The sequence below is a fragment of the Streptomyces sp. PTL18 genome, from assembly GCF_059510295.1.
Map to the genome: position 1 here is coordinate 112,086 of NZ_JCAJZO010000013.1, position 57,039 is coordinate 169,124.

Annotated in this window: 50 protein-coding genes and 2 pseudogenes (2 of these 52 running past the window's edge); 16 read left to right on the top strand and 36 right to left on the bottom strand. The window is 70.6% G+C overall.

Annotated elements, in window-relative coordinates:
• Positions 1-909, bottom strand: the 5' portion of a protein-coding gene (locus tag AC5WS8_RS23915; protein ID WP_496105497.1) for a hypothetical protein. The gene continues 519 nt to the left of window position 1, outside the view; 909 of the gene's 1,428 nt are visible here — the first part of the coding sequence; the start codon lies at positions 907-909; the stop codon falls past the left edge of the window.
• Between the two features lie 312 nt (positions 910-1,221).
• Between AC5WS8_RS23915 and AC5WS8_RS23920 the strand changes: the two genes are divergently transcribed.
• Positions 1,222-3,048 (top strand): DUF8508 domain-containing protein, encoded by a 1,827-nt coding sequence (locus AC5WS8_RS23920; protein WP_496105498.1) that lies wholly within the window; start codon positions 1,222-1,224, stop codon positions 3,046-3,048.
• A 12-nt stretch (positions 3,049-3,060) separates the two neighbouring features.
• Here the strand turns inward: AC5WS8_RS23920 and AC5WS8_RS23925 are convergent, their stop codons facing one another.
• The 4 genes and pseudogenes from AC5WS8_RS23925 to AC5WS8_RS23940 form a co-directional block, all read right to left on the bottom strand.
• Positions 3,061-3,792 carry an SRPBCC family protein gene (locus AC5WS8_RS23925; protein ID WP_496105499.1) on the bottom strand — a complete coding sequence of 244 codons (732 nt, stop codon included), beginning with the start codon at positions 3,790-3,792 and terminating at the stop codon, positions 3,061-3,063.
• 70 nt (positions 3,793-3,862) lie between these two features.
• Positions 3,863-4,105, bottom strand: a pseudogene (locus AC5WS8_RS23930) (ArsR family transcriptional regulator); the annotation flags it as partial.
• 41 nt (positions 4,106-4,146) lie between these two features.
• Positions 4,147-4,809, bottom strand: a complete 663-nt coding sequence (locus AC5WS8_RS23935; protein ID WP_496105500.1) for a hypothetical protein — start codon at positions 4,807-4,809, stop codon at positions 4,147-4,149.
• Entirely contained in the window at positions 4,806-4,958 is a 153-nt protein-coding gene (locus tag AC5WS8_RS23940; protein ID WP_496105501.1) for a hypothetical protein, read from the bottom strand. The genes AC5WS8_RS23935 and AC5WS8_RS23940 overlap by 4 nt, the downstream gene beginning before the upstream one ends.
• Before the next feature lie 253 nt (positions 4,959-5,211).
• On the opposite strand from AC5WS8_RS23940, the pseudogene dapA reads away from it, so the two are divergent.
• Positions 5,212-6,097 (top strand): annotated as a pseudogene (gene dapA, locus AC5WS8_RS23945) (4-hydroxy-tetrahydrodipicolinate synthase).
• Between the two features lie 646 nt (positions 6,098-6,743).
• Here the strand turns inward: dapA and dapD are convergent.
• The 3 genes from dapD to AC5WS8_RS23960 form a co-directional block, all read right to left on the bottom strand.
• Complete coding sequence (gene dapD, locus AC5WS8_RS23950) at positions 6,744-7,745, bottom strand: 2,3,4,5-tetrahydropyridine-2,6-dicarboxylate N-succinyltransferase (RefSeq protein WP_496105502.1); 1,002 nt, start codon at positions 7,743-7,745, stop codon at positions 6,744-6,746.
• 109 nt (positions 7,746-7,854) lie between these two features.
• On the bottom strand, positions 7,855-8,391 hold the full coding sequence (locus AC5WS8_RS23955) for a TetR/AcrR family transcriptional regulator (protein ID WP_496105503.1): 537 nt from the start codon (positions 8,389-8,391) through the stop codon (positions 7,855-7,857).
• On the bottom strand, positions 8,391-8,711 hold the full coding sequence (locus AC5WS8_RS23960; protein ID WP_496105504.1) for a DMT family transporter: 321 nt from the start codon (positions 8,709-8,711) through the stop codon (positions 8,391-8,393). Before AC5WS8_RS23960 ends, AC5WS8_RS23955 begins: the two co-directional genes overlap by 1 nt.
• Before the next feature lie 285 nt (positions 8,712-8,996).
• On the opposite strand from AC5WS8_RS23960, the gene AC5WS8_RS23965 reads away from it, so the two are divergent.
• A complete protein-coding gene (locus AC5WS8_RS23965; RefSeq protein ID WP_496105505.1) occupies positions 8,997-9,848 on the top strand; it encodes an AbfB domain-containing protein in 852 nt (283 codons plus the stop codon).
• 96 nt (positions 9,849-9,944) lie between these two features.
• On the opposite strand, the gene AC5WS8_RS23970 is transcribed toward AC5WS8_RS23965, so the two are convergent.
• Genes AC5WS8_RS23970 through AC5WS8_RS24005 form a run of 8 tightly spaced genes read right to left on the bottom strand, consistent with a single transcriptional unit; the run spans position 9,945 to position 16,576 of the window.
• The gene (locus AC5WS8_RS23970) at positions 9,945-10,277 is read right to left on the bottom strand and encodes a metal-sulfur cluster assembly factor (protein ID WP_103812962.1); all 333 of its coding nucleotides are present in this window, start codon (positions 10,275-10,277) and stop codon (positions 9,945-9,947) included.
• A complete protein-coding gene (sufU, locus tag AC5WS8_RS23975) occupies positions 10,274-10,741 on the bottom strand; it encodes a Fe-S cluster assembly sulfur transfer protein SufU (RefSeq protein ID WP_496105506.1) in 468 nt (155 codons plus the stop codon). The genes AC5WS8_RS23970 and sufU overlap by 4 nt, the downstream gene beginning before the upstream one ends.
• Before the next feature lie 17 nt (positions 10,742-10,758).
• Positions 10,759-12,015 (bottom strand): cysteine desulfurase, encoded by a 1,257-nt coding sequence (locus AC5WS8_RS23980; RefSeq protein WP_496105507.1) that lies wholly within the window; start codon positions 12,013-12,015, stop codon positions 10,759-10,761.
• Positions 12,012-12,776, bottom strand: a complete 765-nt coding sequence (gene sufC, locus AC5WS8_RS23985) for a Fe-S cluster assembly ATPase SufC (RefSeq protein ID WP_496105508.1) — start codon at positions 12,774-12,776, stop codon at positions 12,012-12,014. Before sufC ends, AC5WS8_RS23980 begins: the two co-directional genes overlap by 4 nt.
• Before the next feature lie 7 nt (positions 12,777-12,783).
• Complete coding sequence (locus AC5WS8_RS23990; protein ID WP_103844430.1) at positions 12,784-13,104, bottom strand: non-heme iron oxygenase ferredoxin subunit; 321 nt, start codon at positions 13,102-13,104, stop codon at positions 12,784-12,786.
• Entirely contained in the window at positions 13,101-14,321 is a 1,221-nt protein-coding gene (gene sufD / locus AC5WS8_RS23995) for a Fe-S cluster assembly protein SufD (protein WP_496105509.1), read from the bottom strand. Before sufD ends, AC5WS8_RS23990 begins: the two co-directional genes overlap by 4 nt.
• Before the next feature lie 60 nt (positions 14,322-14,381).
• Entirely contained in the window at positions 14,382-15,803 is a 1,422-nt protein-coding gene (gene sufB, locus AC5WS8_RS24000; RefSeq protein ID WP_496105510.1) for a Fe-S cluster assembly protein SufB, read from the bottom strand.
• Complete coding sequence (locus AC5WS8_RS24005; protein WP_496105511.1) at positions 15,800-16,576, bottom strand: helix-turn-helix transcriptional regulator; 777 nt, start codon at positions 16,574-16,576, stop codon at positions 15,800-15,802. Before AC5WS8_RS24005 ends, sufB begins: the two co-directional genes overlap by 4 nt.
• A gap of 161 nt (positions 16,577-16,737) precedes the next feature.
• Here AC5WS8_RS24005 and AC5WS8_RS24010 point away from each other — a divergent pair, with 161 nt between their 5' ends.
• From AC5WS8_RS24010 to AC5WS8_RS24025, 4 genes are all read left to right on the top strand, one after another.
• Positions 16,738-17,529 (top strand): AAC(3) family N-acetyltransferase, encoded by a 792-nt coding sequence (locus AC5WS8_RS24010; RefSeq protein WP_496105512.1) that lies wholly within the window; start codon positions 16,738-16,740, stop codon positions 17,527-17,529.
• Between the two features lie 88 nt (positions 17,530-17,617).
• Complete coding sequence (locus AC5WS8_RS24015) at positions 17,618-18,541, top strand: ABC transporter ATP-binding protein (protein ID WP_496105513.1); 924 nt, start codon at positions 17,618-17,620, stop codon at positions 18,539-18,541.
• A gap of 272 nt (positions 18,542-18,813) precedes the next feature.
• Positions 18,814-19,584, top strand: a complete 771-nt coding sequence (locus AC5WS8_RS24020) for an ABC transporter permease (protein ID WP_496105514.1) — start codon at positions 18,814-18,816, stop codon at positions 19,582-19,584.
• Positions 19,585-19,628: 44 nt separating this feature from the next.
• On the top strand, positions 19,629-20,636 hold the full coding sequence (locus tag AC5WS8_RS24025; RefSeq protein WP_496105515.1) for a COX15/CtaA family protein: 1,008 nt from the start codon (positions 19,629-19,631) through the stop codon (positions 20,634-20,636).
• Positions 20,637-20,655: 19 nt separating this feature from the next.
• Here the strand turns inward: AC5WS8_RS24025 and AC5WS8_RS24030 are convergent, their stop codons facing one another.
• The 3 genes from AC5WS8_RS24030 to AC5WS8_RS24040 form a co-directional block, all read right to left on the bottom strand.
• Entirely contained in the window at positions 20,656-21,762 is a 1,107-nt protein-coding gene (locus tag AC5WS8_RS24030) for an amidohydrolase family protein (RefSeq protein WP_496105516.1), read from the bottom strand.
• Between the two features lie 66 nt (positions 21,763-21,828).
• Entirely contained in the window at positions 21,829-22,164 is a 336-nt protein-coding gene (locus tag AC5WS8_RS24035) for a hypothetical protein (protein ID WP_496105517.1), read from the bottom strand.
• An 89-nt stretch (positions 22,165-22,253) separates the two neighbouring features.
• Positions 22,254-23,240, bottom strand: coding sequence for a heme o synthase (locus AC5WS8_RS24040; RefSeq protein ID WP_496105575.1), 987 nt, complete (start codon positions 23,238-23,240; stop codon positions 22,254-22,256).
• A 384-nt stretch (positions 23,241-23,624) separates the two neighbouring features.
• Here AC5WS8_RS24040 and tkt point away from each other — a divergent pair, with 384 nt between their 5' ends.
• The 5 genes from tkt to pgl are packed head-to-tail and all read left to right on the top strand — an operon-like array spanning position 23,625 to position 30,266.
• The gene (tkt, locus tag AC5WS8_RS24045) at positions 23,625-25,745 is read left to right on the top strand and encodes a transketolase (protein ID WP_496105518.1); all 2,121 of its coding nucleotides are present in this window, start codon (positions 23,625-23,627) and stop codon (positions 25,743-25,745) included.
• A gap of 34 nt (positions 25,746-25,779) precedes the next feature.
• Positions 25,780-26,898: a transaldolase gene (gene tal, locus AC5WS8_RS24050; protein WP_496105519.1), complete on the top strand. Its 1,119-nt coding sequence runs from the start codon at positions 25,780-25,782 to the stop codon at positions 26,896-26,898.
• 4 nt (positions 26,899-26,902) lie between these two features.
• On the top strand, positions 26,903-28,435 hold the full coding sequence (gene zwf / locus AC5WS8_RS24055) for a glucose-6-phosphate dehydrogenase (protein ID WP_496105520.1): 1,533 nt from the start codon (positions 26,903-26,905) through the stop codon (positions 28,433-28,435).
• Positions 28,432-29,487 (top strand): glucose-6-phosphate dehydrogenase assembly protein OpcA, encoded by a 1,056-nt coding sequence (gene opcA / locus AC5WS8_RS24060; RefSeq protein WP_496105521.1) that lies wholly within the window; start codon positions 28,432-28,434, stop codon positions 29,485-29,487. The genes zwf and opcA overlap by 4 nt, the downstream gene beginning before the upstream one ends.
• Positions 29,484-30,266, top strand: coding sequence for a 6-phosphogluconolactonase (gene pgl / locus AC5WS8_RS24065; protein ID WP_496105522.1), 783 nt, complete (start codon positions 29,484-29,486; stop codon positions 30,264-30,266). Before opcA ends, pgl begins: the two co-directional genes overlap by 4 nt.
• Positions 30,267-30,511: 245 nt before the next feature.
• Here the strand turns inward: pgl and AC5WS8_RS24070 are convergent, their stop codons facing one another.
• From AC5WS8_RS24070 to AC5WS8_RS24090, 5 genes are all read right to left on the bottom strand, one after another.
• Positions 30,512-31,351 carry a carbohydrate ABC transporter permease gene (locus tag AC5WS8_RS24070; RefSeq protein ID WP_496105523.1) on the bottom strand — a complete coding sequence of 280 codons (840 nt, stop codon included), beginning with the start codon at positions 31,349-31,351 and terminating at the stop codon, positions 30,512-30,514.
• Complete coding sequence (locus tag AC5WS8_RS24075) at positions 31,348-32,706, bottom strand: ABC transporter permease (protein ID WP_496105524.1); 1,359 nt, start codon at positions 32,704-32,706, stop codon at positions 31,348-31,350. The genes AC5WS8_RS24070 and AC5WS8_RS24075 overlap by 4 nt, the downstream gene beginning before the upstream one ends.
• A gap of 6 nt (positions 32,707-32,712) precedes the next feature.
• Positions 32,713-34,038: an ABC transporter substrate-binding protein gene (locus AC5WS8_RS24080; protein WP_496105525.1), complete on the bottom strand. Its 1,326-nt coding sequence runs from the start codon at positions 34,036-34,038 to the stop codon at positions 32,713-32,715.
• A 38-nt stretch (positions 34,039-34,076) separates the two neighbouring features.
• The gene (locus tag AC5WS8_RS24085) at positions 34,077-35,723 is read right to left on the bottom strand and encodes a glycoside hydrolase family 13 protein (RefSeq protein ID WP_496105526.1); all 1,647 of its coding nucleotides are present in this window, start codon (positions 35,721-35,723) and stop codon (positions 34,077-34,079) included.
• A 168-nt stretch (positions 35,724-35,891) separates the two neighbouring features.
• Entirely contained in the window at positions 35,892-37,163 is a 1,272-nt protein-coding gene (locus tag AC5WS8_RS24090; protein ID WP_496105527.1) for an ABC transporter substrate-binding protein, read from the bottom strand.
• A gap of 121 nt (positions 37,164-37,284) precedes the next feature.
• Here AC5WS8_RS24090 and AC5WS8_RS24095 point away from each other — a divergent pair, with 121 nt between their 5' ends.
• The 3 genes from AC5WS8_RS24095 to AC5WS8_RS24105 all read left to right on the top strand — a co-directional run bounded on the left by AC5WS8_RS24095 (position 37,285) and on the right by AC5WS8_RS24105 (position 40,902).
• Positions 37,285-37,800 (top strand): PadR family transcriptional regulator, encoded by a 516-nt coding sequence (locus AC5WS8_RS24095; protein ID WP_496105528.1) that lies wholly within the window; start codon positions 37,285-37,287, stop codon positions 37,798-37,800.
• Positions 37,797-38,558: an ABC transporter ATP-binding protein gene (locus AC5WS8_RS24100; protein ID WP_496105529.1), complete on the top strand. Its 762-nt coding sequence runs from the start codon at positions 37,797-37,799 to the stop codon at positions 38,556-38,558. The genes AC5WS8_RS24095 and AC5WS8_RS24100 overlap by 4 nt, the downstream gene beginning before the upstream one ends.
• Positions 38,559-38,622: 64 nt before the next feature.
• Positions 38,623-40,902: an ABC transporter permease gene (locus tag AC5WS8_RS24105; RefSeq protein WP_496105530.1), complete on the top strand. Its 2,280-nt coding sequence runs from the start codon at positions 38,623-38,625 to the stop codon at positions 40,900-40,902.
• Between the two features lie 91 nt (positions 40,903-40,993).
• Here AC5WS8_RS24105 and pgi read toward each other — a convergent pair whose 3' ends face one another.
• The 12 genes from pgi to uvrC all read right to left on the bottom strand — a co-directional run bounded on the left by pgi (position 40,994) and on the right by uvrC (position 56,015).
• The gene (gene pgi / locus AC5WS8_RS24110) at positions 40,994-42,646 is read right to left on the bottom strand and encodes a glucose-6-phosphate isomerase (RefSeq protein ID WP_496105531.1); all 1,653 of its coding nucleotides are present in this window, start codon (positions 42,644-42,646) and stop codon (positions 40,994-40,996) included.
• Positions 42,647-42,785: 139 nt separating this feature from the next.
• Positions 42,786-43,292, bottom strand: coding sequence for an MFS transporter (locus AC5WS8_RS24115; protein ID WP_496105532.1), 507 nt, complete (start codon positions 43,290-43,292; stop codon positions 42,786-42,788).
• 231 nt (positions 43,293-43,523) lie between these two features.
• Entirely contained in the window at positions 43,524-43,859 is a 336-nt protein-coding gene (locus tag AC5WS8_RS24120) for an RNA polymerase-binding protein RbpA (RefSeq protein ID WP_003957010.1), read from the bottom strand.
• Between the two features lie 222 nt (positions 43,860-44,081).
• Positions 44,082-44,318: a preprotein translocase subunit SecG gene (gene secG / locus AC5WS8_RS24125; protein ID WP_103844742.1), complete on the bottom strand. Its 237-nt coding sequence runs from the start codon at positions 44,316-44,318 to the stop codon at positions 44,082-44,084.
• Positions 44,319-44,416: 98 nt separating this feature from the next.
• On the bottom strand, positions 44,417-45,172 hold the full coding sequence (gene tpiA / locus AC5WS8_RS24130) for a triose-phosphate isomerase (RefSeq protein ID WP_496105576.1): 756 nt from the start codon (positions 45,170-45,172) through the stop codon (positions 44,417-44,419).
• A gap of 39 nt (positions 45,173-45,211) precedes the next feature.
• Positions 45,212-46,423: a phosphoglycerate kinase gene (locus AC5WS8_RS24135; protein WP_496105533.1), complete on the bottom strand. Its 1,212-nt coding sequence runs from the start codon at positions 46,421-46,423 to the stop codon at positions 45,212-45,214.
• A 176-nt stretch (positions 46,424-46,599) separates the two neighbouring features.
• A complete protein-coding gene (gap, locus tag AC5WS8_RS24140) occupies positions 46,600-47,607 on the bottom strand; it encodes a type I glyceraldehyde-3-phosphate dehydrogenase (RefSeq protein WP_496105534.1) in 1,008 nt (335 codons plus the stop codon).
• Positions 47,608-47,832: 225 nt separating this feature from the next.
• Positions 47,833-50,787, bottom strand: a complete 2,955-nt coding sequence (locus AC5WS8_RS24145; RefSeq protein WP_496105535.1) for a M14 family metallopeptidase — start codon at positions 50,785-50,787, stop codon at positions 47,833-47,835.
• A 150-nt stretch (positions 50,788-50,937) separates the two neighbouring features.
• Positions 50,938-51,927, bottom strand: coding sequence for a DNA-binding protein WhiA (whiA, locus tag AC5WS8_RS24150; RefSeq protein ID WP_234515156.1), 990 nt, complete (start codon positions 51,925-51,927; stop codon positions 50,938-50,940).
• Entirely contained in the window at positions 51,918-52,961 is a 1,044-nt protein-coding gene (locus tag AC5WS8_RS24155; RefSeq protein WP_496105536.1) for a gluconeogenesis factor YvcK family protein, read from the bottom strand. The genes whiA and AC5WS8_RS24155 overlap by 10 nt, the downstream gene beginning before the upstream one ends.
• Complete coding sequence (gene rapZ, locus AC5WS8_RS24160) at positions 52,958-53,941, bottom strand: RNase adapter RapZ (protein WP_496105577.1); 984 nt, start codon at positions 53,939-53,941, stop codon at positions 52,958-52,960. The genes AC5WS8_RS24155 and rapZ overlap by 4 nt, the downstream gene beginning before the upstream one ends.
• Entirely contained in the window at positions 53,841-56,015 is a 2,175-nt protein-coding gene (gene uvrC / locus AC5WS8_RS24165; protein ID WP_496105537.1) for an excinuclease ABC subunit UvrC, read from the bottom strand. Before uvrC ends, rapZ begins: the two co-directional genes overlap by 101 nt.
• 460 nt (positions 56,016-56,475) lie before the next feature.
• On the opposite strand from uvrC, the gene AC5WS8_RS24170 reads away from it, so the two are divergent.
• Positions 56,476-57,039, top strand: partial view of a hypothetical protein gene (locus tag AC5WS8_RS24170; protein ID WP_496105538.1) — the 5' portion only. 399 nt of this gene lie beyond the right edge of the window; only the first 564 of its 963 coding nucleotides appear in the window; its start codon is at positions 56,476-56,478; its stop codon lies beyond the right edge, outside the window.

Consider the following 57,039-nt stretch of genomic DNA (forward strand, 5'->3'; position numbering starts at 1 on the left):
CCCGGACGTGCCGTCGAGCAGGGCGTCCGCGCCCTTGTCCGCCAGCTCACCCACCGCGGGCGCCGTCATCCCGGCCTCCTGCAGCCGGATCCGCATCCCGTACAGCCCGAGCGGCGTCAGCCGTACCATCCCGTACCGGCTGACGTCCGTCTCGTCGACGGCCGCCGTGGACCCGTCCTCGTCGTCGGTCATCAGCGCCTCGTCGACCGGCTGGAAGTCGACGAGTCCGATGGGCTCGAGGATCCGGAACTGGTCGTCCAGCCGCATCATGGCGTCCGAGACCTGTTCCAGGACGTCGTTGGTGGGTTCGCCCATGTCGTCGGGGACGATCATCGACGCGGCGAGCGCGGGCAGCGGCACCGCGCTGTCGCCGGGCCCCTGTTCACCGACCGTCAGCACGTAGAGGTTGCCGAGCACTCCGTCGAGGAACTCGGCTTCCGCCTCCGGGTCCCAGGCGAGGGAGGACAGGTCGATCCCGCCGTCCCCCTCCACGGCGTCGACGATCCCGTCCAGTTCGGGAACGCTCGCGTCGGCGAGCACGGCCTGGAGCGCGCCGAGCCAGACACCGAGCACGTCGGCCGGGCTGCCGGAGGTGAGCAGGGCGAGATCGGCGCCGGTGGTGACGGTCCCCGCCTCCTGGTCGACGATGCGGACGAGGCCGGCGTCGACGGCGACCCGCCAGGCCTCGCTCGCGCAGGCGGCGGCGTCCTCGCCGGTCAGCCCGAGGGCCTCGGCCGCGGCGGGCAGCTGCTCCTCGACGAGTTCGCCCCCGGGGCCGACGCGTGTGTCCGGTCCGGCCCAGCGGGCGAGCCGGGCGGCGCGGGAGAGCAGGGGTGTGGCGAGCGCGTCCCGTGCGAGCTCCGCCTCGGAACGCAGCCGGACCGGCGGCAGGAGGGAGCTGTGTGACATTCGCTGGGTCTCCTTGGGGACGTACGTGGTGGCCGAGGGGGCGCCCCGAATCACACTGCTCAGCCTAGACGGATTTCCACCCATGCGGCCCGGTTCATCTCCTCGACCGCTGCCGTACATGGCCGAAACCTTGACAACTGGCCTGAGTACACAGGAGATTGACGCGCGTAGAAGTCGGGGGACAGCTGTTCACTGAGGTTCGGTGCCGTCCGTCGGCCGCTACGACGCGTCGCCACCGCCCCGCCGGTCGCGGCCCCCGGTTCCACGCTCCACCTCGTCCCGGCGCCCACGTATCTCCCCGGAGGGATTCCGTTGCCGAGCAAGTCTTCTTCGCGGCTCGCCGCGCTCACCGTCGCCGCAGTGTGCTCCGCCGTGTCCGGTGTGGTCCTCACCTCTCCCGCGCACGCGGACACCGTGCGCATCCACGACATCCAGGGCACCACCCGGGTCTCACCGCTCGCGGGCCAGAAGGTCACGGACGTGGCCGGAATCGTCACAGGTGTGCGGGCCTACGGCTCGTCGAGAGGGTTCTGGATGCAGGACCCGTCCCCGGACGACGACCCGGCCACCAGTGAGGGCGTCTTCGTCTTCACCAGTTCCACGCCGAAGGTCGCGGTCGGCGACGCGGTGACCGTGACGGGCACGGTCTCGGAGTACGTCCCGGGCGGCACGTCGTCCGGCAACCAGTCGGTCACGGAGATCACCAAGCCGACGGTGACGGTGCGTTCCAGCGGCAACGCCGTCCCGGCACCGGTCGTGATCGACGAGGACTCCATACCGGACCGGTACACCCCGGCGGGCGACCCGGCCGCGAACGGGTCGATCAACGGCCTGACGCTCCGGCCGTCGACGTACGCCCTCGACTACTACGAGTCCCTGGAGGGCATGAACGTCCAGGTCGCCGACGCCCGCGTGGTGACCGCGACCGACCGGTACAGCGAGCTGTGGGTCACGGCGAAGCCGTATGAGCACCGCAACCGCCGCGGCGGCACCGTCTACGGCTCCTACGACTCCCAGAACACCGGCCGGCTGCAGATCCAGTCGCTGGGCTCCGCCGCCGACTTCCCGCAGGCGAACGTCGGCGACACGCTCGCCGGCACCACGACCGGTCCGCTGGACTACAACCAGTTCGGCGGTTACACCCTGGTGGCCAGCCGGCTGGGCACGCTCGAGAGCGGCGGGCTGCAGCGGGAGACCACACGCAAGCAGGAGCGCGGCGAGCTGGCCGTGGCGACCTACAACGTGGAGAACCTGGACCCGTCGGACAGCACGTTCCCGGCCCACGCCGCCGCGATCGTGAACAACCTGCAGTCGCCGGACATCGTGTCCCTGGAGGAGATCCAGGACGACAACGGCGCCAAGGACGACGGCACGGTCGACGCGAGCCAGACCGTGAACAAGCTGATCGACGCGATCGTCGCGGCGGGGGGCCCGAAGTACGACTGGCGCTCGATCGACCCGGTCAACGACCAGGACGGCGGCGAGCCCGGCGGCAACATCCGCCAGGTCTTCCTCTTCAACCCCGAGCGGGTCTCCTTCACCGACCGCCCGGGCGGCGACTCCACGACCGCCGTGGGCGTCACCCGGGTGCACGGCAAGGCGCAGCTGACGGTCTCCCCCGGCCGCATCGACCCGGCGAGCGACGCCTGGGAGTCCAGCCGCAAGCCGCTGGCCGGGGAGTTCGTCTTCCGCGGCAGGACGGTCTTCGTGATCGCCAACCACCTCACCTCCAAGGGCGGCGACCAGTCGCTGCACGCGCAGTACCAGCCGCCGACCCGCAGCTCGGAGGTGCAGCGCCACCTCCAGGCGACCGAGGTGAACGCCTTCGTGAAGGACATCCTCGACACGCAGAAGAACGCCGATGTCGTCGCGCTCGGCGACATGAACGACTTCGAGTTCTCCGGCACCACGAAGATCCTCGAGGGTGACGGCGCGCTGTGGTCGGCGATCAAGTCGCTGCCGAGGAGCGAGCGGTACACGTACGACTACCAGGGCAACGAGCAGGTCCTGGACCAGATCCTGGTCAGCCCGGCGATCCGCCGCGGCTGCGACGTGCACTACGACAGCGTGCACATCAACTCGGAGTTCCACGACCAGATCAGTGACCACGACCCGCAGGTGCTGCGGTTCCGGCCGTAGCCGTCCCCCTGTTCAGGGCCGGCTGAACACCCCGTCCAGCCAGCCCTGCCAGGCGGCCTCGTTCGCCTTGGCGTCGGCGCCGGGCGCGAAGTCGTGGACGCTGACGCCGACGGGGGCGCCCCAGTGGTTGCGGCCGAAGAAACGGAGCAGGGCGTCGTCGGTGCGCAGCCCGACGAAGTACGGGTTGCGGTAGTCGAGTACGGCCCCGAACGCGTCCGGCCCGCGGACGGCCACGCGTGCGCCCTCGTCCGTGTCGTCGGCGAGCCCCAGCGCCCGCTGGACGCGGGCGAAGGCGTCGGGCGCGGTGGAGGCCGCGGGCCCGTTCAGGGTCGCGAAGGCGACCGGGCGGGGCGCGAAGTGCTTCAGGTACTCCCGCAGGGTGTGCAGGTAGAAGTCGGTGTGCTTGCTCGCGCCGTCGTACTGGATGTCCCAGTCGTCGGTGAAGATCCCGCTGTGCACGTACCGCACCCGGGCGCGCCGACCGCCTTCGCGCGGTTCGATCGTGTGGTCGAGCTGGTTGAGCGACTGGGCGGGGAGGCCGACGTCCTCGCTGCGGGCGCCGTAGCGGTGCGGCGGATCCCAGGCGGTGACCGTGGATCCGAAGGGAGCCCTGCCGCCCACCCGGGGCTCGGGCGGCTCCATCGGCCACAGGTAGCCGCCTGTGCCGGTGGTGACCGCCTCCCACACCTCCTCCGGTGTGGCGTCGACCTCGAACTCACGGACGATCTCGAATTCCTTGGACATGGCGGCGCTCCTGCTCGCTGGGATTCTTGCGGAGAGTCGAGTTCCGGGGCGGTCCCCGACCACGGGTGGGGGCCACGACGATCCGGTGGTCGCGGCCCCGATCGACGTGCGGGGCATCGTACTTGCGGATCAGGGCGCTGCGCCCGCCCGTCAGCTTCGGCAGGAGCGCGACGCGATCGGCGGCCGAGGCGAAGCGGACCTCGCCGTCGAGCGCGTGGGTGGCGGGCCGTTTGCGGGTCCTGGCCGCGCCGGTGACGAGCGAGCCCGCGTCGCGGACCAGCCGGGCGCCGAGAGCGGGCGGCCACGACCCGGACCGGACCCGAGGTCAAGCCCGGTCGTTCGGGCCCGGGGCGGTCACCGCGCGGGGCCGCCGTCCTCCAGGCGCGCCAGCCGGCTCTGAAACCAGTCGAGCCGGGCCTGGAGCAGGGCCGCCTCCGCGACGAGCTCGGACACGCCGAGATCCGCCGGCGGACTCCCGGCGCCCGATGCCACCCGTACCCGCAACCCCTCCCCCGCGAGCCCGGCGAACGCCGTGAGCGACAGGGACGTACGGCCGCGTACGCACCCGGCGCACGACGCCTGGAGGGCGTGCCAGCCCGGCCGTCCCCAGCCGGCGTCGGCCAGCGCCGCGGCCGGCGCTCCGCACGCACAGGCACCGACCGTCATGGTCCGAACCCGCTGGCGCGCGTACCGGAAGCCGCGCTCGAAGCGGATGTACGCGCCGAGGACCGAGACCTCGAGCAGCGCGGCCGCCCGGTGCTCCCCGGTGCACAGCAGCGCCTCCGCCTCCGCACGGTCGTGGACGCAGTGGAAGCCGCAGTCGCAGCGGCGGTGCGGCGCGCGGTGCCGCAGCCCGTAGACGCACCGGGCCTCGTCGAGGACCCCGTAGGGCAGCGCGCCGCCCAGCGACACACCGGTGAACCCGGCCCGGGTGCCGTCCCGGGACAGCACCGGGTGGGCGATCTTGTATCCGGTCGGCGGCTCCGTCGGTCGTTCCTCGGGGAGCCGCAGTCTCATCGCGCGACCGGGACCTCTTCGGGAGCGGGCGCCTCCTCGACGGGCTCCGCGATGTCGGCGACGTCGGCGACCCGTAGGCCGGCCTGTTTCCCGTGCACCTGCGGGCGCTCCTCGGCGACCCCGGTGGCGAGTGCCTTGCCCAGCTTCATGACGCCTCCCGGCTGTTGGTTACCGTCTCGGCCATGGTGACCCACGCGGCCCGATTTGGCACCAGTGCCTGGTCGCCGCCGGTCCGGCACCGCGCAACTCCGCGCGCCCCTCACCGCACGCCCGCGCAAGGCTCCACCCGACCCGAGCGCCTCCGCCACCACTCGGCCCTCACGACACACCAAAGTAACTCTAATCAATACTATGTAGGAGAATTAAGTGGAGCTTCACAGTCGCGCCGCCGAGACTACTCCCATGACGACCACATCCCTCTCCGCCCACCCCTTCGGCCGCGCACTGTGCGCCATGATCACCCCGTTCACCGAGGCGGGGGCGCTCGACCTCGACGGCGCGCAGCGGCTCGCCGACCTGCTGGTGACCGAGGGCTGCGACGGACTGGTGCTCTCGGGCACGACGGGCGAGTCCCCGACCACCACCGACGCCGAGAAGGCGGCGCTGGTGCGAGCGGTGCGGGAGGCCGTCGGCGGACGGGCGTCCGTCGTGGCGGGCGTGGGCACACCGGACACCCGGCACACCGTGGAGCTGGCACTGGCGGCCGAAAAGGCGGGCGCCGACGGGCTGCTGGTGGTCACCCCGTACTACAGCCGTCCCCCGCAGGACGCGGTCGAGGCCCACTTCCGTGACGTCGCAGACGCCTCGGGACTGCCGCTCATGCTCTACGACATCCCGGGCCGCACCGGCACCCGCATCGAGCCGGAGACCGTGATCCGGCTCGCGGAGCACCCGCGGATCGTGGCGGTCAAGGACTGCGCGTACGACTTCCTCGGCACCCAGAAGGTGCTGGCGCGGACCGAGTTGGCGTACTACGCGGGGTGCGACGAGCACAACCTCGCCCTGTACGCCGTCGGTGGCGCCGGATACGTCAGCACGGTCGCGAACGCCGTCCCGCGCCGACTCCGTTCGGTTCTGGACGCGTTCGACGCGGGGGACACGACGCGGGCGGCCCGGCTGCAGCAACGGGCCACACCGCTCATCGACTTGATGATGTCCGCCGGCCTGCCCGGCACGGTCACCGCCAAGGGTCTGCTGGGGGCGCTCGGTCCGCGCGCCCCTGCGGCCTGCCGGCCGGGAGACGGTCGACGGGCTGCTGACGGCGTACGAGCGGCTGGTGACGGCGTGATCACCGCTCGACGGTCCGGCAGTTGCGCAGCGCGTTGACCGATCGGGCGGCCGTGGATCACGGCCGCCGTTGATCGGCTGGGGCTGTTCCGAGTGCGACGCAGGTCAGCGAGGTCTGCCTGGCCCGGGTGCCGTTTCGGAGCCGTCATCGGCGTTGTCCGGGTCCCGGAAGACGTGGTCGGCGGCGGCGCCCGGGGGCGCGTCGCTGTTCGTGCCGCGCGCGGTCCAGGATGCTGCCTCCTGCCTTCCTCCCGGGCGGCCGCGCCCAGCGGCGTGCTGCGGGCGACGGACCCGCTGTGGCCGGGGCGGTCGGCTCCGCGACCTCAGGCCTGATCTCAGCCGGCCACTCGTGCGCGAGCCTCGAAGACCATGGCCCCGACGCCGTGCTTCACCGGGCCGGTCGCCACCAGGTACACCGTCCCGCCCCGTATTCGCCCGGGACCGCTCGCAGCGATCCAAGAGAAGTCCGGGCCGTCCCCCGGGCTGTACGAGGTAGGCCGACGCCGACCGGCGCATCAACGCCTCCCGGGCCGTCCCCGGGCCGCGGAAGAGCGCTCAACGATGACCGACGTCGACAACTGCCGACAGCTCAGCAGCAGGTCAGAGCGTTGATCGAGCCAGCGGCCACAGGTCACGGACGCCGTTGATCAGTTGTGGCTGTGCAGGATCTCGTTCAGGCCGCCCCAGACCGCGTTGTTCGGGCGGGCCTCGACCTTGCCGGTGACGGAGTTGCGGCGGAAGAGGATGTTGGAGGCACCGTTGAGCTCGCGGGCCTTGACGATCTGGCCGTCGGGGAGGGTGACCCGTGTACCGGCGGTGACGTACAGGCCTGCCTCGACGACGCACTCGTCGCCGAGGGCGATGCCGACGCCCGCCTCCGCGCCGACCAGGCAGCGCTCACCGATGGAGATGATCACGTTGCCGCCGCCGGACAGGGTGCCCATGGTCGAGGCGCCGCCGCCGATGTCCGAGCCGTCGCCGACCACGACGCCCGCGGAGATGCGGCCCTCGACCATGGAGGTGCCGAGCGTGCCGGCGTTGAAGTTCACGAAGCCCTCGTGCATGACCGTGGTGCCCTCGGCCAGGTGCGCGCCCAGCCGGACGCGGTCCGCGTCGGCGATACGGACGCCCTTGGGGGCCACGTAGTCCGTCATGCGCGGGAACTTGTCGATGGAGGTCACCTGGAGGTGCAGGCCCTCGGCCCGGGCGTTCAGGCGGACCTTCTCGACGTCGTCGACGGCGACCGGGCCGAGCGAGGTCCAGGCGACGTTGGCGAGCAGCCCGAAGATCCCCTCCAGGTTCTGGCCGTGCGGCTTGACCAGGCGGTGGGAGAGCAGGTGGAGGCGCAGATAGACGTCGTGCGTGTCGATCGGCTTCTCGTCGAGCGAGGCGATGACCGTGCGCACCGCGACCACCTCGACGCCCCGGCGCGCGTCCGGGCCGATCGCCTTGGCGGCGCCCTCGCCGAGCAACTCCACGGCCTTCTCGGCGGACAGCCGCTCGGTGCCGGACGGGCCAGGGCCCTCGGCGGTCCCGGTGGCCAGCTCCGGCGCGGGGAACCAGGTGTCGAGAACGGTGCCGTCGGAGGCTACGGTGGCGAGGCCGGCGGCCACGGCACCGGTGGTGCGGGGAGCAGTCGTGTCGGTCATAGGGGAAACCTAACGTGGCCGGGCGTGCAGGGGCGAACCGGCGCCGGGGCGTCTCACCTGCCGGTCCGCCCGAGCCGTCGGCGTCGCACACGGATCAGTCGCACACGGATCAGGGGATCACCCGGGCCAGGACATCGCGCGCGTACTCCTCGTCGTACGGCGCCCCGGTCAGCAGGACCTGCAGACAGATCCCGTCCAGCAGCGCGAGCAGTGCCCGCGCCGTGGCCGGATCCGTGCGCCGCGCCAGCGACTCGGCGGTCTGCTCCGTCCACTCGGCCGCGACGGGTCGCAGCGCGGGGCGGCGCAGGGCCGCGAGATACAGCTCGTACTCCAGCTCGACGCCCGGGCGGTCGCCGCCGAGCCACTGGCCCAGCAGCCGGGCGAGGTCAGCGGCGAGGTCGCCCTCGGTGTTCTCCAGCAGGCCGCTCTCGGCGAGCGCCGTGGCGAAGCCCTCGTTGGCCTGCCGCAGCGCGGCGACCATCAGTTCGTCGAGGGTCTTGAAGTGGTACGTCGTGGAGCCGAGCGGCACGTCGGCCTCGGCGGCGACCGAGCGGTGGCTCAGCCCGGCGATGCCCTTCTCCCCCACGACCCGGATCGCCGCGTCGATGATCCGCCGGCGCCGCTCGGGGTCGTAACGGCGGGGCATCAGTGCCCACCTCCCAGGTTCAGAACCACCACCCCGCCGACGATCAGCGCGATCCCGGCGACCTTCGCGTGGCCCAGTCCCTCCCCGAACAGCACCAGTCCGATCACGGCGACGGTCGCGGTGCCGACGCCGGACCAGATCGCGTAGGCGGTGCCGATCGACACGGACTTCAGGGTCTGCGCGAGCAGCAGGAAGGAGACGACATAGCCGAGGAGGGTCACCAGCGAGGGCCCAAGCCTGGTGAATCCGTCGCTGTACTTCATGGCGGTCGTGGCGGCGACTTCCGCGGCGATGGCCGCGGAGAGGAACGCGTATCCCATGTGTACGAGTGTACGCATCGATGTGTACTTCTGTACACATCGCGGACGCGCGCAGACGGGGCACCGGTGGCACACCGCGGGGAAACCGCTCTCCCGAACGGCTATTGAGAACCCGTCATGTCCACTACTCTTTCACCGGCCGACCACACGGTATCCACGACCGCCGCCGTTCCGCTTGCCCATGGCCCGGGCCGGCCCCTGTCCTCCCCGCTCGCCCCCGCTCCGCCACAACCCGCTCCTTGACGATTCCGCGTCCGCCGTGCGGCGACGCCGAGGGAACCGCGCATGCCAGACAACAACCCCCCGCCCGCTCCGGACCAGCCCTCCCCTTCCCCGGTGTGGGAGACCGGTAACGTCCCCGGCGAGGCCCGGACACCGGGATCCCGCGGCCTCTGGGCGGCAGGACTGCTCGCCGTGGCCGTCTTCTCCACCAGCGCGATAGCGATCTCCCTGCTCGGCAAGGGGGATGACTCCCCGTCACCGAAGCGCGCACAGGACGCCGCCGTCGCGCTGGGCGACCCGGACGTGCCCGACTTCTCACTGCCTCCCTCCCCCGTGGCGGCGCCCAGCGGGAAGAACGGCCTGACGTCCGGCAAGGCGTCCCCGGCGGCCGAGGTCAAATCGCCCTCCCGCGGGTCCGGGAAGAACACGGCCGCCGCCGAGCCGACGGCATCCGCTTCCCGAACGTCCTCGAGCAGGCCCCCGGCCACGCCCTCCACCACCCGGAGGTCACTGCAGTCGGTCAACTACCCGGACCGCTTCTGGCACGTCAGCGGCGGTGATGTGAAGCTGGATCCGGTCGGGGACTCGGAGAGCCGTGCGGACTCGACCTTCAAACTGGTCAGCGGCCTGGCGGACGCCTCCTGTTACTCCTTCGCCACGGCCGACGGCACCTACCTGCGCCACCAGAACTTCCTCCTGCGCGCCGCGCCCGACGACGGCTCGCCCCTCTTCCGGCAGGACGCCACCTTCTGCCCCCGCCCGTCGTCGTACTCCGGAGCGGTCGTGCTGGAGTCGGTCAACTACCCCGGCCGCTTCCTGCGCCACCGGAACTTCCAGCTCAGGCTGGACCCGTACCAGTCCGGCGACCTGTACCGGGCGGACTCGGCGTTCCGGCTGGTGGACGGTCTGGCCTGAACCGGTCCGGGCATGCGAAACAGCACCGGTCCGGGCATGCGAAACGGCGAGGCCCATCGGACCTCGCCGTTCCTGCGCGCTCGCGGCTCGTGGATCTCAGACGTTGAATCCGAGCGCCCGCAGCTGCTCGCGGCCGTCGTCCGTGATCTTGTCGGGGCCCCACGGCGGCATCCAGACCCAGTTGATGCGCAGCTCGTTGACGAGGCCGTCCGTGGCGGACTTGGCCTGGTCCTCGATGACGTCCGTCAGCGGGCAGGCCGCGGAGGTCAGGGTCATGTCCACGGTGGCCACGTTCGAGTCGTCGATGTGAATGCCGTAGATCAGGCCGAGGTTGACGACGTCGATGCCCAACTCGGGGTCGACGACGTCCATCAGGGCCTCACGGAGTTCCTCCTCCGAGACCGGCTTCATCTCAGCGGTGTCGGTCATGCCGTCTTCCTTTCGGCGTCGGTTCCGCCCAGGACCTGGGCCGTCGCGTCCTTCCACGCCATCCAGCTCAGGAGGGCGCACTTCACCCGCGCCGGGTACTTGGACACCCCGGCGAACGCGACCGCGTCCTCCAGGACGTCCTCCATCGCGTCGTCGGGCTCGATCCTGCCCTTGGACTGCATCAGCTCCAGGAAGGTCTCCTGGATCCTCTGCGCCTCGGACAGCTCCTTGCCGACGAGGAGTTCGTTCAGTACGGAGGCCGAGGCCTGGCTGATGGAGCAGCCCTGGCCCTCGTACGAGACGTCCTTGATCGTCGTGCCGTCGTACTTCACGCGAAGGGTGATCTCGTCGCCGCACGTCGGGTTCACGTGGTGCACCTCGGCGTCGCCATCCCGCAAGCCCCGCCCGTGCGGGTTCTTGTAGTGGTCCAGGATGACTTCCTGGTACATGGAGTCCAGCTTCACGTTTCAGCTCACGCCCTTCAGCCGAAGAAGTTCCGTACGTGCTCCAGGCCCTCGACCAGAGCCTCGATCTCGGCCGGCGTGGAGTACAGATAGAACGACGCTCGCGTGGTCGCAGGAATTCCGTACCTGAGGCACACCGGGCGGGCGCAGTGGTGGCCGACCCGGACCGCGATGCCCTGCTCGTCGAGGACCTGACCCACGTCGTGCGGGTGGATGTCACCGAGCGTGAAGGAGATCGCCGCGCCCCGGTCCTCGGCCGTGGTCGGGCCGATGATCTTCAGGTCGGGGACCTCGCCCAGTCGCTGCACCGCGTACTCGGTGAGCGCGTGCTCATGGGCGAGGATCTTGTCCATGCCGATCGCGTCGAGGTAGTCGATCGCCGCGCCCAGACCGACCGCCTGCGCGATCGGCGGGGTGCCCGCCTCGAACTTGTGCGGGGCGGGGGCGTACGTCGACGAGTGCATCGACACGGTCTCGATCATCTCGCCGCCGCCGAGGAAGGGGGGAAGGTCCTCCAGCAGCTCCTGGCGGCCCCACAGGACGCCGATGCCCGTCGGGCCGCACATCTTGTGGCCGGTGAAGGCCACGAAGTCGGCCTGGAGGGCCTGGACGTCCAGCGGCATGTGCGGTGCGGCCTGGGAGGCGTCGACGCAGACCAGGGCGCCGACCTCCTGGGCACGGCGCACTATCGCCTCGACCGGGTTCACGGTGCCCAGGATGTTGGACACCAGCACGAAGGAGACGATCTTCGTCTTCTCGGTGATGACCTGCTCGATGTCGGACAGGTCGAGGCGGCCGTCGTCGGTCAGGCCGAACCACTTCAGCTTCGCGCCCGTGCGCTGCGCCAGCAGCTGCCACGGCACGATGTTGGAGTGGTGCTCCATCTCCGTGATGACGATCTCGGTGTCGGAGTCCACCCGGTAGGGCTCGTCGGCCCAGCCGAGCATGTTGGCCACGAGGTTCAGCGACTCGGAGGCGTTCTTGGTGAAGATCACCTCGTCGCGGCTCGGCGCGTTGATGAACTCCGCGACCTTGTCACGCGCGCCCTCGTACAGCGCCGTGGCCTCCTCGGCGAGCACATGCACACCGCGGTGGACGTTGGCGTTGTAGCGCTCGTAGTACTCGCTCAGGGCGTCCAGCACCTGGCGCGGCTTCTGCGAGGTCGCCGCGTTGTCCAGGTACACGAGCTTCTTGCCGTCGTGGACCAGCCGGTCCAGAACGGGGAAGTCCTTACGGATCGCCTCGGTGTCGAGGAGGCCCGGCAGCTGTGTCACGCGGATGCGCCACCCTTCACGTATGCCTCGTAGCCCTCGTTCTCCAGCTTGTCCGCGAGCTCCGGGCCGCCGGACTCGACGATGCGGCCGCCGGCGAACACGTGGACGTGGTCGGGCTTGATGTAGCGCAGGATGCGCGTGTAGTGCGTGATCAGCAGGGTGCCGACCTCGCCCGTCTCGCGGACGCGGTTCACCCCCTCCGACACGATCCGAAGGGCGTCGACGTCCAGACCGGAGTCGGTCTCGTCGAGGATCGCGATCTTCGGCTTGAGCAGCTCGAGCTGGAGGATCTCGTGGCGCTTCTTCTCACCGCCGGAGAAGCCCTCGTTCACGTTGCGCTCGGCGAAGGACGGGTCGATGTGGAGGCGCTCCATGGCCTCCTTGACCTCCTTCACCCAGGTGCGCAGCTTGGGGGCCTCGCCGCGGATCGCGGTGGCGGAGGTGCGCAGGAAGTTGGAGACCGAGACGCCGGGGACCTCGACCGGGTACTGCATGGCCAGGAACACACCGGCGCGGGCGCGCTCGTCGACGGACATCGCAAGGACGTCCTCGCCGTCGAGCAGCACGGTGCCGCCGGTGACCGTGTACTTGGGGTGACCCGCGAGCGAGTAGGCGAGGGTCGACTTGCCCGAGCCGTTGGGGCCCATGATGGCGTGCGTCTCGCCCTGCTTCACGGTGAGGTCGACGCCCTTGAGGATCTCCTTCGTGGCGTTGTCGGCCTCGACGGTGACGTGCAGGTCTCGGATTTCAAGCGTTGCCATGGGTGCCTCAGGACTCCTGGGTGAGGGAGACGAGCACGTCGTCCCCTTCGATCTTTACGGGGTATACGGGGACGGGGCGCGTCGCGGGAAGGGCGTCCGGCTTGCCGGAACGGAGGTCGAAGCGCGAGCCGTGCAGCCAGCACTCGATGTGGCAGTCGTCCACCTCGCCCTCGGAGAGGGAGACGTTCGCGTGCGAGCAGATGTCGTTGATCGCGAACACCTCGCCCTCGGTCCTGACGACCGAGATGGGCGTGCCGTCGAGTTCCACCCGCTTCGGGGTGTCCTCCTCCAGCTCGCTCAGACCGCAGACACGTACGAAGGCGCTCATGCGACGGACGCCTCCAGCTCCTCTTCGATCCTGGCGATCAGCCGCTCCTCGATGTCTGCGACACCGATCTGCTGGACCAGCTCGGCGAAGAAGCCGCGGACCACCAGGCGACGCGCCTCGTGCTCCGGGATACCGCGGGCCATCAGGTAGAACAGCTGCTCGTCGTCGAAGCGGCCGGTGGCGCTGGCGTGGCCGGCGCCGACGATCTCGCCGGTCTCGATCTCCAGGTTGGGGACCGAGTCGACCCGGGCGCCGTCCGTCAGGACGAGGTTGCGGTTCATCTCGTACGTGTCCGTGCCCTCGGCCTTGGCCTCGATGAGCACGTCACCGATCCACACGGCGTGCGCGTCGTCGCCCTGGAGCGCGCCCTTGTAGACGACGTTCGACTTGCAGTGCGGGGTGTTGTGGTCGACGAAGAGCCGGTGCTCCTGGTGCTGGCCCCGGTCGGTGAAGTACAGGCCGAACAGCTCGGCCTCACCGCCGGTGCCGGCGTACGTCACGCGCGGGTGCAGGCGGACGACGTCACCGCCGAAGGTGACGACCACGGACCTGAAGCTCGCGTCCCGGCCGACCAGCGCGTTGTGCTGGGCGACGTGCACCGCCCCGTCGTCCCAGTCCTGGACGGAGACGACGGTCAGCTTGGCGCCGTCGCCCAGGACGTAGTCGACGTTGGCTGCGAGCACCGCGTCACCGGTGTGGTCGATGACGACGACGGCCTCGGCGAAGGCGCCCAGCTCGATCACCTGGTGACCGAAGGCGGTCCCGCCCTGGCCCTGCACCGCGATACGGATCGGCTCGGTGAGGACGGTCTCCTTGGGGACGGTCACGACCGAGGCCTTCTCGAAGGCGGAGTACGCCTGGGCGGCGACGCGGTCCACCGGGGTGCCCGCCCTGCCGAGCCGCGCGTCGTCGCGGCCGACGGCCTCGACGGCCACGCCCTCGGGGGCCTCGACGGTCACCTTCACGCCCTCGCCGTTCGCGACGGCGGTCCCGTCGTGCAGACCGCGCAGACGCTCCAGCGGCGTGAAGCGCCACTCCTCCTCGCGGCCGTGCGGGACCGGGAAGTCCGCCACGTCGAAGGACGGCGGCGCGCTCATGCGCGTGGCCACGGTCGACTCGGCGGCGACCGCGATCGAGCCCGCGGTGGTGGACCCCACGGGTGGGGGTCCACCCGCTCGAGCGGAGCCGAGAGTGGGGGAGTTCTGGGCCTCAGCCATGGCTGTCGTTGTGCTCGCTTTCTTGCGTATCTGGCGTGACGGGGGCTCGGCGGTGGGCGGTCAGCCGACCGCGCCCTCCATCTGCAGCTCGATCAGCCGGTTGAGCTCCAGCGCGTACTCCATGGGCAGCTCCTTGGCGATCGGCTCGACGAAGCCGCGCACGATCGTCGCCATCGCCTCGTCCTCCGACAGGCCACGGCTCATCAGGTAGAAGAGCTGGTCCTCGGAGACCTTGGAGACGGTGGCCTCGTGGCCCATGGACACGTCGTCCTCGCGGACGTCCACGTACGGGTACGTGTCCGACCGGGAGATGGTGTCGACGAGCAGCGCGTCGCACAGCACGTTCGACTTGGACCCGGCGGCGCCCTCGCCGATCTCGATCAGACCACGGTAGGACGTACGGCCGCCACCGCGCGCGACGGACTTCGAGACGATGTTGGACGACGTGTTCGGCGCCATGTGGACCATCTTGGCGCCCGCGTCCTGGTGCTGGCCCTCGCCCGCGAAGGCGATGGAGAGGGTCTCGCCCTTGGCGTGCTCGCCCATCAGGTAGACGGCCGGGTACTTCATCGTCACCTTGGAACCGATGTTGCCGTCGATCCACTCCATGGTCGCGCCCTCGTAGGCCACGGCGCGCTTGGTGACCAGGTTGTAGACGTTGTTCGACCAGTTCTGGATGGTCGTGTAGCGGCAGCGGGCGTTCTTCTTGACGATGATCTCGACGACCGCGGAGTGCAGCGAGTCCGACTTGTAGATCGGGGCCGTACAGCCCTCGACGTAGTGCACGTAGGCACCCTCGTCGACGATGATCAGGGTCCGCTCGAACTGGCCCATGTTCTCCGTGTTGATGCGGAAGTAGGCCTGGAGCGGGATCTCCACGTGCACGCCCTTCGGCACGTAGATGAAGGAGCCGCCGGACCACACGGCGGTGTTCAGCGCGGCGAACTTGTTGTCACCGGCCGGGATGACCGTGCCGAAGTACTCCTTGAAGAGCTCCGGGTGCTCCTTCAGCGCGGTGTCGGTGTCCAGGAAGATGACGCCCTGCTCCTCCAGGTCCTCGCGGATCTGGTGGTAGACGACCTCCGACTCGTACTGGGCCGCGACACCGGCCACGAGGCGCTGCTTCTCCGCCTCGGGGATGCCGAGCTTGTCGTAGGTGTTCTTGATGTCCTCGGGCAGGTCCTCCCAGGACTCCGCCTGCTTCTCCGTGGAGCGCACGAAGTACTTGATGTTGTCGAAGTCGATGCCCGACAGGTCCGAGCCCCAGTTCGGCATGGGCTTCTTCTCGAAGAGCCTCAGGCCCTTCAGACGCAGCTTGGTCATCCACTCCGGCTCGGACTTCTTCGACGAGATGTCGCGGACGACCTCCTCGTTCAGGCCACGCCTGGCGGAGGCACCGGCCACGTCCGAGTCGGCCCAGCCGTATTCGTACGTGCCCAGGCCCTCGAGCTCAGGGTGGGCAGTCTCCGTGGGGAGAGTCATGCGGGGTTCCTCCCGGCCGTGCTGGCAGATGCGTTGTGGGTGGTCTCGGAAAACTTCGAAGCCCTGCGGGGGGCCTGGTGCGCCGCCTTGGGGATGAACGTCGTGCAGACGCCGTCGCCGTGCGCGATCGTGGCCAGTCGCTGGACGTGCGTGCCGAGCAGTTGGGAGAAGACCTCCGTCTCGGCCTCGCACAGCTGCGGGAACTGCTCCGCGACATGGGCGACCGGGCAGTGGTGCTGGCAGAGCTGCTCGCCGACCGGGGCGTTGCGTGCCGTAGCAGCGTACCCGTCGGCACTCAGGGCCTTGGCCAGCGCTTCGGTGCGCCGTTCGGGAGCGGCGGCCTCGATCGCCTCACGGTAGGCGCCCGCCTGGGCGGCGATCCGGGCGCGGGCGAACGCGGTGACGGCCGCCTCACCGCCCTCGTGCTCGGCGATCCAGCGCAGGGCGTCCGCGGCGAGCTTGTCGTACGACTGGTCGAAGGCGTCGCGGCCGCAGTCGGTGAGCGCGAAGACCTTGGCGGGCCGCCCGCGCGTGCGCGTGCCGTACACGCGCTGCTCGCGCGCCTCCACGACGTCGTCGGCGACGAGCGCGTCCAGGTGACGACGTACGGCCGCCTGGGTGAGTCCCAGCCGTCCGGCCAGCTCGGCGACGGTCGACGGGCCGTGGTCCAGGATGGACCGCGCGACCCGGTTGCGCGTCGAGCGCTCCCCGGTCGCGAGCTCCTCCTGAGGGGCCCCCACCGGGGTCTCCCGAGCCTCGCCGACGTTTTTCACAACGCCATTGTTGCGTAATTCCTCAGATGCTGACAAGCGCCGTCCACCGGACCCGCCGGTGCGGTACGTCACTTAGGCATACCTAAGACGACCTGCGGAAACGCTCCGCGGCCGAGCAAACCGGTGGCGGTCACCGACGGTGTGGACGAAACTCCTGGGCCATGCCCCCACCCCTTCCGACCGGCCCTCTTGTCACCAGGGACACCCTCGCCGCACAGCTGCGCACACTCGGCGTGACGCCCGGCGAGATCCTCCTCGTGCACACCTCGCTCAGCTCGCTCGGCTGGGTCAACGGAGGTGCCGTCGCGGTCGTCCAGGGACTCCTCGACGCCCTCGGCCCGGAGGGCACGCTGGTCGTGCCCACCCAGTCCGGCGATCTCTCGGACCCCGCGCTGTGGAGAAATCCTCCGGTGCCCGAGGAGTGGTGGGATACCGTCCGGGCCACGATGCCCGCCTACGATCCGCAGACCACGCCCACGCGCGGGGTCGGTGTGATCCCGGAGACCGTGCGCACCTGGCCGGGGGCCCTGCGCAGTGCGCATCCCCAGACGTCCTTCGCCGCGGTCGGTGCGCGGGCCGCGGAGATCGTCGACGGCCACGCCCCCGACTGCCGCCTGGGCGAGAGGAGTCCGCTGGCCCGGCTGGAGGCCCTGGATGCCCGGGTGCTCCTGCTGGGCGCCGGGTACGACTCCTGCACGTGCTTCCATCTGGCCGAGTACCGCATACCGTCACCGCTCGTCGAGGTGGGACGGCCCGGACCGAGCGGATGGCAGGTGGTGACCGAAGTGTCGATCACTTCCGACGGCTTCGACGAGCTGGGACACGACTTCGAGCGGGACCGACCCGTCGTGCGGGGAAGGGCGGGCGCGGCCCGGGCGCGGCTGTTCCCGGTCGCGGACGCGGTGGCCTATGCGGAGCGGTGGCTGCCACTGCACAGGCCTCGGGAGGAGTGAGTGGTTTCCGGACGCCGTCGCCCTCGGTGCAATCGGTTTCCGGCCCCCCTCGTCCAAGGCCGGGGACGCCTACCTAGACTCTGGACCCATGGGAAGTGAGCCGGTCGTCCAGGTACAGGCCCTGGTGAAGCGGTATGGCACGAAGACCGCGGTGGACGGGCTCGACCTGGTGGCCCGGGCGGGTATCACCGCTGTTCTCGGCCCCAACGGGGCGGGGAAGACGACCACGGTCGAGACCTGCGAGGGGTACCGGAAGCCGGACTCCGGCACGGTGCGCGTCCTGGGCCTCGACCCGGTCAGAGAGGCGGCCGCGCTGCGTCCCCGGATCGGCGTGATGCTCCAGTCCGGCGGCGTGTACTCGGGCGCCCGGGCCGAGGAGATGCTCCGTCACGTGGCCAAGCTCCACGCGCACCCCCTCGACGTGGACGCGCTCATCGAGCGGCTCGGACTGGACAGCTGCGGCAGGACGCCGTACCGGCGCCTGTCGGGCGGGCAGCAGCAGCGGCTGGGGCTCGCCATGGCCGTCGTCGGCCGGCCCGAGCTGGTGTTCCTGGACGAGCCGACCGCCGGCCTGGACCCGCAGGCCCGCCGGGCCACCTGGGACCTCGTCCGCGATCTGCGGAGCGACGGCGTCTCCGTGATCCTGACCACCCACTACATGGACGAGGCCGAGCAGCTCGCCGACGACGTCGCGATCATCGACTCGGGCCGGGTCATCGCCCAGGGACACCCGGAGGAGCTGTGCCGCGGCGGCGCCGAGAACACGCTCCGCTTCACCGGCCGACCCGGCCTCGACGTGGGCTCCCTGCTGAAGGCGCTCCCGGCCGACTGCTCGGCGGCGGAGCTGACGCCGGGCGCGTACCGCGTGGTCGGCAAGGTCGATCCCCAGCTGCTGGCGACCGTCACCTCGTGGTGCGCGCAGCACGGGGTGATGCCGGACAGGATCTCGGTCGAACGGCACACCCTGGAGGACGTCTTTCTCGAGTTGACCGGCAAGGAGTTGCGCTCATGATTCCGGCCCGCCCGGCGACCGGCCGGGGGTCCGGGGGTCGCCCCCCGGGAAGACACAGCCTCGAGTTGACCGGCAAGGAGTTGCGCTCATGATTCCGGCCCGCCCGGCGACCGGCCGGGGGTCCGGGGGTCGCCCCCCGGGTAGACACAGCCTCGAGTTGACCGGCAAGGAGTTGCGCTCATGATTCCGGCCCGCCCGGCGACCGGCCGGGGGTCCGGGGGTCGCCCCCCGGGAAGACACAGCCTCGAGTTGACCGGCAAGGAGTTGCGCTCATGACCACCGTCGGCACCTACACGCCCGAGCCCGGCGCCGCGCCCCTCCCCCGCATGATCGCCGCGCAGGCGGCGCTCGAGACGCGGATGCTGCTGCGCAACGGCGAGCAGTTGCTGCTGACGGTCGTCATCCCCACGCTGCTGCTTGCCCTCTTCAGCTCGGTCGACATCGTCGACACCGGCGCCGGCAAGGCCGTCGACTTCCTCGCGCCCGGCATCCTGGCGCTCGCCGTGATGTCGACCGCGTTCACCGGACAGGCCATCGCGACCGGCTTCGAACGCCGTTACGGCGTGCTGAAGCGGCTCGCGTCCTCCCCGCTCCCCCGCTGGGGACTGATGACCGCGAAGACCGCGTCCGTGCTGGTCACCGAGGTCCTGCAGGTGGTCCTGCTGACGGTGATCGCCTTCGCGCTGGGCTGGTCGCCGCACGGCAACCCCCTCACCGTGCTGTTCCTGCTGGTCCTCGGTACGGCCGCCTTCTCCGGGCTGGGCCTGCTGATGGCGGGCACGCTGAAGGCGGAGGCCACCCTGGCCGCCGCGAACCTGGTGTTCCTGCTGCTGCTCGTGGGCGGCGGGGTGATCGTGCCCCTGGACAAGTTCCCCTCGGCCGCCCAGGACGTCCTCGGGCTGCTGCCGATCTCCGCCCTCTCCGACGGCCTGCGGTCCGTGCTCCAGCACGGGGCCGGGACCCCCTGGGGCGACCTGGGCATCCTCGCGGTGTGGGCCGTGGTGGGACTCGCCGCGGCAGGGAAGCTCTTCCGGTGGGAGTGAGCGAACGGGCCCCTCGTGAAAGCGTGCACAAGCGGCGGCCTACGATGGTGGGCGTGCCAAAGCTGAACCGCGCCGACGCCACAGCGGCCCTGCGCAACCCGCTCGCCTTCATCGCCGACCGCTGGACCCCCGAGCCCCGGACCGTCCAGCGGGCGGCCCTCGCCGCGCTCGTCATGTCGGTGGTCATCGTCGTCACCGGCGGTGCCGTCCGGTTGACCGCCTCCGGTCTCGGTTGCCCGACCTGGCCCGAGTGCACCGACGGCTCCCTGACGCCGACGCACGCGCTGAGCTATCACAGCGCCATCGAGTTCGGCAACCGCATGCTGACGTACGTGCTGTGCGCGGCGGTCGGCTGGGCCATCATCGCCGCCCGCTCCGAGAAGCCGTACCGGCGCAGCCTGACCCTGCTGGGCTGGGCGCAGTTCTGGCTCGTGATGAGCAACGCGATCCTCGGCGGGATCGTCGTGCTCGTGGGCCTCAACCCGTACACCGTCGCGGCCCACTTCCTGCTGGCGACGGCTCTCGTCGCGGTTGCCGCGGTGATGTGGCAGCGCACCCGGGAGGGCGACGGCGCGCCCCGGCCGCTGGTCGGCAAGGCCGTGCAGCAACTGGTGTGGTTCCTGGTGGCCGCGTCCCTGATGCTCATCGCCGTCGGCACGGTGGTGACGGGGGCCGGACCGCACCCCGGTGACTCCGGCAAGGTCGACCGGATCCACATCGGCTGGGAGACGGTGGCCAAGATGCACGCGGTGCTCGCGTGGATCGTGGTGACGCTGACGTTCGCGCTGTGGTTCCTCCTCAAGGCCGTCGACGCCCCCCGGGGCCCGCTGGCCCGCACCCGCGACCTGTTCCTGATTCTGCTCGCGCAGGGCGTGATCGGCTACGTCCAGTACTTCACGCACCTGCCCGCGGTCCTGGTGGGCCTGCACATGCTCGGCTCCTGCCTGGTGTGGATCGGGGTGCTCCGGGTGCTGCTGGCGCTGCGTGAACGCGCCGGCGCGGGCACCGGCCTTGCAGGCCCCTCGACGGAGTCGGCCCTCACCAACGCCTGAGGGCCGCTCCCCCGAGGGCTCACTCCAGCCCGTACACCCGCCGCGCGTTCCCCGCCGCGATCATCTCCGCCACCCGCTGGGCGTCCGCGAGCGACCAGGCGCCCTCGGCGACCCAGCCGCCCAGCAGCCGTGACAGCGCCTCGCGGAAGAGACGGGCGCCGATCACATGGAGTTCGGGCAGGCCGTGGGCGCCGCTGGAGAAGAGGAGCTTGCCGAAGGGCGCCAGCTCCAGGATCTCGGCCAGGACGGCGGCGGCCCGGGCGCCGGTGCGCACCAGCGCCGCGCCGAGGTCGGCGTAGACGTGCGGGAACACCCCGGCCAGGTGCGCCGCGTGCCGGTGGTACGGGTAGCCGTGCAGCAGGACGAGGTCGGTGCCGAGCCCGGCCGTGGCGCGCACGAAGTCGGTGAGCAGGACGGGGTCGGTGCGGTCGATGCGCAGACCCGGTTCGCCGAGGCCCGCGTGGAGCTGGAGGGGCCGGCCCGAGGCCACCGCACTCCACAGCAGATGGCGCAGCAGCACCGGGTCCGACACGGTGCCTCCGACTCTGCGACCCGCCAGCCAGCGGCCGGCCGCGCCGCGCACCTCCCCCGGGCCCGGCGGCTCCGGCGCGAGCGCCAGACCGTGCCGTACGCCCGCCACCGAGGTGAAGGCCACCGCGTGCGCCGCCGCCCCGTGGATCGACTCGGCGAGATTGGCGAGGAACCCCTCGACGGTGCCGGAAGTGTCGGCCACCTGTTCGGCGAGCAGCTCGAGGCGGACGATCTCGTGTGCCTCGGCATCCCCCGTGGAGGCCATCTCGGCGGGTCCGGTCAGGTCGCCGGGCAGCCCCGTGTCGACGAGGTAGGTCGTGATGCCGCTGCCACGCAGCAGCCTGCGTCCCACCTCGAGAACGCCCAGTTCGCGGCGCCGGGCGAGATAGCGGGCGGGCGGGCAGTGCGGCTCCAGCCCGAGCAGTGGCGGGCACCAGCGGCGTACGGCGAAGCCCGTCTGGGTGTCGAACAGGGTGGTACCGGCGGCCGGCGGGCCCTCGGTACGCGCGAGCTGGGCCTCGAAGGTGCCGAGGCCCAGCTCGGTACGGAGCACGCCGTGGCAGTACTGGTCCACCAGGGACGGCGTTTCGATCATCCGGACTCCCCGCGGTTGGACCGTGCCTGCGAAGGTCCTAACGGGTGAACCCGGCGTGAGGTGTTGCTACCGGGCGGTGCGGGTGCCGCCCACCTGGATCCCCGCCATGCGCGTCCACTCGTAGGGGCCGGTCCTCACCTTGCCCGCGAACTCGCCGTCGAACGCCTCGTGGACGGTGATGCCGGACTTCTCCACCGCCTTCTCGGCCACGGCGTAGGTGGGCGCCACGAGGTCGCCCCAGGTGCCGTCCTCGCCGACGAGCACGATCCGGGCCCCGCGCTGCCCGATGTACGCGACCTGCCCCTCGGCGCCGCCGTGGGCCTTGGAGAAGGAGCCGATCTGCCGGGCGATCCGGGCGGCCGTGCGCTCGTCCTTGGGGTCAACCTGCTGCGTGTCTGCCATGGTCAGGATGCTACCGACGAGTAGATCGACTGGCGAGAGCAGTGCCCTGTGACATACGTCAGTACCTCAGTGCCGGCCGGAAGGGTACGTCAGCGGAGGAAGGGGTCCACGGCCACCGCGACGAACAGCAGCGAAACGTAGGTGATGGACCAGTGGAAGAGCCGCATCTCCTTCAGCTTGACCCCGGTGGCCTCCGCCTTGGCCCGGTTCTGCAGCGCGTGCGCCTCCCACAGCCACCAGCCGCCCGCCGCGAGGGCGACCGCGGTGTAGAACCAGCCGGTGTAGCCGAGCGGGGTGAGCAGCAGGGAGACGGCGACCATCACCCAGCTGTAGATCACGATCTGCCGCGCGACCACCTTGTTGGAGGCGATGACCGGCAGCATCGGCACGCCCACGCGCGCGTAGTCCTCCCTGACCTTCATCGACAGCGGCCAGTAGTGCGGCGGCGTCCAGAAGAACATCACGAGGAAGAGGACGACCGGGGCCCACGACATGGAGTCGGTGACCGAGGACCAGCCGATGAGCACCGGCATGCAGCCGGCGATGCCGCCCCACACGATGTTCTGCGACGTACGGCGCTTGAGGATCATCGTGTAGACGACGACGTAGAAAAGCAGGGCTCCGAGCGACAGCCAGGCCGACAGCCAGTTGACCGTGAACCCGAACAGCAGGGTGGAGACGACCGCCAGCGTGATACCGAAGGCGAGGCACTCCCGCGGGCTGACCATGCCGGTGACCAGCGGGCGCTGGGAGGTGCGGTCCATCAGCGCGTCGATGTCGCGGTCGATGTACATGTTCAGCGCGTTGGCGCCGCCCGCGGACAGGTAGCCGCCGACGCAGGTGAGCAGGACCAGCTTCAGGTCCGGCACGCCCTGCTGGGCGAGGAACATCACCGGGACCGTGGTGATCAGCAGCAGCTCGATGATCCGCGGCTTGGTCAGTGCCACGAACGCCTTGACACGGGCCCCGAACGGCCGGTGGCTCGGGCTCTTGCTCGCACCAAGCACCCCCTCCCCCAGTGCCTGAAGGGCCTGGGAGGTGCCCCCAGGACGGGATTCGACGGCCGTCACGCACACCCCTGACAGAGACATCCCAGCGAGCCGTGGTCGTGAACGTCCAGTAATGGCTCGCGCGTACTCACGCAACTCTAGACGTTGCCCGAAGCGTGCCCTTCGCGGGGGGTGGGTCGTGTTCACCGACGGCTGTGCGGCCGGTGGGACGAACGGCGAAAGGAACGGTGGAGTACGAGCCGGTTCACGCTCGGTTGAGCGATCGGATGAGCGGGTCCGTATTCAGTTGCCGACCAAGGAATATGGCGGGTCGGGAGGCGGACGTCCGGGACTCCCGGCAGTCTGGAATGACCCGAAAAGACGCACGTACTCACGGGGGTAGGCTCAGCAGCGGCCGGTGGGCGCCCAGTGCACCGGCATTCGACATGTGGAGAGGAGCCCTGACCCAGGGTGAGCACCAAGCCGACCACCACAGACCTCGAGTGGACCGAGTTGGACCAGCGCGCGGTCGACACCGCGCGTGTCCTGGCCGCCGATGCCGTACAGAAGGTCGGAAACGGCCATCCGGGTACGGCGATGAGCCTGGCTCCGGCCGCCTACACCCTCTTCCAGAAGGTGATGCGCCACGACCCGGCCGACGCCGACTGGGTGGGCCGTGACCGTTTCGTGCTGTCCGCCGGCCACTCGTCGCTGACCCTCTACACCCAGCTGTACCTGGCCGGTTTCGGCCTGGAGCTGGACGATCTGAAGTCCTTCCGCACCTGGGGCTCGAAGACCCCCGGCCACCCCGAGTACGGGCACACGGTGGGCGTGGAGACCACGACCGGCCCGCTGGGCCAGGGTGTCGCCAATGCGGTGGGCATGGCGATGGCCGCCCGCTACGAGCGCGGTCTGTTCGACCCGGAGGCCGCGCAGGGCGAGTCCCCCTTCGACCATTTCATCTACTGCATCGCCGGTGACGGCTGCCTGCAGGAGGGCATCTCCGCGGAGGCGTCCTCGCTGGCCGGTCACCAGAAGCTCGGCAATCTGATCCTCCTGTGGGACGACAACCACATCTCGATCGAGGGCGACACCGAGACCGCGGTCTCCGAGGACACGGTCAAGCGGTACGAGGCCTACGGCTGGCACGTGCAGCGGGTCGCCCCGAAGCCGGACGGCGACCTCGACCCGCACGCCATCTACGACGCCGTCCAGGAAGCGAAGAAGGTCACGGACCGGCCGTCCTTCATCGCGATGCGTTCCATCATCGCCTGGCCCGCGCCGAACGCGCAGAACACCGAGGCCGCACACGGCTCCGCGCTGGGTGAGGACGAGGTCGCCGCCACCAAGCGGGTCCTGGGCTTCGATCCGGAGAAGTCCTTCGAGGTCGCGGACGAGGTGCTGGCGCACACCCGCGAGGCGCTGCGGCGGGGCCGTGAGGCCAGGGCCGAGTGGGAGAAGTCCTTCCAGCAGTGGCGCCAGGACAACGCCGAGCGTGCCGCCGAGTACGACCGGATCAGCAAGGGGGAGCTGCCCACCGGCTGGGAGGAGAAGCTCCCGGTCTTCGAGGCGGGCAAGGGAGTCGCCACGCGTGCCGCCTCCGGCAAGGTGCTGCAGGCGCTGGGTGCGGTGATCCCCGAGCTGTGGGGCGGCTCCGCCGACCTCGCCGGGTCGAACAACACGACCATCGACAAGAACAGCTCCTTCCTTCCGGTCGGCAACCCGCTGCCGGAGGCGGACCCCTACGGACGCACGATCCACTTCGGCATCCGCGAGCACTCCATGGCCGCGGAGATGAACGGCATCGCGCTGCACGGCAACACCCGCATCTACGGCGGCACGTTCCTGGTGTTCTCCGACTACATGCGCAACGCCGTGCGCCTGTCCGCCCTGATGCACCTGCCGGTGACGTACGTGTGGACGCACGACTCCATCGGCCTCGGCGAGGACGGCCCGACCCACCAGCCGGTCGAACACCTGGCCGCGCTGCGCGCCATCCCGGGCCTGAACGTCGTGCGCCCGGCCGACGCCAACGAGACCGCCATCGCCTGGCGCGAGATCCTCAGGCGCTGGACGAAGGAGTTCGGCAAGGGCGCCCCGCACGGTCTGGCGCTGACCCGTCAGGGCGTGCCGACGTACGAGCCGAACGAGGACACCGCGCGCGGTGGCTACGTATTGTTCGAGGCGGAAGGGCCTGACGGGCAGAACGCGGCGCCTCAGGTGATCCTGATCGCCACCGGGTCCGAGGTGCATGTCGCCGTCGAGGCGCGGGAGCAGCTCCAGGCCGAGGGCGTTGCGACGCGGGTGGTGTCGATGCCGTCCGTGGAGTGGTTCGAGGAGCAGGACCAGGGGTACCGGGACAGCGTCCTGCCGCCGTCGGTGAAGGCGCGGGTCGCGGTGGAGGCCGGAATCGGACTCACCTGGCACAAGTACGTCGGAGATGCCGGACGCATCGTTTCCCTGGAGCACTTCGGTGCTTCGGCCGACGGCAAGGTGCTCTTCCGGGAGTTCGGCTTCACTGCCGAGAACGTCGCATCCGCCGCCCGGGCTGTGCTCAATTCAACAACTGGGATCGCCGCAGCCCAGCGCTGACGCTGATACACGACACGTAGGAGATGCATTTTCCATGACAGACGCACTCAAGCGCCTCTCCGAGGAAGGCGTCGCGATCTGGCTGGACGACCTGTCGCGCAAGCGGATCACGTCCGGCAACCTCGCCGAACTGATCGACCAGCAGCACGTCGTGGGCGTCACCACCAACCCGACGATCTTCCAGAAGGCGATCTCGTCGGGCGACGGCTACGAGCAGCAGCTCGCCGACCTCGCCGCCCGCAAGGTCACCGTCGAAGAGGCGATCCGCATGATCACCACGGCGGACGTCCGGGACGCCGCGGACATTCTGCGTCCGGTGTTCGACGCCACCGAGGGCCAGGACGGCCGGGTCTCGATCGAGGTCGACCCACGGCTCGCCCACAACACCCGGGCCACCGTCGCCGAGGCCCGGCAGCTGGCGTGGCTGGTGGACCGCCCGAACACCCTCATCAAGATCCCGGCCACCCGTGCGGGCCTGCCGGCGATCACCGAGACGATCGGCAACGGCATCAGTGTCAACGTCACGCTGATCTTCTCGCTGGAACGCTACCGCGCGGTCATGGACGCCTACCTCAGCGGCCTGGAGAAGGCCCGCGAGAGGGGCCTGGACCTCTCCAGGATCCACTCGGTGGCGTCCTTCTTCGTGTCCCGCGTCGACACCGAGGTCGACAAGCGGATCGACCGGCTGGGCACCGACGAGGCCAGGGCGCTGCGCGGCAAGGCCGCCGTCGCCAACGCGCGGCTCGCCTACGAGGCGTACGAGGAGGTCTTCTCCTCCGACCGCTGGAGCGCGCTGGAGAAGGCGGGGGCGAACAAGCAGCGTCCGCTGTGGGCCTCCACCGGTGTGAAGGACAAGGCGTACAAGGACACCCTGTACGTGGACGAGCTGGTGGCGCCGAACACGGTGAACACCATGCCGGAGGCCACCCTGCTGGCCACCGAGGACCACGGAGAGATCACCGGCAACACCGTCGCCGGCACCTACGAGCAGGCGCGCGCCGACCTGGACGCGCTGGAGAAGCTCGGGATCTCCTACGACGAGGTGGTCCAGCTCCTGGAGGACGAGGGCGTCGAGAAGTTCGAGGCGTCCTGGAACGACCTCCTCAAGTCGACCGAGGCGGAACTGCAGCGCCTCGCGCCCTCGGAGGGCTGAGATCTTGACATCCGTACACGGAGCGAATCCGCTTCGTGACGCCGCGGACCGACGGCTCCCGCGCATCGCGGGGCCGTCGGGCCTGGTCATCTTCGGCGTTACGGGCGATTTGTCACGTAAGAAGCTGATGCCGGCCGTTTACGACCTGGCAAACCGGGGTCTGCTGCCACCGGGCTTCTCGCTCGTCGGCTTCGCCCGCCGCGACTGGGAGCACGAGGACTTCGCCAGGGTGGTCCACGACGCCGTCAAGGAGCACTCGCGTACACCGTTCCGCGAGGAGGTCTGGCAGCAGCTCCTCCAGGGGATGCGCTTCGTCCAGGGCACCTTCGACGACGACGACGCGTTCGAGCGGCTGCGCTCGACGATCGAGGAGCTCGACAAGGCGCAGGGGACGGGCGGCAACTTCGCCTTCTACCTCTCCGTGCCGCCCAAATCCTTCCCGGTGGTCATCCAGCAGCTGAAGAAGCACGGACTGGCCGACCAGCAGGCAGGCTCCTGGCGCCGCGCGGTCATCGAGAAGCCGTTCGGCCACGACCTGACGTCGGCCGAGGAACTCAACAAGGTCGTGCACGAGGTCTTCGCCCCGGACCAGGTCTTCCGGATCGACCACTACCTGGGCAAGGAGACCGTCCAGAACATCCTGGCGCTGCGGTTCGCCAACACGATGTTCGAGCCGATCTGGAACCGGTCCTTCGTGGACCACGTGCAGATCACCATGGCCGAGGACATCGGCATCGGCGGCCGCGCCGGCTACTACGACGGCATCGGCGCCGCCCGGGACGTCATCCAGAACCACCTGCTGCAGCTGCTGGCGCTGACGGCCATGGAGGAGCCCGCTTCCTTCGACGCCGACGCGCTCGCCGCGGAGAAGACCAAGGTGCTCGGGGCGGTCCGGCTGCCGAGGGACCTGGGCGCCTCGACCGTGTTCGGGCAGTACGCGGCCGGCTGGCAGGGCGGCGAGAAGGTCATCGGGTACCTCGAGGAAGAGGGCATCGACAAGAAGTCGAAGACCGACACCTACGCCGCGGTCAAGCTGGAGATCGACAACCGCCGCTGGGCGGGCGTGCCGTTCTACCTGCGCACCGGCAAGCGGCTGGGCCGCCGGGTGACGGAGATCGCGGTGGTCTTCCAGCGTGCCCCGCACTCCCCCTTCGACACGACGGCCACCGAGGAGCTGGGCCAGAACGCGGTCGTCATCCGCGTCCAGCCGGACGAGGGCGTCACGGTGCGCTTCGGTTCCAAGGTGCCGGGTACCTCGATGGAGATCCGGGACGTGTCCATGGACTTCGCCTACGGCGAGTCCTTCACGGAGTCCAGCCCGGAGGCGTACGAGCGCCTGATCCTGGACGTGCTGCTGGGGGATGCCAACCTCTTCCCGCGGACCGAGGAGGTCGAGCTGTCCTGGAAGATCCTCGACCCGATCGAGGAGTACTGGGACAAGCACGGCAGGCCCGCGCAGTACCCGGCCGGCACGTGGGGACCCGTCGAGGCGGACGAGATGCTTCAGCGAGACGGACGGAGCTGGCGCCGGCCATGAAGATAGACCTCACGGACACCACGGCCAGCAAGATCAACAAAGCGTTGGTGCAGGGCCGCCGCGCCATCGGCACACCCGCCGTCGGCATGGTGCTCACGCTGGTCATCGTCACCGACGAGGAGAACGCCTACGACGCGCTGAAGGCCGCCAGCGAGGCCTCGCGCGAGCACCCCTCGCGCACCCTCGTGGTCATCAAACGCGTCTCGCGGTCGCCGCGCGACCGCACGTCGTCGCGCCTGGACGCCGAGGTACGGGTGGGCGCGGAGGCGGGCACCGGCGAGACGGTGCTGCTGCGGCTGTACGGCGAGGTGGCCGACCACGCCCAGTCGGTCGTCCTCCCCCTGCTGCTGCCGGACGCCCCGGTCGTGGCCTGGTGGCCGGTGAACGCGCCGCTCGACCCCGCGAACGACCCGCTCGGCGCGCTCGCGCAGCGCCGGGTGACGGACTCCTACACGGCCGAGGCGCCGGTACGGGAGCTGAGCGCCCGGGCCGATGCCTACACGCCCGGCGACACGGACCTGTCGTGGACCCGCATCACGCCCTGGCGGTCGATGCTGGCCGCGGCCCTCGACCAGGTCAGCTGCGAGGTGACGAAGGTCGAGGTGGAGGGCGAGGAGTTCAACCCGAGCTGCGAACTTCTCGCGATGTGGCTCGCGGACCGGCTGGAGGTGCCCGTGAAGCGCTCGCTGTCCGGCGGCCCCGGCCTGACCGCGGTCCGCCTGGACACGACCTGCGGCCCGATCGCCCTGGACCGCGCGGACGGCACCCTCGCGACCCTGTCGATCCAGGGTCAGCCGGACCGCGCGGTGGCGCTCAAGCGCCGGGAGACGGCCGAGCTGATCGCGGAGGAGCTGCGCCGGCTGGACCCGGACGACACCTACGCGTCGGCACTGCGGTACGGGGTGGACCGGCTGAACGCGGGGGCGGCGGAGGCAGCCGATGCTCCGGAGCGGGAGCCGGTGGCGGTCGAGGCCCCCGTGGAGACGGCCGCGAAGGCACCCGCGAAGAAGGCCACGAAGAGGGCCCCGGCGAAGAAGGCGGCCGCCAAGTGACTGCTCCCCAGCTCGTCGTGCACCGCGACAAGGAGCTGATGGCTCAGGCCGCGGCGGCCCGGCTGATCACGAAGATCGTGGACGCGCAGGCCTCACGCGGCTCGGCGTCGGTCGTGCTCACCGGTGGCCGCAACGGCAACGGCCTGCTCGCCGCGCTGGCCGCCGCACCGGCGCGGGACGCCGTCGACTGGGGCCGCCTGGACCTCTGGTGGGGCGACGAGCGCTACCTGCCGGAGGGCGACCCCGAGCGCAATGTGTCCCAGGCCCGCGAGGCCCTGCTGGACTCCGTGCCGCTGGACCCGAAGCGCGTGCACGCCATGCCCGCGTCGGACGGCCCGTACGGTGCGGACGTGGAGTCGGCGGCCGAGGCGTACGCGACGGAGCTGGCCCGGGCGGCGGGGCCCGAGAACCACGGCGCGGTGCCCACCTTCGACGTGCTGATGCTGGGCGTCGGCCCGGACACGCACGTGGCGTCGCTGTTCCCGGAACTGCCGGCGGTACGGGAGACCGAACGAACGGTCGTCGCCGTCCACGGCGCGCCGAAGCCGCCGCCGACGCGCATCTCACTGACGCTGCCGGCGATCCGGGCGGCGCGCGAGGTCTGGCTGCTGGCGGCGGGCGAGGACAAGGCGCAGGCGGCGGCGATCGCCCTGTCGGGCGCAGGTGAGATCCAGGCTCCGGCGGCGGGAGCCCACGGCCGCTCGCGCACGCTGTGGCTGCTGGACGCGGCGGCGGCGTCGAAGCTGCCGCGCTCTTTGTACCCGCCGGCGTCACCGTGAGGAACGGGGGCGGCAGCGGGTGACCCGACCGCCGCCCCCGTTCCTCGGTTGACCCCCTGGGGCAGAGTCGGGCCGGTTCTGCCGCAACAGTGACCACGGGGCGGTGACCACGGGGCGCTGACCACCACCGCGAGCGGTGCACGGATCAGGTGTGTCCGCGGCGCGGGCGCCCGGTGCAGGAGGCACGCGTGACCGGGGCGGCCGTCTTCTCGGCCGCCCCGCACGGGTCGCCCCGGCCGGCTCGGTCACTTGACCGAGCCGGCCATCACCCCCTGCACGAAGTGCCGCTGGAACGCGAAGAAGACGGCCACCGGCACGATCAGCGACAGGAACGCCCCCGGCGCCAGCACATCGATGTTGCTGCCGAACTGCCGTATCTGCGACTGCAGTGCCACGGTCAGCGGTTGCGACGAGCTGTCGGCGAACAGCAGCGCCACCAGCATGTCGTTCCACACCCACAGGAACTGGAAGATGGCCAGGCTGGCGATGGCCGGCCGCCCCACGGGCAGGACCAGCCGGGTGAAGATCCGCCACTCGCTGCCCCCGTCCATCCGCGCAGCCTCCAGCATCTCCTTGGGTATCTCCGCGAAGTAGTTCCGCAGCAGGAACACCGCGAACGGCAACCCGTACGCCACGTGGAAGAGGACGACACCGGGGATCGTGCCGAACAGGCCCAGCTGGCCGAAGAGTTTGGCCACCGGCAGCAGACCGATCTGCACCGGCACCACCAGCAGCGCCACCACCAGCAGGAACAGCGCCTCCCGGCCGGGGAAGTCCAGCCATGCGAAGGCGTATCCGGCGAGCGCCGCCAGCACGACCACCAGGACCGTCGCCGGCACCGAGATCAGCACCGTGTTCCAGAACGCCTGCGTGATCCCGGCGTTCTTCAGCAGGGCCGAGTAGTTGTCGAAGGACAGCTGCCCGGGGCTGACCAGCGCCGTCCACCAGCCGCCCTTCGCCGTGTCCGACGCCGACCGCAGCGACGACACGAACAGCCCCGCCAGCGGGGTCAGCCATACCAGACCGACCACCACCAGGAAGGCCTGCACCAGCCCGCTGCCCAGCCCCCTCCTCACCGCGTTCATCGCTGACTCCTTCGGAAACGCCGGACGTTGAAGACCATCGCGGGAACCACCAGCAGCAGGAGCAGCACACCCAGCGCACTGCCCAGCCCCTGGTTGTTGCCGCCGCCGAACGACACCAGCCACATCTGCGTCGCGAGCACGGTCGCGTCCTCCTGCACCGGCCCGGGCGCGATGATGTAGACGAGGTCGAACACCTTCATCACGTTGATGACGAGGGTGACGAAGACGACCGTCAGCACCGGTGCGAGCAGCGGCACCGTGATCCGCCGGAAGATCTGCCACTCGTTCGCCCCGTCGATCCGCGCCGCCTCGAGCGCGTCCCGCGGAAGCGTCGCCAGCCCGGCGCCGATCAGGACCATGGCGAAGCCGGTCCAGATCCACAGGTAGGCCCCGATGATCGCGGGCGTGACCAGCGTCGGACCGAGCCAGGACACGCCCTGGTACGGCTGTGCGAAGTTCGACGCCGGGAGCCTCACGGTGTACGAGCCGGACTTCAGTCCCGGGAAGCGGAAGGAGCCGTCGGCCGCCGTCGTCGTGCTCCCGACCGTCCGTCCGTCGCGCACCGCCTCGACCTTCATCCCCGGCAGCCCGCTCTCCGGCCGGTCCACCTTCCCCTGCCTCCCGCCCCCACCGGGTGTGAAGTCCAGGTAGACGACCCCGCGCAGTTCGTCGGGCGCGGCCTTCTTCCCGGCCGCCGCATAGGCGGGCGAGGCGTCCTTCGGCAGGTCCTTGGGCAGGACGCCGACCATCGGAAGCGTCACCGAGTCACCGGGGGAGACGCCTGCGCTCGTCGCGTAGGAGCCGTCACGGCCCTGCGTCAGCCCCTGGCCCTGGCGCGCCCGCGCCGTCGGATACGCGGACGTGCCCTCGAAGGCGTCGTGGACCGAGACGGCGGCCGCGTTCAGCACCCCCTTGTTCGGGTCCTGGTCGTACGCGAGCCGGAAGATGATGCCCGCCGCGAGGAAGGACACCGCCATCGGCATGAACAGCAGCAGCTTGAACGCCGTCGCCCAGCGGACCTTCTCCACCAGCACGGCCAGGATCAGCCCGAGCCCCGTCAGCATCGCCGGAGCGACGACGACCCAGATCGTCGTGTTCCGGATGGCCTTCAGCGTCGCCGGGTCGCGGAACATCTCGGCGTAGTTGCCCCCGCCCACGAACCGGGTCCCGGAGGCGTCGAAGAAGCTGCGGCCGATCGAGAACAGCACGGGGTAGACGACGAGCGCACCGAGCAGCAACAGGGCGGGGAACACGAACAGCAGGGCGATGATCCGCCCCCGCCGCCGGGTGCGGCGCCTTTCGGCGGCACCGGCGGCGGTCGGCGGGCTCGCCTCTTTCACGAGCGTGGCAGTCATGTCCGGTCAGCCCTGGTAGGCCTTGGCCGCCGCGTCCTCGAGCCGGGCCGCGGTCGCCTTCGGGTTCGACGGGTCGCGCAGGAAGTCCTGCAGCAGCTTCCACTCGCCGGCGCCCTTGGTGCCGCCGAAGGCCGCCGGCGCCTGGTCGGACATGTCGAAGCGGACCGAATCACCCGCCGTGATCAGGGACTTGGCAGTCTCCCGCGTCACGTCGTCGGCGTAGGAGGAGAGGTCGAGCTTCTTGTTCGGGGACAGGAAGCCGCCCGCCTTCGCCCACACCGCCGCGGCCTCGGGGGTCGCCAGGTACTCCAGCAGCTTCATGCCGGCCTTGGCGTTCTTGCCGTCCTTGAGGACGACCGCCGCGTCACCGCCGCTGACGACCGGTGCCGTACCTCCGTCCACCGACGGGAACGGGAAGAAGTTCGCGTCCTTGCCGATCGTCTTTCCGAACTGGTCGTGCGCGACCCCGGCCACGAAGTCGCCCTCGTAGACCATGCCCGCCTCGGGCTTGGGCCCGAACACCTTCTCCACCGAACCGGGGAAGTCGGTGTTGAGGGCCTCCTGCCGGCCGCCCGCGATCAGCTGCTTGTCCTTGAACAGCTTGCCGAGCGTGGTGAGCGCCTTGACCACGCTCGCGTCGGTCCACTTCAGCTTGTGCGCGGCGAGCGCGTCGTACTTCTCGGGACCGGCCTGGGAGAGGTAGATGTTCTCGAACCAGTCGGTGAGGGTCCAGCCGTCCTCCCCGGCGACCGCGAAGGCGGCGAGGCCGGAGTCGGAGACGGTGTGCCCGGCCTTGAGCATCTCGTCGAACGTCTTCGGCGGCTTGACCCCGGCCTGGTTGAGCGCGTCCGGGCTGTACCAGACGGTCGACTTGTGGGCAGCCTTGAAGTACAGGCCGTAGAGGGTGCCGCCGACGCTGCCGTACTTCTTCCACACCGGCGCGTAGTTGCTGTCGACCGACTGCCGGGTGGTCGCGGACAGCGGCTTCAGCCAGCCCTTCTCGGCGAACTGCTGGAGCACGCCGACCTGCGGGACCATCACGACGTCCGGCGCGTTGCCGCCCTCGATCTTGCTGCCGACGACGGTGGAGACGTTGTCGCCGGTGGAGATGAACTGCGTCTTGGCGCCGGTCTTCGCGCTGAACGCGTCCAGGACCTTCTGGAAGTTCTTCTGCTCGCTGCCCGTCCAGACACCGGCCACGGTGACCGTCTGGCCGCTGAGCGCCTTGTCGCCGCCGCCCGCGGTGACGGGGCCGCCGCCGCAGGCGGTCGCGCCGAGCGCGAGGGCGAGGGCGGTGCAGCCGGTGAGCAGGGTGGTACGTCGTCGCATCATCGTTGATGTCCCTTCGGAGGGTGGGGAGTTGACGGGGTTCAGAGGTCGGTGCCGTCGCTGGTCCACCAGGCGGCGGTCGAGCCGGGGAGCACCCCGGGCGGGCAGGGGCCGCTGGCGAGCAGAGGGGTGCCGGAGACCGGAGCGGGGGTGGGAGCCGTACCGAAGTTGACCGCGCAGACCAGGTCCTCACCGCGTGCGAAGGCGAGGACCCCGGGCGGGGCGTCCAGCCAGCGCAGCGAGCCCTCGCCCAGTTGCGGGAGCGAGGAGCGCAGCTGGAGACCGTCGCGGTAGAGGTGCCAGAAGGAGCGGGTGTCGGCGAGGGCGCGCTCGGTGGCGTGCTCGGCGAACCACTCCGGCTGCGGCAGCCAGGGCCTGGCCCCCTCGGCGCCGGAGGTGAAGCCGAACGGGGAGGCCTGCCCGGACCAGGGCAGCGGCACCCGGCAGCCGTCGCGGATGCGGGCGCGGCTTCCGGTGCGGCGGAAGATCGGGTCGGTGAGCACGTCGTCGGGCAGGTCGACGACCTCGGGCAGGCCGAGCTCCTCACCCTGGTAGATGTACGCGGCTCCGGGCAGCGCCAGCATCAGCAGCGCGGCGGCGCGGGCGCGGGCGGCGCCGAGGCCGCTGCCCTGGGGGGTGGGTTCCCCGTAGCGGGTGACGGTGCGGACCTGGTCGTGGTTGTTGAGGACCCAGGTGACCGTGGAGCCCGTGCCGGCGATGTCCTGCATGGCCTCCGAGATCACCTTGCGGAAGGCGTCGGGGTCCCAGGGGGCGCTGAGCAGGTCGAAGAAGAACGCCTGGTGCAGCTCGTCCGGGCGGACGTACTGCGCGTGCTCGCGGGCGGTGGGTACGGAGACCTCGCCGACCAGCAGGCGCTCGCGGCCGTCGCGTGCGATGTACTCCTCGCAGACCGATCGCCAGTGCCGCCACACGTCGTGCACCTCTGGCTGGTTCCAGGCGAGCGGGTTGACCGAGTCGCGGGTGCGGGCGTCGGCCTCCGGGTCCGGGGAGTCCGGCAGTTCCGGGTGCTTGAAGAGGCCTGCGGCCACATCGATGCGGAAGCCGTCGACGCCCCGGTCCAGCCAGAAGCGCAGCACCCGGTCGAACTCGGCGGGGACCTCGGGGTCGCGCCAGTTCCAGTCGGGCTGCTCGGGCGTGAACATGTGCAGGTACCACTGGCCGGGACGGCCGTCCGCCTCGGTGATCCGGGTCCAGGCCGGGCCGCCGAACATGGCGTGCCAGTTGTTGGGCGGCTCGGAGCCGTCCGGGCCGCGGCCGTCGGCGAAGTGGAAGCGGGCGCGGGCCGGGCTGCCGGACGGCGAGGCGAGGGCCTCGCGGAACCACGGGTGCTCGCTTGAGCAGTGGTTGGGGACGATGTCCAGGAGCACCTTGATGCCGAGCCGCCGGGCGGCCGCCATCAGCAGGTCGAACTCGGCGAGGTCGCCGAAGAGCGGGTCGACGTCGCAGTAGTCGGAGACGTCGTAGCCGTGGTCGTGCTGCGGGGAGGGGTAGAAGGGGCTCAGCCAGATCCCGTCGATGCCGAGCTTCTTCAGGTACGGCAGGCCGGCCCTGACCCCGGCCAGATCGCCGATGCCGTCGCCGGTGCTGTCCAGGAAGCTGCGGACGTACACCTGGTAGATCACTGCGTCGCGCCACCAGCGACGGGTGTCGATGTGCTTGGGACTCACCCCGTTGACCTGTCTGTGCGTGCTAACGGTTATGCATGCATGTTAAGTATCGGTTTCACGAGGGTGTCAACGAACAAGACAGAAGCTACTGGGAAGTTGGGGTACTAAATCCGGACTTAACAGGCCACCGTGAGCACAGATGAGATGTCCGCGTTACCTAACAAGTAACTAGCGATGAGAGATGGCGGCCAGTTCGCGCGCCAAGCGTCGTACCGCCGACTCGGGCGTCTCCCGCCCTGTCAGCGCGTCGTGCACCACCGCCTGCACCGCCAGGCTGACCTGGTCGTAGCGCGGGCTCTTGGGGCGTGGCGCGGCCGCGAGCACGGCGGCACGCAGGGTGGGCAGGTACGGGAACCGCCGTACGAGTTGGGGGTCGTCGTAGAGCGCGGCGCGCACCGGTGGCAGCGCCCCGCGGGTGAGCACCTGGCGCTGGACCCGCTCGCTGGTGAGGTACGCGATCAGGCGCGCGGCCGACTCGGGGTGCCGTGCATGGGCGTTGACGGCCAGGTTGGAGCCGCCGAGGACGCTCGTCCCAGGGCCGTGGGGCCCCGGCAGCGGGACGGCGCCGATCTTCCCGGCCACCTTCGAGCCCGGGGCCGAGGCGGCGACGTACGCATACGGCCAGTTGCGCAGGAAGAGCAGCCGGCCTTCCTCGAAGGCCTGCTTCGACTCCTCCTCCTTGTACGTCAACGCCTTCCTCGGGATCCATCCCTCGCGCACCCCGCGGGCGAGGAATCCGATGCCCTCGCGGGCGGCAGCCGAGTTCACGGTGACGCGTTCGCCCTCGTCGCCGAGGATCGTGCCGCCCGCCGAGTACACGGCCTCCGCCGCGTTGACGGTGAGGCCCTCGTACGGCAGGAACTGGCCCGCGTAACCGTCGAGGCCGTACTTGGGGGCGATGGTCTTCGCCTCGTGCTCCAGCTCCGCCCAGGTGCGCGGCGGTGGCACGCCCTCCTTGGCCAGGATGTCCTTGCGATACAGGAGCAGACCGGCATTCGTGACATACGGGACCGCGTACAGCTGTCCGTCGTAGGTGGCGGTGCCGACGACCGGCGGCAGGAAGCTCTTCAGCGGGAACCTGTCGCGCGGCAGCGGTCGGATCCAGCCTGCCGCCGCGAACTCGGAGGTCCAGGCGACGTCGATGTTCAGGACGTCGAACCGGCTGCGGTCGCCGCCGCGCAGGTCGGTGGTCATCTGCGCATGCGTCTCGTCGGCGGAGTCCGGCAGCTCGACGAGGGTGACCTTCTCGTCGGGGTGGGTGCGGTTCCAGCCCTGGAGCAGGGGGCCGAGGTAGCCGGTGAGGTCTCCCGCGGTGGCCAGGGTGAGCGGGCCACGGCCGCCTGCCTGCCCCTCGTCGGCGCGGGCGCCGGAGGCGACGTACCCGGTCATGATCACGGCGAGGACGAGGAGGCCCCTACCGGCGGCGCGTATCCACCGCATAGGTTCCTCCCTGTACACCGGCACCGGGCACCCTCGCCCGGGGTCAGAGGCCATGTATACCCGTTAGGTATGCGCGATACTAGGGCCTGGAGCACATCCCGAGGACAGGAGGACAGCACGAGTGCGCCTGCCCCTCCTGGCACTCCTCGCGCGCGGCCCCGCCCACGGCTACGAGCTCAAGCAGGACCTTGAGCAACTGCTGGGCTCCGCGTACCCTCAGCCGAACGTCGGCCAGATCTACGTCACCCTCGCCCGCCTCGAGAAGTCCGGACTGATCGAGGGCGAGGACGTCGAGCAGTCCAGCCGACCCAACAAGAAGGTCTACCACCTCACCGATGCCGGGCGGGAGGCGCTGCACGCCTGGTTCGAGGACACCGAGGACGAGCCGCGGGTACGGGACGAGTTCTTCATGAAACTGGCGCTCGCCCCGCGGACCGGTCTGGCCGACCAGATCGCCTTGATCAACAAGCAGCGGCGCCAATACCTCAACACCATGCGCGACCTGTCGAAACTGGCCGCCGCCGAAGACCGCGACAACCGTATCGCCCATCTGCTGATAGAGGGCGCGATGCTGCACCTGCAGGCCGACCTCGACTGGCTGGAGCGGTGCCAGGAGGAACTGGAGGAGCTGGAATGAGCGAGCGCCCCACTCCTGTCCTGCGCGCCGAGGGCCTGGCCAAGACCCACTACGGCGAAGGCGCCCCGGCGCACGCCGTGCGCGGAGTCGATCTCAGTCTGTCGCGCGGTGAGTTCGTGGCCGTCACCGGCCCGTCCGGCGCCGGGAAGTCGACGCTGCTGCACCTGCTCGGCGGGTTGCAGCGACCCGACGGCGGCAGCATCTGGCTGGACGGCGAACGCACCGACTCCTACAGCGAGGCGCGCTGGGCCGTCGAGCGCAGGAAGCGCATCGGGATCGTCTTCCAGTTCTTCAACCTGGTCTCCGACCTGTCGGTGGCGGACAACGTGGAGCTGCCCGCCCTGCTCGCCGGTGTGCCGCCGAAGCAGGCGCGGGCCGAGCGGGAGGCGCTGCTGGCCGAGCTGGCCCTGACCGGCAAGGAGCGCAGCATGCCGGGCGAGCTGTCCGGCGGCGAGCAGCAGCGGGTCGCGCTGGCCCGGGCCCTGGTCAACCACCCGCCGCTGCTGCTCGCCGACGAGCCCGCCGGCAGCCTCGACAGCAAGGGCACCCGCGAGGTGATGCGACTGCTGTCCCGCTTCCACCAGCGGGGCCAGAGCATCCTCCTCGTCACCCATGACGCCCGGCTGGCGAGCGCGGCCGACCGTGTCATCAGTTTCTTCGACGGGCGGATCGTCGACGACGCGGAACTGGACGGCACGCCACCGCGCGGCCGGGCCGGGACCACCGGGGTGTCCGGCGTTCTGGAACTGAAGGACTGAGTGCGGTGTACGACCACCTGACGTGCCGGGTTTCCGCACCACCGGGACCGGGGGGCTGAGGCCCGTGCGAGCCACCCTGCGCTGGGCCCACTCCGATCTGCGCACCCACCGCGGCGAAGCACTGTTCATGGTGCTCGCCACCGCGGGCATCGTCGCCTCCCTGCTGCTGGCCACGGCCCTGTTCGGGTACGCCACCAACCCCTGGCAGCGCGTCTTCACCCAGGCGCGCGGCGCCCACGTGTGGATCCACACCGTACGCTCCGCCGACCCGGCCGTGCTCGCCCACCTCGACGGCGTCGAGTCCGTCGCCGGTCCCTATCCGACCGAGCGCACGGCCCTCGTCTCCCGTGGCACCCGTGCCTCCGTCGAGCTGCGTGCCACGCCCGGGCGGCCCTCCGTCGGCCGGCCACTGCTCATCTCCGGCCACTGGCTGAATCCCGCGACCCCGGGCGGCGTCGTGCTGGAGAGCCGGCTCGCCCGGGCGCTGCTGGCCGAGCCGGGAGACACCCTGACGGTGGCCGGGGCGGCCCGGACACTGACCGTGGTGGGCATCGCGGACAGCGCCGGACCCCGCTACCGCCCCGGTGAGCAGCCGGGACTCGTCTGGGCCCTGCCGTCCGCCGTGCGCGCCCCCGACGGCCAGGTGACCGGGCTGCGCCTGGCCGACCCCGACGACACGGACTACGCCGTCCAGCGCGCCGTCACCGTGCTCGGCGCCGGCGCGGTGAGCGAGGTCTCGACCTGGAAGCAGGCGCGGGCGGAAGCGCAGGGCGACAACCGGCTGCTGGGGCAGGTCCTCGGCCTGTTCGGCCTGGGTGCCCTGGTGGCGGCCGGGTTCGCCGTGCACGGGGCGATCGGCACCCGGGTGCGGGGCCATCTGCGGGACATCTCGGTGCTGAAGGCGATCGGCTTCACACCCGGCCAGGTCGTCCGGGTCTTCCTGCTCCAGCACGTGGCCTACGCCCTGCTCGGCGCGCTGGCCGCGGCGGCGCTCGCCCGGGGGCTGGGCCGCCTGCTGCCGGGGCGCTTCGGGGACGCGGTCGGCGTGTGGCAGGGACTGCCGGAACACACCGTGGCGCTGTTCGCCGTCCCGGCCGGAGCGGTGCTGTTCATCGCCGCCACCACCGGGCTGGCGGCCTGGCGGGCGGGACGGGTGCCTCCGGTGCCGGTGCCACGGCCCGCGGCGCCGGCCGGTGGACGCCTGACGGCCCTGGCACGCGGCGCCCTCGGTCTGCGCCTGCCGCCCGCGCTGGTCCTGGGCTGGCACCGGGCGTTCGCCCGCCGTCCCCGGTCGCTGGCCACGGTCGCCCGGCTCGCCCTGCCGCTGCTGCTGATCGTGGTGGCGATGAGCGCGTGGACGACGATCGACCGCTTCCACTCGAGGCCCGAGGAGGTCGGCCTGCCCACCGCCCTCACCGTGCGCCCCGACAGCAGTCTCGGCGAGGCGGCCACCCGCGCCCTGCTGGCACGCGACCGGCAGGTCGCCGACGCCTACCCGGGCGTGGAGGTGGCCGCCCTGGTGCCGGGGCAGACGGCGACCATCGCCCTGCGCGGCCTGGGCACCCGCCAGAACCCCTACCCCTACGCGCTCGCCGAGGGCCGTCCCGCGCGGGGGCCCGACGAGGCCGTGGCCGGGCAGGGGCTGCTCGACCTGCTGGATGTGCGGGTCGGCGACTGGGTGCGGATGACGGTGGGCGACCAGCCGCAGATCCTGCACATCGTGGGCCGCAGCATCGAACCGGAGAACGCCGGCCGGGTCATCTCCACCTCGCTCGACACCCTGCGCGACAACGACCCGGGCCTGCGTCCCACCCTGTACCAGCTCCGGCTCCGCCCCGGCGCCGACCCGCACCGGGTCGCCGGCGACCTGGCCAGGGCCGCCCATGGGCACCTGGACGTGCACGCCGTGGCGAACCCCGCGGACGGTCTGTCACCGCTGCGCGGAGTCGTCGCCGGGCTGATCGCCGTGCTCGCGCTCATCGGGATCGTCGAACTGCTGACCGCCATCGGCGGCACCGTCCGCGAGGGCGAACGGGACCTCCTGGCGCTCAAGGCGATCGGACTGTCCCCGCGGCAGATCACCGCGATCACGGTCACGGCCACCGCCTGCACCGCCCTGGCCGCCGTGGTCGTCAGTACGGCCCTGGGGCTTCCCCTCGCCCACTGGCTGATCGACGTCCAGGGCCGCTCCAGCGGCATCGGCGCCGGGCTGGCCCAGGGTCCCTCCCCCGCCCTCCTGCTGCTGTTCGGAACCGCGGCCGTGGCGGGAGCCGCCGCGCTCGCCGCCGTGCCCGCGGCCCGCGCGGCCCGCCGACGGCTCGCGGACACGCTGAGCGCGGTGTAGTGAACAGGGCCCCCAGAACAGCCCGAACAGGGTGGCCCGAGCGGGGAGCCGGGGCGGACGGCCGTGCCGCCCGCCTCCCGCTGCCCTGCCTCTAACGGCCGCGCCATTGCCGGTACTTGGCGACCAGGGCCTTGCTGGACCCGTCCAGCCCCGGCACCTCGGCACCCTCGGTCAACGCGGGCTCGACGCGCTTGGCGAGGACCTTGCCCAGCTCCACTCCCCACTGGTCGAAGGAGTCGATGTTCCAGATCGCGCCCTGAACGAACACCTTGTGCTCGTAGAGGGCGATCATCTGGCCGAGGACCGACGGGGTCAGCTCCTTGGCGAGGATGGTGGTGGTCGGGTGGTCGCCCTTGAACGTCTTGTGCGGCACCAGCTCCTCCGGCACGCCCTCCGCGCGCACCTCCTCAGGGGTCTTGCCGAAGGCGAGCGCCTGGGTCTGGGCGAAGAAGTTCGCCATCAGCAGGTCGTGCTGGGCCTTCAGCTCGTCGGAGAGCTCGGCGACCGGCTGGGCGAAGCCGATGAAGTCGGCCGGGATGAGCTTGGTGCCCTGGTGGATGAGCTGGTAATAGGCGTGCTGCCCGTTGGTGCCCGGGGTGCCCCAGACGATCGGTCCGGTCTGCCACTCGACCTCGCGTCCGTCCCGGCCGACGTACTTGCCGTTGGACTCCATGTCCAGCTGCTGGAGGTACGCGGTGAACTTGGACAGGTAGTGCGAGTAGGGCAGCACGGCGTGCGACTGGGCATCGTGGAAGTTGCCGTACCAGATGCCCAGCAGGCCGAGCAGCAGTGGCACGTTGGACTCGGCCGGCGCGGTCCTGAAGTGCTCGTCGACGGTGCGGAAGCCGTCGAGCATCTCCCGGAAGCGGTCCGGACCGATGGCGATCATCAGGGACAGGCCGATCGCCGAGTCGTAGGAGTAGCGGCCGCCGACCCAGTCCCAGAACTCGAACATGTTGGCCGTGTCGATGCCGAACTCCTCGACCTTCCCGGCGTTCGTCGACAGCGCCACGAAGTGTGCGGCGACCGCCTCCTGACCGGCCTTCAGCTCGTCCAGCAGCCACGTGCGGGCCGAGGTCGCGTTGGTGATCGTCTCGATCGTGGTGAACGTCTTGGAGGCGATGATGAACAGCGTCTCGGACGCGTCCAGGTCACGGATCGCCTCGTGCAGGTCCGCCCCGTCCACGTTCGACACGAAGCGGACCGTCAGATCACGGTCGGTGTAGGCGCGCAGCGCCTCGTACGCCATCGCAGGACCCAGGTCGGAGCCACCGATGCCGATGTTGACGACGTTCTTGATGCGCCTGCCGGTGTGGCCGGTCCACTCACCGGAGCGGACCCGGTTCGCGAAGTCGGTCATCTTGTCGAGCACCGCGTGCACCTTGGGCACCACGTTCTCACCGTCGACCTCGATCACCGCGTCCCGGGGCGCTCGCAGGGCGGTGTGCAGGACCGCGCGGTTCTCGGTGGTGTTGATCTTCTCGCCGCGGAACATGGCGTCCCTGAGCCCGAAAACGTCCCGCGCGGCGGCCAGCTCGCGCAGCAGACGCAGCGTCTCGTCGGTGACCAGGTGCTTGGAGTAGTCGACGTGCAGGTCACCGACCTGGAGGGCGTACCCGCTGCCGCGGCCCGGGTCCGCCGCGAACAGGTCGCGCAGCCGCACCTCGCCGAGCTCCTCACGGTGCTTGGCCAGAGCGGTCCACTCGGGCGTCTGGTTGAGCCTGGTACGACTGTCTGCGTTCATCTGGGACTTCAGCCTTCTTCCTTGCCTGTGCTGCCGTGTACCTCGCCCCGCTGCCGGTCCCAACCTAATTGATCCCGCGGGGCCTGACCTGTTGTCACACCGTCCTGGGGGGGCAACATCAGATACGTCCGCCTTGCGCTCACGTGTCAACGAGGTGACGGCGAGCGCAGGCCGCCCGCGAGCCGCTGTCCGGTATGAGCCGGGCGTTGGCGCTGCCCAGGGCCTCGCGGTGGACCAGGGAGGCAGCGGGGCCGTGGAGGTGTTGCCGAAGAGGGGTCTGGAGGGCCGTGAGCGCGAAGGCGAGGACCAGCGGCAGGACCGGGGTGTGCCCTAGCCCCACGGCGAGCGTGAAGGCCCCGACGATCAGTCCGCGCACGGCGTCGACGGCCCACATCGCCCGGCGCCGCTCCACCCGGTCGGCCACGGCCCCGCCGAGCAGCCCGACCAGCAGCCACGGGACATGGCCACAGACGGTGACCGAGGCCGCCGCGAGCGGTTCGTGCGTCAACCGCACGGCGAGCACGGGCAGCGCGGTCGTCCGCAGCGCGTCCCCGGACCGGGAGACCACGGCAGCGGCCCACAACCGCCCGGACCCGTCACGCCACGCGGGTTGCCGTACGGTGCCCGCCACCTCGATCGTCGCCATCGTCCCCCCTCACGATTCGCCGATGCACAAACCGTAGAGGGCACCACTGACAATCGGGCTGAGCTGCGGAAACAGGCCGCCCGGCTCCTCGGCCCGCAGCCCGTGCGGAACCGCCCCGGCCGCATGAGGCGCCGACCCGCGGCCCGTGCCGGGGCCGCAGCGGCGGTACGCGGGACCGCGGCACCGAACGCGCACCGGCCAGGTGCCGCAGGCACCCGGCCGATCCAACTCCTAGATCTCGCCCCGCAGTTTGGCGAGCGCCTCGGCGAGGATCGCCTCGCCGTCCGCGTCGCTGCGCCGCTCCCGCACATACGCGAGATGCGTCTTGTACGGCTCGGTGCGCGGCGGGTCCGGCGGGTTGTCCCGGTCCTGCCCGGCCGGAAAGCCGCAGCGGGGGCAGTCCCAGGTGTCGGGGACCTGCGCGTCGCTGGCGAAGCTCGGCTGTGTCTCGTGCCCGTTGGAGCACCAGAAGGAGATGCGCAGACGCGGCGCGGACTCGCCGCGCTCGGCCTCGCCCATCGGCCCCGCCCCGACCCGGCTACCTCGGATCGCGTTGCCACTTGCCACGGTCGTAACTCCCTGCGTGATGGTGCCGCGAAGCGAGTCGGCGTTTCGCTTCACTGCGAGCGCCTCAGTCTACGTAAGGCCCAACGCGCGTCCAGTGATGGGAGTTACCGCCCCGCCCCCAGACGCACGCCCCATGATAGGCCGGGTCCGAAGACCCGCACCGAACATGGGGCGTTACGTGCTTTATGTGCGTTTTATACGGTCCGCCGACGCCGGCCGGCGCTAGTGGTTGGTCTTCATCAGGATGCCGAGCACCACGATGCAGGCGAGCCAGAGCAGACCGATCACGATGGTGATCCGGTCGAGGTTGCGCTCGGCGACCGACGAGCCACCGACGGAGGACTGCATGCCACCACCGAACATGTCGGAGAGGCCGCCGCCCTTCCCCTTGTGCATCAGCACCAGCAGCATCAGCAGCAGGCTGAAGACGATCAGGGCGATCGAGAACCCCAAAACCACGGCTGGACCAACTTCCTCGGATTCGGATGGACGACGGGGGCAGGGTGGCTGACCACCTTGCCCCCGCAAGAGTACGACGGATCGCCCTCTGGAAGCACTTACTGGTCGCGGAAGCGGACGATCTTGACGAACTCGTCTGCGTCGAGCGAGGCGCCGCCGACCAGCGCGCCGTCGATGTCCGGCTTTGCCATGATCTCGGCGACGTTGCCGGACTTCACCGAGCCGCCGTACTGGATGCGCACCTTGTCGGCCACCTCCTGGGAGTACAGCTCGGCGATCTTGCCGCGGATCGCCGCGCAGACCTCCTGCGCGTCGTCGGAGCCGCAGACCTTGCCGGTGCCGATCGCCCAGACGGGCTCGTAGGCGATCACGACGGTCTCGACCTGCTCGGCCGGGATGTCCTTCAGACCGCCGTCGACCTGGGCGAGCGTGTGGGTGACGTGCTCGCCCGCATCGCGGACCTCCAGCTCCTCACCGACGCACAGGATCGGGGTCAGGCCGTGCTTGAAAGCGGCCTTGACCTTGGCGTTCACCAGCTCGTCGGTCTCCCGGTGGTACTGCCGGCGCTCGGAGTGGCCGATCACCACGTAGGTGCACTTCAGCTTGGCCAGCATGGAGCCCGAGATCTCGCCGGTGTAGGCGCCGGAGTCGTGCGCCGAGAGGTCCTGGGCTCCGTACTTGATCTTGAGCTTGTCCCCGTCGACCAGGGTCTGCACCGAGCGCAGGTCGGTGAAGGGCGGCAGGACGGCGACCTCGACGGCCTCGTGGTCCTTGTCCGCCAGGGCGAAGGCGAGCTTCTGGACGTGGGCGATGGCCTCGAGGTGGTTGAGGTTCATCTTCCAGTTCCCCGCCATCAGCGGCGTGCGTCCAGAAGAAATCGATGCTGCCAAGGTTCAGTCCTCCAGTGCGGCGAGGCCGGGGAGCGTCTTGCCCTCGAGGTACTCGAGGGAGGCGCCGCCGCCGGTCGAGATGTGTCCGAATGCCGACTCGTCGAATCCCAGGATGCGGACGGCTGCGGCGGAGTCGCCGCCGCCGACCACGGTGAAGCCCGGGGACTCGACGAGGGCCTGGGCGACCGCCTTGGTGCCCTCGGCGAAGTCGGGGTGCTCGAAGACGCCCATCGGGCCGTTCCAGAAGACGGTGGCCGCGTCGGCGAGCTTCGAGGCGTACAGCTTGCGGGTCTGAGGACCGATGTCCAGACCCTCCTGGTCGGCCGGGATCGCGTCCGCGGCGACGGCGGTGGGGTTGGCCGGAGCCTTGGTCTTCAGGTCCGGGAAGTCGGGCGAGACCAGCGCGTCGACCGGCAGGACCAGCTCGACGCCGGTCTTCTCGGCGCGCTCGATGTACTCGACGACGGCCGGGACCTGGTCCTCCTGCAGCAGCGACTTGCCGACCTCGTACCCCTTGGCCTTGAGGAAGGTGTACGCCATGCCGCCGCCGATGAGGAGCCGGTCGGCCTTGCCGAGCAGTTGGTCGATGACGGCCAGCTTGTCGGAGACCTTGGCGCCGCCGAGAGCGACCACATAGGGCCGCTGGACGTCCTCGGTGAGCTTCTTCAGGACGCCGACCTCGGTGGCGATGAGGTAGCCGGCGTAGTGCGGCAGCCGGGCCGGGAGGTCGTAGACGGAGGCGTGCTTGCGGTGGACCGCGCCGAAGCCGTCGCTCACGTACACATCGGCGAGGGCCGCCAGCCGGTCCGCGAACTCGCCGCGCTCGGCGTCGTCCTTGGACGTCTCGCCGGGGTTGAAGCGCAGGTTCTCGATGACCGCCACCTGTCCCGGCTGGAGGCCGTCGACCGCGTCCCGGGCGGCGGGGCCGACGGTGTCCTGGGCGAACGCCACGGGGGCGCCGAGGAGTTCACCGAGGCGCTCGGCGGCGGGCAGCAGGGAGAAGGCCGGGTCCGGGGCGCCCTTGGGGCGGCCCAGGTGCGAGGCGACGACCACCTTGGCGCCCGCCTCGGCGAGGGCCTTGACGGTGGGCAGGACGGCGCGGATGCGGCCGTCGTCGGTGATCAGGCCGTCGGCGAGCGGCACGTTGAGGTCGGCGCGGACGAAGACCCGCTTGTCGTCCACGCCTGAGGAGAGAAGTTCGTCGATCGTCTTCATGGGTCGGACTCCTGGGGAAAGCTCTTGATCGTACGAGGGCTGATCGATCCGGACGCCCGATCCGGCCGATCGGTCCGTGGGCGCGCCGGGGCTCGCCGCACGTGCGTCAGGGCTCGGGCGGCGCGACCGTGCGCTGCCCGAGCCCTGCTACCGCATGAGATGCCTGCTTGAAGCGATCAGAGCTGGTTGCCGACGAAGACCGTCAGGTCGACAAGGCGGTTGGAGTAGCCCCACTCGTTGTCGTACCAACCGATGACCTTCACGCTCCTGCCCTCCTGGACCATGGTCAGGGAGGAGTCGAAGGTGCAGGACGCCGGGGCGTTGACGATGTCGGAGGAGACGATCTCGTCCTCGGTGTACTCGAGGATGCCCTTCAGCTCGCCCTCGGCGGCCTTCTGGAAGGCGGCGTTGATCTCTTCCTTGGTGACCTCGCGGCCGAGCTCGACGACCAGGTCGGTGACCGAGCCGGTCGGGACCGGGACGCGCATGGCGATACCGTCCAGCTTGCCCTTGAGCTGCGGCAGGACCAGGGCGGTGGCCTTGGCGGCGCCGGTGGTGGTCGGGATGATGTTCTCGGCGGCGGCACGGGCGCGGCGCAGGTCCTTGTGGGGGAAGTCCAGGATGCGCTGGTCGTTCGTGTACGCGTGCACCGTGGTCATCAGACCCTTGACGATGCCGAAGTTCTCGTCCAGGACCTTCGCCATGGGCGCCACACAGTTGGTGGTGCAGGAGGCGTTGGAGATGACGTGGTGGTTCGCAGGGTCGTACTTGTCCTGGTTGACGCCCATCACGATGGTGACGTCCTCGTTCTTGGCCGGAGCCGAGATGATGACCTTCTTGGCGCCACCGGCGATGTGCTTCTCGGCGTCTTCCTTCTTGGTGAAGATGCCGGTCGACTCGATGACGATGTCGACACCCAGATCACCCCAGGGGATGTCGGCGGGGTTGCGCTCGGACAGGACCTTGATGGTCCTGCCGCCGACGGTGATGGTGTCCTCGGTGTGGGACACCTCCTCCTTGAGGCGGCCGAGGATGGTGTCGTACTTCAGCAGGTGAGCGGTGGTCGCGGTGTCACCCAGGTCGTTGACAGCCACGATCTCGATGTCTGCACCCTGCTCCAGCAGCGCGCGGAAGTAGTTACGACCGATGCGGCCAAAGCCGTTGATGCCTACGCGGATCGTCACGAACCGATCTCCTCGTTGGTACGCCGGGTTCGACGCCGGCGAGCTGTATGGGATGTCCCCGACCGCCTACGACCCTACCTCCCTGAGGCCGCCGGAGTGACATCGAGATGCCCCATACACGGCAGGGCGGTCCGTACCCGCCAGTAGGGGTACGGACCGCCCCGGCAGCAGGGCCCGCCCACTCGTTCCGGTGACATGGGACCAACTGCCGTTGACCACCTGCCGTCAGAGGCCGAGCGCGTGGAGCGCCTTGCCCATCAGAGCCGTCCGGCCGGCCGTGGAGGTGATGTGCTCCAGGCCGAAGCCGAGCAGCACGGTGCGGTCCGTGGTGACCGCTCCGTAGGTGCTGAACAGCGTTCCGGTGCGCGCCCAGTCCTTGAGGGCGCCCGGGCTGCCCGCGGGCGGTCCGGTCACGTGCCAGGCCCCGAGCGACGTCTCGAAGCCCTCCGTCTCGACGGCCGTGCCCCCGACGACGAGCGAGGCCTCGTCCGCGAGGACGCCGTGGCCGCCGCTGCCCGGGTCGGTGATGTAACTCAGCGAGATCTCGACCGTCTTCCCCGCGTATGCGCTCAGGTCGAAGCTCACCTGCCGCCACCCGCCCGAGGCGCCCGTGAGGCTGTGCCACGTACCGGTGGTGCCCTTCGCGCCGCAGCCGCCCGGCGCCATGGTCAGGTAGTGCTTGAGCCAGGGGTGCTCGCCCACCAGGAACCCGGCCTCGCAGTCCGCCGGCACGGCGTCGCTCGTGGCGCCGCCGGCCTCCGGCAGCGTGGTCCAGTCGTCGGCCCCGACGGTGTGCACCTCGACCACGGCGTGGTCGTACCCCCGTTCGGTGTCCCACAGGAGCCGGGTGCGCAGGGCGGGTGTGTCGGCCGCGCTCACCTTGGTGAGGTCGATGGTGCGGGTGAGTCGCTTGTAGGCGTTGTCGGTGTGGGCGGCCGCGGCCATGTACGACCCCGCGTAGGGCTGGTACGGGTTGGCCGCCCCGGTGAACAGTCCCGCTCCCGCGCCGGCGAACTGCGGGTACTTGTCCGCGGGCAGTTCCTCGGAGGTGACGCCGTACGCCCCGGCCTTGTCGAGCGGGTTGCCGGGGGCGTCGCCGAGCGCCGCGGTGAGGCCGCCGAGCTTGCCGGAGCCGGCGAATCCGGTGACCCCCGGCGCCGCCGTTCGCGAGTAGGCGCCGAGGTAGTACTGGCTGAAGTCGTCCGAGAGGTTGCCGCCGCCGAGGTCGACGGTGCCGCCCGCCTGCTCCCCCGCCTCGATCAGCTTGCCGCCCTCGTTGAGGAAGGCACGCAACTGGAGCTGGGTGGCGTTGCCCGGGACACTCGCGCCCGTGTAGTGGACGACCGCCTTGAAGTGGTGGAGCACGCCGAGCGCGTCGGGCACGCCCTGGCCGGCGACGTCCCAGACGATCGCCTTGCGGCCCGCTGTCCGCAGGGCGTCGATGTACGCCTGTGCCCGGGTGGCCTTGGCGCCCTCCTCGGCGACGACCAGGACGTCCGCCTCGGGCCGCTCGGCCACGGTGTAGGTGAAGTGCCTGCCGGCCGTCTTCCGGCCGCTGCGGGTCTCGCCGGTGAACCAGACCTCGACCTTGTCGCCCGGGTCGCCGCCTCGGACCTTGGCCCGGTACTCGTCGAAGTACAGGTTGTCGTCGCCGCCGTAGGTCTTGCCGCCCTTCCACGGCTTGAGCGCCCGGCTCTCGACGCGGCCGCCGTTGACGCGGTACTTCAGCTCCTTGTGGCGCACGGACTTCCGTACGACGACGGAGATCTGCTGGTCGGCGCCGCGTGCGTAGGAGGTGGAGAACGTCGCCGGGGTGAAGTCGGGTGCGTCGATGCCGACCGAGGAGGACGGCCGGTCGGGGTGGGAGGCGGTCTCGGCGACGGAGAGCGCGAACGGGACGTTCTTCTCGAACTCCTGCTGGATCAGCTTCTCGTCGTCGGGGAAGTTGAAGACCGACTGGCAGTCGGACGCGTGCCAGGCGTCGTTCGGGTCGAGGTTCGACGCGGTCTGGCAGGTCGACATCTCGGGGGTGAACATCGCCATGCCGTTGACGTTCGACGCATGGCCGTCCGCCTCGCCGTTGGTGGTGTAGAGCTCCGAGGACACCTGCGAGCGGTAGCCCGGGATGGCGGGCTTGTCCGGGGTGCCGGCGAGCGCCTTGTAGAGGACGTCGTCGGGGGTGGGGGTCGCCACCTGCCAGCCGACGCCGTAGAGGAGCAGTTCGGCCGCGGAGTGGTAGTTGACGCCGTACCTGAATCGGATGCGTTTCTCGAAGCCGTCGAGCGCCCTGGTCTCGGGTTCGGACTCGGGGCTCGCGCCGCGGTAGGTCTCGCTGGTCGGCAGGGGGGACGAACCCTCGTCGTCGTAGCCCCACTTGTAGGCGAAGTTGCGGTTGAGGTCGACGCCGTCACCGACGCCGATGAGGCCGTCGTGGTCGTTGTCGCGCAGGTTCTTGCGCCACAGACGGGTGTCGGGGCTCTTGAACGTGTAGTCGTAGCCGTCCGGGTTGGCCGAGAGGACGAACCACAGCTCGGTGGAGTCGACGATCTTCTTGATGCGCCTGTCCGTGGTGTAGCGGTCCAGGTAGTAGTGCATCAGCCGGCGCGTCATCTCCGGAGTGATCCACTCCCGTGCGTGCTGGTTGGACATGTACAGCGCGGAGGGCTTGGAGCCGTCGCGGGACTTCCTCGCGTTCCTGGTCAGTTTGAGCGCGAGGATGTCCTGGCCGTTGATCGTCCTGCCGATGGAGACGACCTTGGTGAGATCGGGGTGGGCCTGGCCCGTTCTGACGATCTCTTCCTTCAGCCCCCCGCTTCCGCTGTACGGACGGAACACGCCCTGGGCGGCGTTCTCGACGCGCGTCTCGGCCTTCGCCGACAGCGTGTGTTCGGTGAGCCGGACGCCCTGCTTCCTCAGCTTCCCGGCCTGCCGGCCGGTGAGGTAGACCTCGACGGTGCTCCGGCCGCTGCCGGTCACCTGCTCGCCGAGTTCGCGACCGTCCTGGCCCGCGTCGAGCAGCAGCGGTATCTGCTTCCGGGTCACCTCGGCGCGGAAGACCCCGACCTCCTCCGGGTCGGGTGTGGAGGATGTCCCGCTCTGCGCCTGGGCGATGGGTGCGAGGCCCGCTCCGCCGAGCAGGAGTGCGCCGACAGCGAGGGTCGATCTCGCTCTGTGTCTCATGGATCCCCCTGGGGATGGTTCGCCACGACGGCGAAACTTGTGCCAGGTTCATGACAATCCATGATCGAGTCAAGGGCGCCTCAAGGACGGCAAAAGGCCGGTGTCGGGACCCCAAGTGGGCGCCGACACCGGCCCGTTGACCGACGAAGGTCACCCCGCCAGGTTGTCCGCCATCTCCTCCGTGAGATTGGACTCCGTGCCCGGGATGCCGAGGTCCGCCGCGCGCTTGTCGGCCATCGCCAGCAGCCGGCGGATACGGCCCGCGACCGCGTCCTTGGTCAGCGGCGGGTCGGCGAGGGCGCCGAGCTCCTCCAGCGAGGCCTGCTTGTGCTCCATGCGCAGCCGGCCCGCAGCCGCGAGGTGCTCGGGGACCTCCTCGCCGAGGATCTCCAGGGCGCGTGCCACCCGTGCGCCGGCGGCGACCGCCGCGCGGGCCGAACGGCGCAGGTTGGCGTCGTCGAAGTTGGCGAGGCGGTTGGCCGTGGCGCGGACCTCACGGCGCATCCGCCGCTCCTCCCACGCCAGCACGGACTCGTGCGCGCCGAGACGGGTGAGCAGGGCGCCGATGGCATCGCCGTCCCGTACGACCACCCGGTCCACACCCCGCACCTCGCGGGCCTTGGCGGCGATCGACAGCCGCCGGGCGGCGCCCACCAGGGCGAGCGCGGCCTCCGGGCCGGGGCAGGTGACCTCCAGGGACGACGAACGGCCGGGCTCGGTCAGCGAGCCGTGCGCCAGGAAGGCGCCGCGCCAGGCCGCCTCCGCGTCGCAGGTGGCCCCGGAGACCACCTGTGGGGGCAGGCCGCGGATCGGGCGGCCCCGGCCGTCCACGAGGCCGGTCTGACGGGCGAGCTGGTCACCGCCTGCGACCACCCGCACCACATAGCGGGAGCCGCGGCGCAGACCGCCGGGCGCCATCACGATCAGCTCGGAACTGTGGCCGAAAATCTCCAGGATGTCCCGCTTGAGCCGCCGTGCCGCCATCGCTGTGTCCAGCTCCGCCTCGATCACGATGCGGCCGCTGACCAGGTGCAGTCCGCCCGCGAACCGAAGGATCGCCGAGACCTCCGCCTTTCTGCAGCAGGTCCGGGTGACGGGGAGCCGGGAGATCTCGTCCTTCACCGCTGCCGTCATCGCCATGGGCCGATCCTTCCATGCATCCGAAAAATACGGTCGTACGCGGCGGCCAACAGCTCCGGGTCGTGCCGCGGGGTTCCGTCGGTCCGGGCCACCGGGGCCAGCTCGACCGCGGCACCGAACCGCTGGGCGGCCTCGGTCAGCAAGGCGCGGTCGGGCACGGCGGCCTGGTCGGCCAGCACCACATCCAGGGCGAGTTTAGGGGCGTGTCGTCCCAAAACCTCCAAATGACGCTGCGGGGAGAAGCCCTCGGTCTCTCCGGGCTGGGGGGCGAGGTTCAGGGAGAGGACCCGGCGCGCCTTCGTCTCGATGAGGGCGTCCAGGAGCTCGGGCACGAGCAGATGCGGGATCACCGAGGAGAACCAGGACCCGGGCCCGAGTACCACCCAGTCGGCGTCCAGCACCGCTTCGACGGCCTCCGGGACGGCGGGCGGGTCGTTCGGTACCAGGTGCACGGACTGGACCTCGCCGGGGGTGAGCGCGACGGTCGCCTGCCCCCGCACGGTGTCGATCTCCTCCGGGCGCTCCGGGTCGTGGCCCCTGACCAGTGCCTGGAGTTCCAGCGGCACGGCGGACATGGGCAGCACCCGGCCATGGGCGCCCAGCAGCTTGCCGACCAGGTCCAGCGCCTTGACGTGGTCGCCGAGCTGCTCCCACAGGGCCACGATCAGCAGATTGCCGACCGCGTGCTCGTGCAGGTCGCCCCGGGACTGGAAGCGGTGCTGGATGACGCGGGCCCAGGTCTGGCCCCAGTCGTCGTCGCCGCACAGCGCGGCCAGCGCCTTGCGCAGGTCGCCGGGCGGGAGCACGCCCAGCTCGTCGCGCAGCCGTCCGCTGGAGCCGCCGTCGTCGGCGACGGTGACGACGGCGGTGAGGTCGCCGGTGATCCGGCGCAGCGCGGCGAGCGAGGCGGACAGGCCCATGCCGCCTCCCAGGGCGACCACCTTGGGCTGGGTGCCCCGGCGGCGCGCCCGGCCGCCGCGACCCTCGGGCACCACTCGGCGCAGCCTGCTCAGCCGCGGAGTACGTCCGCTCACTCGCGCCCCATGTCCCGGTGCACGACCACGGTCTCGACTCCCTCGGCGGCCAGGCGGGCGGCGAGCTTCTCCGACATGGCGACGGAGCGGTGCTTGCCGCCGGTGCAGCCGATGGCGATGGTCACGTAGCGCTTGCCCTCACGGCGGTACCCGGCCGCGATGAGGCGCAGCAGCTCGGCGTAGCGGTCGAGGAACTCCTTGGCGCCGGGCTGGTTGAAGACGTAGGCGGCCACCTCCTCGTTGAGGCCGGTGTAGGGACGCAGCTCCGGGACCCAGTGCGGGTTGGGCAGGAAGCGCATGTCGGCGACGAGGTCGGCGTCGACCGGGAGGCCGTACTTGAAGCCGAAGGACATGACGGTGGCCCTCAGCTCGGGCTCCTCCTCGCCGGCGAACTGGGCGTCCATCTTGGCGCGCAGCTCGTGCACGTTCAGGCTGGAGGTGTCGATCACCAGATCGGCGTCGCCGCGCAGCTCGCGCAGCAGCTCCCGCTCGGCGGCGATGCCGTCGACGATGCGGCCGTCGCCCTGGAGGGGGTGCGGGCGGCGCACGGACTCGAACCGGCGCACCAGTGCCTCGTCGGAGGACTCCAGGAAGACGATCCTCCGGGTGACGTTCTTCGCCTCCAGGTCGGCCAGGGACTCCCGGAGGTTGTCGAAGAAGCGGCGGCCCCGGACGTCGACGACGACCGCGATCCTCGCGACGTTGCCCTGCGAGCGGGCACCCAGTTCCACCATGGTGGGGATCAGCGCGGGCGGCAGGTTGTCGACGACGAACCAGCCGAGGTCCTCCAGACACTTCGCGGCCGTCGAACGGCCGGCGCCGGACATGCCGGAGATGATCACCAGCTCCGGGATGGCCGTCTCCGGGATCCCGCCTGTTTCACTGCCCGTACTCACCTGTGCTCCGTTGTCCTGGGCGGCCTGCTGCCGCCCCTGGTCGTCGCCCGACTCCCTGCGATCCGGGCGATCCGGCCGGTTCAGCGCCGGTCGTTCTTCCGCGTGCTGGTCGTGCTCGTGCTCGGTCATGTCTCCTGCCCCGTCGCTCGGGCGGGGCGCCCGTGGACACGGGTTCCCCGGGGGAACCCGCCGTCGTCCCGGGTTCCTCCTCTTCCATGATCTCTCCAGTCGCCGTGTTCACGGCGGGCACGGCCGGAGCCGCCTGGGCGAGGGCCACGGCGATGGTCTCGGCCGTCTTGCGGCCGATGCCGGGAACCTCCTGAATCTGGTCGACTGTCGCGGAACGCAGTCTCTTCACCGAGCCGAAGTGCTTGACCAGCGCCTGCTTGCGGGTCTCACCGAGGCCCGGCACGTCGTCCAGCGGGCTCGCCCTGAGGCGTTTGGTCCGCTTGCTGCGCTGGTAGGTGATCGCGAACCGGTGCGCCTCGTCCCGGACCCGCTGGAGCAGGTAAAGGCCCTCGCTGGTGCGGGGCAGGACCACCGGGTCCTCCTCGTCCGGCAGCCACACCTCCTCCAGGCGCTTGGCGAGGCCGCACACGGCGATGTCGTCGATGCCGAGCTCGTCCAGGGCCCGCTGGGCGGCGGCGACCTGCGGCTGCCCGCCGTCGACGACGACGAGCTGCGGCGGGTAGGCGAACCGCCTGGGGCGCCCGTCGTCCTCCGTGAGCGCTTCTCCGTCCGCCCACTCCCCCGTCTTCTCCTTCTCGGCGAGGTAGCGGCGGAAGCGACGGGTGATCACCTCGTGCATGGACCGCACGTCGTCCTGACCCGCGAAGCCCTTTATCTGGAAGCGGCGGTACTCGCTCTTGCGCTGCAGCCCGTCCTCGAAGACGACCATGGACGCCACCACGTCCTCGCCCTGCAGGTGTGAGATGTCGTAGCACTCGATCCTGAGGGGGGCGCTGTCCAGGTCGAGGGCCTCGGCGATCTCCTCCAGGGCGCGCGAGCGGGTGGTCAGGTCGGAGGCCCGTTTGGTCTTGTGCAGTGCGAGCGCCTGCTGGGCGTTGCGCTGCACGGTCTCCATCAGCGCCTTCTTGTCGCCGCGCTGTGGGATGCGCAGCGACACGTTCGCCCCGCGGCGGCCGGTGAGCCAGTCCTGGACGGGCTCTATGGGGTCCGGCAGCGCCGGGACGAGGACCTCCTTGGGCACCGAGTCGCCCGTCTCGTCGCCGTAGAGCTGCTGGAGGGCGTGCTCGACGAGGGCGCCGGTGGTGACCTCCTCGACCTTGTCGGTGACCCAGCCGCGCTGACCGCGCACCCGTCCGCCGCGCACATGGAAGATCTGCACCGCTGCTTCCAGCTCGTCCTCGGCGACCGCGACGAGGTCGGCGTCGGTCGCGTCCGTGAGCACGACCGCGTTCTTCTCCATGGCCTTCTTCAGGGCCTCTATGTCGTCGCGCAGTCGGGCGGCCCGCTCGTACTCCATCTCCTCGGCCGCCACCATCATCTGCTTCTCCAGACGACGGAGGTACGTCCCCGTGCGACCTGCCATGAAGTCGCAGAACTCCTCGGCCAGTTCACGGTGGTCATCGGACGGGATCCGGCCGACACAGGGCGCGGAGCACTTGCCGATGTAGCCGAGCAGGCAGGGGCGGCCGGTGCGGGACGCGTTCTTGAAGACGCCGGCCGAGCAGGTGCGCACGGGGAAGACGCGCAGCAGCAGGTCCACCGTGTCGCGGATCGCCCAGGCGTGCGAGTAGGGCCCGAAGTACCGGACGCCCTTGCGCTTCTGGCCGCGCATCACCTGCACGCGCGGGAACTCCTCGTTCATCGTCACCGCGAGGTACGGGTAGCTCTTGTCGTCGCGGTACTTGACGTTGAACCGGGGGTCGAACTCCTTGATCCAGGTGTACTCCAGCTGCAGGGCCTCGACCTCCGTGGACACCACGGTCCACTCCACGGACGCGGCCGTGGTGACCATGGTGCGGGTGCGCGGGTGGAGGTTCGCCAGGTCCTGGAAGTAGTTCGCCAGGCGCTGACGCAGGCTTTTCGCCTTTCCGACGTAGATCACCCGGCGGTGCTCGTCACGGAACCTGTAGACCCCGGGAGAGTCCGGGATCTCTCCTGGCTTGGGTCGGTAGCTGGAGGGGTCGGCCATGTCTCACACCCTACTGGCGGGGGCCGACAGCGCGGCGCCCCTGTGGACAGCGGCCGGGGTGGCGCAGGCGGCTCGACCGGGGCGTCTCGGCCGCCGGCCGCCCCGCGTCGGCGACCCGCCCCGCGCCCCGCCGGGGCTGCCGCCCACGGCCCTCTGCGGGCGGCACCCGGGGCGCGGGAAAGCCGGTCGCACGCCGGGCACCCTCCGCTGCCGCGCCGCCACCCACGGTCCCGCGACCCGGGGCCGGTACCCGTCCACCGAGCACGTTCCGGACACCACCCGGCGTGGGGCCGGCTTCAGGTGTTGTCGGGGCTTGGTCAACACGCTTCAATGCGGGGAAACTTCCGGCGCGAACGGAGAGGTTCGCTTGTGACGGGCCTCGCACGTCCCGGGCGCCCCGCACGACCCCTGCGCGCGGTCTGACCAGCCGCCGCGCACATTCACAGAAAGGCCCCCCGGTATGCGGCACGGCACACAGCATGGGGACGTCGTCCCGGCGGAGTTGGAGGCGGCCCTGCGCGGCGGCCCCTTCCATGTCGCGCTGCGCGCCGCGATCGCCGCCCGAGGACTGCCGCTGCAGCGCGTGCAGCACCATCTGTCGCGGCACGGGGTCAGCGTCGGGGTCACGAGCCTGAGCTACTGGCAGCAGGGTGCGCGCCGTCCTCAGCGGCCCGAGTCCCTACGAGCGGTGCGTGCACTGGAGGAGATCCTGCAGCTGCCGGACGAGTCCCTGATCCGGCTGCTCGCCACCTCTCCCGAGCGGCCCGGTCCCGACCGTCCCGCGGGCCGTTCCTACCGCGCCCTGGTGGAGGCCTCCGGCGCCCTGGAAAAGCTTCTCGCCGAGTTGGAGGCACCGCTCGACGACGGACTGCTCACCATCGGCCACCACGACCGCGTGCGCATAGGATCACGCCGGGAGCTGCTGGCGCGCGAGTCGCACCACATCGTGCGCGCCCACAGGGACGGCGTGGACCGCTATCTCGCCGTCCACCACGGCGACCCGGGGTGTGACCCGGAGCGGATC

Excerpts from the sequence above, each read along its gene's own strand:
- AC5WS8_RS24025 (WP_496105515.1), top strand. The coding sequence starts at position 19,629 with ATGGTGGGCGTGCCAAAGCTGAACCGCGCCGACGCCACAGCGGCCCTG.
- AC5WS8_RS24080 (WP_496105525.1), bottom strand. The coding sequence starts at position 34,038 with ATGATGCGACGACGTACCACCCTGCTCACCGGCTGCACCGCCCTCGCC.
- AC5WS8_RS24030 (WP_496105516.1), bottom strand. The coding sequence starts at position 21,762 with ATGATCGAAACGCCGTCCCTGGTGGACCAGTACTGCCACGGCGTGCTC.
- AC5WS8_RS24070 (WP_496105523.1), bottom strand. The coding sequence starts at position 31,351 with ATGAACGCGGTGAGGAGGGGGCTGGGCAGCGGGCTGGTGCAGGCCTTC.
- AC5WS8_RS24075 (WP_496105524.1), bottom strand. The coding sequence starts at position 32,706 with ATGACTGCCACGCTCGTGAAAGAGGCGAGCCCGCCGACCGCCGCCGGT.
- AC5WS8_RS23955 (WP_496105503.1), bottom strand. The coding sequence starts at position 8,391 with ATGCCCCGCCGTTACGACCCCGAGCGGCGCCGGCGGATCATCGACGCG.
- AC5WS8_RS23960 (WP_496105504.1), bottom strand. The coding sequence starts at position 8,711 with ATGGGATACGCGTTCCTCTCCGCGGCCATCGCCGCGGAAGTCGCCGCC.
- AC5WS8_RS24010 (WP_496105512.1), top strand. The coding sequence starts at position 16,738 with ATGCCCCCACCCCTTCCGACCGGCCCTCTTGTCACCAGGGACACCCTC.
- AC5WS8_RS23970 (WP_103812962.1), bottom strand. The coding sequence starts at position 10,277 with ATGACCGACACCGCTGAGATGAAGCCGGTCTCGGAGGAGGAACTCCGT.
- AC5WS8_RS24020 (WP_496105514.1), top strand. The coding sequence starts at position 18,814 with ATGACCACCGTCGGCACCTACACGCCCGAGCCCGGCGCCGCGCCCCTC.
- sufC (WP_496105508.1), bottom strand. The coding sequence starts at position 12,776 with ATGGCAACGCTTGAAATCCGAGACCTGCACGTCACCGTCGAGGCCGAC.
- tpiA (WP_496105576.1), bottom strand. The coding sequence starts at position 45,172 with ATGGCGGGGAACTGGAAGATGAACCTCAACCACCTCGAGGCCATCGCC.
- sufD (WP_496105509.1), bottom strand. The coding sequence starts at position 14,321 with ATGGCTGAGGCCCAGAACTCCCCCACTCTCGGCTCCGCTCGAGCGGGT.
- AC5WS8_RS23925 (WP_496105499.1), bottom strand. The coding sequence starts at position 3,792 with ATGTCCAAGGAATTCGAGATCGTCCGTGAGTTCGAGGTCGACGCCACA.
- sufB (WP_496105510.1), bottom strand. The coding sequence starts at position 15,803 with ATGACTCTCCCCACGGAGACTGCCCACCCTGAGCTCGAGGGCCTGGGC.
- pgi (WP_496105531.1), bottom strand. The coding sequence starts at position 42,646 with ATGAACGCAGACAGTCGTACCAGGCTCAACCAGACGCCCGAGTGGACC.
- AC5WS8_RS23935 (WP_496105500.1), bottom strand. The coding sequence starts at position 4,809 with ATGAGACTGCGGCTCCCCGAGGAACGACCGACGGAGCCGCCGACCGGA.
- AC5WS8_RS23965 (WP_496105505.1), top strand. The coding sequence starts at position 8,997 with ATGCCAGACAACAACCCCCCGCCCGCTCCGGACCAGCCCTCCCCTTCC.
- AC5WS8_RS24090 (WP_496105527.1), bottom strand. The coding sequence starts at position 37,163 with ATGCGGTGGATACGCGCCGCCGGTAGGGGCCTCCTCGTCCTCGCCGTG.
- AC5WS8_RS23990 (WP_103844430.1), bottom strand. The coding sequence starts at position 13,104 with ATGAGCGCCTTCGTACGTGTCTGCGGTCTGAGCGAGCTGGAGGAGGAC.
- AC5WS8_RS24015 (WP_496105513.1), top strand. The coding sequence starts at position 17,618 with ATGGGAAGTGAGCCGGTCGTCCAGGTACAGGCCCTGGTGAAGCGGTAT.
- whiA (WP_234515156.1), bottom strand. The coding sequence starts at position 51,927 with ATGGCGATGACGGCAGCGGTGAAGGACGAGATCTCCCGGCTCCCCGTC.
- AC5WS8_RS24135 (WP_496105533.1), bottom strand. The coding sequence starts at position 46,423 with ATGAAGACGATCGACGAACTTCTCTCCTCAGGCGTGGACGACAAGCGG.
- tal (WP_496105519.1), top strand. The coding sequence starts at position 25,780 with ATGACAGACGCACTCAAGCGCCTCTCCGAGGAAGGCGTCGCGATCTGG.
- dapD (WP_496105502.1), bottom strand. The coding sequence starts at position 7,745 with ATGACCGACACGACTGCTCCCCGCACCACCGGTGCCGTGGCCGCCGGC.
- AC5WS8_RS24100 (WP_496105529.1), top strand. The coding sequence starts at position 37,797 with ATGAGCGAGCGCCCCACTCCTGTCCTGCGCGCCGAGGGCCTGGCCAAG.
- AC5WS8_RS24145 (WP_496105535.1), bottom strand. The coding sequence starts at position 50,787 with ATGAGACACAGAGCGAGATCGACCCTCGCTGTCGGCGCACTCCTGCTC.
- opcA (WP_496105521.1), top strand. The coding sequence starts at position 28,432 with ATGAAGATAGACCTCACGGACACCACGGCCAGCAAGATCAACAAAGCG.
- uvrC (WP_496105537.1), bottom strand. The coding sequence starts at position 56,015 with ATGGCCGACCCCTCCAGCTACCGACCCAAGCCAGGAGAGATCCCGGAC.
- AC5WS8_RS24115 (WP_496105532.1), bottom strand. The coding sequence starts at position 43,292 with ATGGCGACGATCGAGGTGGCGGGCACCGTACGGCAACCCGCGTGGCGT.
- AC5WS8_RS23940 (WP_496105501.1), bottom strand. The coding sequence starts at position 4,958 with ATGAAGCTGGGCAAGGCACTCGCCACCGGGGTCGCCGAGGAGCGCCCG.
- AC5WS8_RS24035 (WP_496105517.1), bottom strand. The coding sequence starts at position 22,164 with ATGGCAGACACGCAGCAGGTTGACCCCAAGGACGAGCGCACGGCCGCC.